The sequence below is a fragment of the Pseudomonas putida genome (assembly GCF_002906855.1).
Classification (GTDB): domain Bacteria; phylum Pseudomonadota; class Gammaproteobacteria; order Pseudomonadales; family Pseudomonadaceae; genus Aquipseudomonas; species Aquipseudomonas putida_N.
This window is the reverse complement of sequence record NZ_MINI01000048.1, coordinates 1,068,531-1,125,332: the sequence shown is the minus strand read 5'-3', so window position 1 is coordinate 1,125,332 and position 56,802 is coordinate 1,068,531. Positions and strand designations below refer to the sequence as shown.

Annotated in this window: 50 protein-coding genes (2 of these 50 running past the window's edge); 28 read left to right on the top strand and 22 right to left on the bottom strand. The window is 62.6% G+C overall.

Annotated elements, in window-relative coordinates; all coding sequences use genetic code 11:
- The 4 genes from ftsY to rpoH all read left to right on the top strand — a co-directional run.
- Positions 1-1,408 carry the 3' portion of a signal recognition particle-docking protein FtsY gene (ftsY, locus tag BGP85_RS27870; protein WP_103446096.1) on the top strand. The gene continues 110 nt to the left of window position 1, outside the view, so 1,408 of the gene's 1,518 nt are visible here — the last part of the coding sequence; the start codon falls outside the window, past its left edge; its stop codon occupies positions 1,406-1,408.
- Positions 1,409-1,410: 2 nt separating this feature from the next.
- Positions 1,411-2,082, top strand: coding sequence for a cell division ATP-binding protein FtsE (gene ftsE, locus BGP85_RS27865; RefSeq protein WP_012274659.1), 672 nt, complete (start codon positions 1,411-1,413; stop codon positions 2,080-2,082).
- Positions 2,079-3,107 (top strand): permease-like cell division protein FtsX, encoded by a 1,029-nt coding sequence (gene ftsX, locus BGP85_RS27860; protein WP_079230063.1) that lies wholly within the window; start codon positions 2,079-2,081, stop codon positions 3,105-3,107. The genes ftsE and ftsX overlap by 4 nt, the downstream gene beginning before the upstream one ends.
- A gap of 111 nt (positions 3,108-3,218) precedes the next feature.
- Positions 3,219-4,073, top strand: a complete 855-nt coding sequence (rpoH, locus tag BGP85_RS27855; protein WP_079230062.1) for an RNA polymerase sigma factor RpoH — start codon at positions 3,219-3,221, stop codon at positions 4,071-4,073.
- A 62-nt stretch (positions 4,074-4,135) separates the two neighbouring features.
- Here the strand turns inward: rpoH and mtgA are convergent, their stop codons facing one another.
- Complete coding sequence (gene mtgA / locus BGP85_RS27850; RefSeq protein ID WP_103446242.1) at positions 4,136-4,846, bottom strand: monofunctional biosynthetic peptidoglycan transglycosylase; 711 nt, start codon at positions 4,844-4,846, stop codon at positions 4,136-4,138.
- 64 nt (positions 4,847-4,910) lie between these two features.
- Between mtgA and BGP85_RS27845 the strand changes: the two genes are divergently transcribed.
- The 4 genes from BGP85_RS27845 to trmB all read left to right on the top strand — a co-directional run bounded on the left by BGP85_RS27845 (position 4,911) and on the right by trmB (position 7,183).
- Positions 4,911-5,282: a DUF423 domain-containing protein gene (locus BGP85_RS27845; RefSeq protein WP_103446095.1), complete on the top strand. Its 372-nt coding sequence runs from the start codon at positions 4,911-4,913 to the stop codon at positions 5,280-5,282.
- Between the two features lie 102 nt (positions 5,283-5,384).
- Positions 5,385-5,585 (top strand): sulfur carrier protein ThiS, encoded by a 201-nt coding sequence (gene thiS / locus BGP85_RS27840; protein WP_033696634.1) that lies wholly within the window; start codon positions 5,385-5,387, stop codon positions 5,583-5,585.
- Positions 5,586-5,638: 53 nt separating this feature from the next.
- Entirely contained in the window at positions 5,639-6,451 is an 813-nt protein-coding gene (locus tag BGP85_RS27835; RefSeq protein WP_027920973.1) for a thiazole synthase, read from the top strand.
- Between the two features lie 9 nt (positions 6,452-6,460).
- Positions 6,461-7,183, top strand: coding sequence for a tRNA (guanosine(46)-N7)-methyltransferase TrmB (trmB, locus tag BGP85_RS27830; protein ID WP_103446094.1), 723 nt, complete (start codon positions 6,461-6,463; stop codon positions 7,181-7,183).
- A 629-nt stretch (positions 7,184-7,812) separates the two neighbouring features.
- Here the strand turns inward: trmB and BGP85_RS27825 are convergent.
- The 9 genes from BGP85_RS27825 to BGP85_RS27785 all read right to left on the bottom strand — a co-directional run bounded on the left by BGP85_RS27825 (position 7,813) and on the right by BGP85_RS27785 (position 14,371).
- Positions 7,813-8,139 carry a DUF3392 family protein gene (locus BGP85_RS27825; protein ID WP_027920975.1) on the bottom strand — a complete coding sequence of 109 codons (327 nt, stop codon included), beginning with the start codon at positions 8,137-8,139 and terminating at the stop codon, positions 7,813-7,815.
- A gap of 9 nt (positions 8,140-8,148) precedes the next feature.
- Complete coding sequence (hemW, locus tag BGP85_RS27820) at positions 8,149-9,324, bottom strand: radical SAM family heme chaperone HemW (RefSeq protein ID WP_103446093.1); 1,176 nt, start codon at positions 9,322-9,324, stop codon at positions 8,149-8,151.
- On the bottom strand, positions 9,321-9,917 hold the full coding sequence (gene rdgB, locus BGP85_RS27815) for an RdgB/HAM1 family non-canonical purine NTP pyrophosphatase (RefSeq protein ID WP_103446092.1): 597 nt from the start codon (positions 9,915-9,917) through the stop codon (positions 9,321-9,323). Before rdgB ends, hemW begins: the two co-directional genes overlap by 4 nt.
- Positions 9,914-10,348, bottom strand: a complete 435-nt coding sequence (locus tag BGP85_RS27810; protein WP_103446091.1) for a DUF4426 domain-containing protein — start codon at positions 10,346-10,348, stop codon at positions 9,914-9,916. The genes rdgB and BGP85_RS27810 overlap by 4 nt, the downstream gene beginning before the upstream one ends.
- A gap of 22 nt (positions 10,349-10,370) precedes the next feature.
- Positions 10,371-10,991, bottom strand: a complete 621-nt coding sequence (metW, locus tag BGP85_RS27805) for a methionine biosynthesis protein MetW (RefSeq protein ID WP_103446089.1) — start codon at positions 10,989-10,991, stop codon at positions 10,371-10,373.
- 7 nt (positions 10,992-10,998) lie between these two features.
- Positions 10,999-12,138 carry a homoserine O-succinyltransferase MetX gene (gene metX, locus BGP85_RS27800; protein WP_103446087.1) on the bottom strand — a complete coding sequence of 380 codons (1,140 nt, stop codon included), beginning with the start codon at positions 12,136-12,138 and terminating at the stop codon, positions 10,999-11,001.
- An 88-nt stretch (positions 12,139-12,226) separates the two neighbouring features.
- Entirely contained in the window at positions 12,227-12,817 is a 591-nt protein-coding gene (locus tag BGP85_RS27795) for a YggT family protein (protein WP_027920981.1), read from the bottom strand.
- A gap of 10 nt (positions 12,818-12,827) precedes the next feature.
- A complete protein-coding gene (gene proC, locus BGP85_RS27790) occupies positions 12,828-13,646 on the bottom strand; it encodes a pyrroline-5-carboxylate reductase (RefSeq protein WP_103446085.1) in 819 nt (272 codons plus the stop codon).
- 38 nt (positions 13,647-13,684) lie between these two features.
- A complete protein-coding gene (locus BGP85_RS27785) occupies positions 13,685-14,371 on the bottom strand; it encodes a YggS family pyridoxal phosphate-dependent enzyme (protein WP_103446083.1) in 687 nt (228 codons plus the stop codon).
- Positions 14,372-14,437: 66 nt separating this feature from the next.
- On the opposite strand from BGP85_RS27785, the gene BGP85_RS27780 reads away from it, so the two are divergent.
- Positions 14,438-15,436 carry a type IV pilus twitching motility protein PilT gene (locus tag BGP85_RS27780; RefSeq protein WP_103446081.1) on the top strand — a complete coding sequence of 333 codons (999 nt, stop codon included), beginning with the start codon at positions 14,438-14,440 and terminating at the stop codon, positions 15,434-15,436.
- Positions 15,437-15,548: 112 nt separating this feature from the next.
- Here the strand turns inward: BGP85_RS27780 and BGP85_RS27775 are convergent, their stop codons facing one another.
- Positions 15,549-16,178 carry a C40 family peptidase gene (locus tag BGP85_RS27775; protein ID WP_103446078.1) on the bottom strand — a complete coding sequence of 210 codons (630 nt, stop codon included), beginning with the start codon at positions 16,176-16,178 and terminating at the stop codon, positions 15,549-15,551.
- A gap of 168 nt (positions 16,179-16,346) precedes the next feature.
- Between BGP85_RS27775 and BGP85_RS27770 the strand changes: the two genes are divergently transcribed.
- The gene (locus BGP85_RS27770; RefSeq protein ID WP_103446076.1) at positions 16,347-16,766 is read left to right on the top strand and encodes an NINE protein; all 420 of its coding nucleotides are present in this window, start codon (positions 16,347-16,349) and stop codon (positions 16,764-16,766) included.
- A 56-nt stretch (positions 16,767-16,822) separates the two neighbouring features.
- On the opposite strand, the gene BGP85_RS27765 is transcribed toward BGP85_RS27770, so the two are convergent.
- The 3 genes from BGP85_RS27765 to BGP85_RS27755 form a co-directional block, all read right to left on the bottom strand.
- Entirely contained in the window at positions 16,823-17,524 is a 702-nt protein-coding gene (locus BGP85_RS27765; protein WP_103446075.1) for an SPOR domain-containing protein, read from the bottom strand.
- Between the two features lies 1 nt (position 17,525).
- A complete protein-coding gene (gene argS / locus BGP85_RS27760; RefSeq protein ID WP_103446074.1) occupies positions 17,526-19,262 on the bottom strand; it encodes an arginine--tRNA ligase in 1,737 nt (578 codons plus the stop codon).
- Between the two features lie 108 nt (positions 19,263-19,370).
- On the bottom strand, positions 19,371-21,590 hold the full coding sequence (locus BGP85_RS27755) for a primosomal protein N' (protein WP_103446072.1): 2,220 nt from the start codon (positions 21,588-21,590) through the stop codon (positions 19,371-19,373).
- A 167-nt stretch (positions 21,591-21,757) separates the two neighbouring features.
- On the opposite strand from BGP85_RS27755, the gene rpmE reads away from it, so the two are divergent.
- The 3 genes from rpmE (at position 21,758) to BGP85_RS27740 (ending at position 24,245) form a co-directional block, all read left to right on the top strand.
- A complete protein-coding gene (gene rpmE, locus BGP85_RS27750; RefSeq protein ID WP_027920990.1) occupies positions 21,758-21,973 on the top strand; it encodes a 50S ribosomal protein L31 in 216 nt (71 codons plus the stop codon).
- Between the two features lie 2 nt (positions 21,974-21,975).
- Positions 21,976-22,797 (top strand): thermonuclease family protein, encoded by an 822-nt coding sequence (locus BGP85_RS27745; RefSeq protein ID WP_103446070.1) that lies wholly within the window; start codon positions 21,976-21,978, stop codon positions 22,795-22,797.
- A 179-nt stretch (positions 22,798-22,976) separates the two neighbouring features.
- Positions 22,977-24,245 carry a malic enzyme-like NAD(P)-binding protein gene (locus tag BGP85_RS27740; protein ID WP_103446068.1) on the top strand — a complete coding sequence of 423 codons (1,269 nt, stop codon included), beginning with the start codon at positions 22,977-22,979 and terminating at the stop codon, positions 24,243-24,245.
- A gap of 106 nt (positions 24,246-24,351) precedes the next feature.
- Here BGP85_RS27740 and BGP85_RS27735 read toward each other — a convergent pair whose 3' ends face one another.
- The gene (locus BGP85_RS27735) at positions 24,352-26,805 is read right to left on the bottom strand and encodes a penicillin-binding protein 1A (RefSeq protein WP_103446067.1); all 2,454 of its coding nucleotides are present in this window, start codon (positions 26,803-26,805) and stop codon (positions 24,352-24,354) included.
- A gap of 129 nt (positions 26,806-26,934) precedes the next feature.
- On the bottom strand, positions 26,935-28,641 hold the full coding sequence (ltrA, locus tag BGP85_RS27730; protein WP_012312325.1) for a group II intron reverse transcriptase/maturase: 1,707 nt from the start codon (positions 28,639-28,641) through the stop codon (positions 26,935-26,937).
- 1,184 nt (positions 28,642-29,825) lie between these two features.
- On the opposite strand from ltrA, the gene pilM reads away from it, so the two are divergent.
- The 13 genes from pilM to BGP85_RS27665 all read left to right on the top strand — a co-directional run bounded on the left by pilM (position 29,826) and on the right by BGP85_RS27665 (position 45,722).
- The gene (gene pilM / locus BGP85_RS27725; RefSeq protein ID WP_103446066.1) at positions 29,826-30,677 is read left to right on the top strand and encodes a type IV pilus biogenesis protein PilM; all 852 of its coding nucleotides are present in this window, start codon (positions 29,826-29,828) and stop codon (positions 30,675-30,677) included.
- Positions 30,677-31,213: a PilN domain-containing protein gene (locus tag BGP85_RS27720; protein WP_103446065.1), complete on the top strand. Its 537-nt coding sequence runs from the start codon at positions 30,677-30,679 to the stop codon at positions 31,211-31,213. Before pilM ends, BGP85_RS27720 begins: the two co-directional genes overlap by 1 nt.
- Positions 31,210-32,226: a pilus assembly protein PilP gene (locus BGP85_RS27715; protein WP_103446064.1), complete on the top strand. Its 1,017-nt coding sequence runs from the start codon at positions 31,210-31,212 to the stop codon at positions 32,224-32,226. The genes BGP85_RS27720 and BGP85_RS27715 overlap by 4 nt, the downstream gene beginning before the upstream one ends.
- Positions 32,150-33,418 carry a type IV pilus secretin PilQ gene (locus tag BGP85_RS27710; protein WP_103446063.1) on the top strand — a complete coding sequence of 423 codons (1,269 nt, stop codon included), beginning with the start codon at positions 32,150-32,152 and terminating at the stop codon, positions 33,416-33,418. The genes BGP85_RS27715 and BGP85_RS27710 overlap by 77 nt, the downstream gene beginning before the upstream one ends.
- Before the next feature lie 4 nt (positions 33,419-33,422).
- Positions 33,423-33,941, top strand: coding sequence for a shikimate kinase AroK (gene aroK / locus BGP85_RS27705; RefSeq protein ID WP_060509908.1), 519 nt, complete (start codon positions 33,423-33,425; stop codon positions 33,939-33,941).
- A 94-nt stretch (positions 33,942-34,035) separates the two neighbouring features.
- Positions 34,036-35,133 carry a 3-dehydroquinate synthase gene (gene aroB, locus BGP85_RS27700; RefSeq protein ID WP_103446062.1) on the top strand — a complete coding sequence of 366 codons (1,098 nt, stop codon included), beginning with the start codon at positions 34,036-34,038 and terminating at the stop codon, positions 35,131-35,133.
- A gap of 15 nt (positions 35,134-35,148) precedes the next feature.
- Positions 35,149-36,768: an AAA family ATPase gene (locus tag BGP85_RS27695; RefSeq protein WP_103446061.1), complete on the top strand. Its 1,620-nt coding sequence runs from the start codon at positions 35,149-35,151 to the stop codon at positions 36,766-36,768.
- A 375-nt stretch (positions 36,769-37,143) separates the two neighbouring features.
- Entirely contained in the window at positions 37,144-41,589 is a 4,446-nt protein-coding gene (gene gltB, locus BGP85_RS27690; protein ID WP_103446060.1) for a glutamate synthase large subunit, read from the top strand.
- Between the two features lie 123 nt (positions 41,590-41,712).
- On the top strand, positions 41,713-43,131 hold the full coding sequence (locus BGP85_RS27685; protein ID WP_103446059.1) for an FAD-dependent oxidoreductase: 1,419 nt from the start codon (positions 41,713-41,715) through the stop codon (positions 43,129-43,131).
- 150 nt (positions 43,132-43,281) lie between these two features.
- Complete coding sequence (gene hemE, locus BGP85_RS27680; protein WP_103446058.1) at positions 43,282-44,346, top strand: uroporphyrinogen decarboxylase; 1,065 nt, start codon at positions 43,282-43,284, stop codon at positions 44,344-44,346.
- Between the two features lie 211 nt (positions 44,347-44,557).
- On the top strand, positions 44,558-44,857 hold the full coding sequence (locus BGP85_RS29475) for a hypothetical protein (RefSeq protein WP_103446057.1): 300 nt from the start codon (positions 44,558-44,560) through the stop codon (positions 44,855-44,857).
- Between the two features lie 57 nt (positions 44,858-44,914).
- Entirely contained in the window at positions 44,915-45,427 is a 513-nt protein-coding gene (locus BGP85_RS27670) for a cytochrome b (RefSeq protein WP_103446241.1), read from the top strand.
- An 88-nt stretch (positions 45,428-45,515) separates the two neighbouring features.
- Positions 45,516-45,722 (top strand): hypothetical protein, encoded by a 207-nt coding sequence (locus tag BGP85_RS27665; protein WP_146049005.1) that lies wholly within the window; start codon positions 45,516-45,518, stop codon positions 45,720-45,722.
- A gap of 12 nt (positions 45,723-45,734) precedes the next feature.
- On the opposite strand, the gene BGP85_RS27660 is transcribed toward BGP85_RS27665, so the two are convergent.
- Positions 45,735-46,922, bottom strand: a complete 1,188-nt coding sequence (locus BGP85_RS27660) for an MFS transporter (RefSeq protein WP_258035838.1) — start codon at positions 46,920-46,922, stop codon at positions 45,735-45,737.
- A gap of 164 nt (positions 46,923-47,086) precedes the next feature.
- Here BGP85_RS27660 and BGP85_RS27655 point away from each other — a divergent pair, with 164 nt between their 5' ends.
- Together BGP85_RS27655 and BGP85_RS27650 are read left to right on the top strand one after the other, a co-directional pair.
- On the top strand, positions 47,087-47,986 hold the full coding sequence (locus BGP85_RS27655; protein ID WP_103446054.1) for a LysR family transcriptional regulator: 900 nt from the start codon (positions 47,087-47,089) through the stop codon (positions 47,984-47,986).
- Positions 47,987-48,082: 96 nt separating this feature from the next.
- Complete coding sequence (locus tag BGP85_RS27650; RefSeq protein ID WP_103446053.1) at positions 48,083-48,856, top strand: ParA family protein; 774 nt, start codon at positions 48,083-48,085, stop codon at positions 48,854-48,856.
- Here the strand turns inward: BGP85_RS27650 and trxC are convergent.
- The 5 genes from trxC to betA form a co-directional block, all read right to left on the bottom strand.
- Complete coding sequence (trxC, locus tag BGP85_RS27645) at positions 48,853-49,287, bottom strand: thioredoxin TrxC (RefSeq protein WP_103446052.1); 435 nt, start codon at positions 49,285-49,287, stop codon at positions 48,853-48,855. The two genes, BGP85_RS27650 and trxC, sit on opposite strands and share 4 nt — an antisense overlap.
- A gap of 16 nt (positions 49,288-49,303) precedes the next feature.
- Positions 49,304-50,764, bottom strand: coding sequence for a protein adenylyltransferase SelO (selO, locus tag BGP85_RS27640; RefSeq protein WP_103446051.1), 1,461 nt, complete (start codon positions 50,762-50,764; stop codon positions 49,304-49,306).
- A gap of 45 nt (positions 50,765-50,809) precedes the next feature.
- On the bottom strand, positions 50,810-54,118 hold the full coding sequence (mscK, locus tag BGP85_RS27635) for a mechanosensitive channel MscK (protein ID WP_103446050.1): 3,309 nt from the start codon (positions 54,116-54,118) through the stop codon (positions 50,810-50,812).
- A gap of 35 nt (positions 54,119-54,153) precedes the next feature.
- On the bottom strand, positions 54,154-55,896 hold the full coding sequence (locus BGP85_RS27630; RefSeq protein ID WP_103446049.1) for a potassium/proton antiporter: 1,743 nt from the start codon (positions 55,894-55,896) through the stop codon (positions 54,154-54,156).
- 202 nt (positions 55,897-56,098) lie between these two features.
- Positions 56,099-56,802: the 3' portion of a choline dehydrogenase gene (betA, locus tag BGP85_RS27625; protein ID WP_103446048.1), read on the bottom strand. Its footprint extends 994 nt past the window's final position; the window shows 704 of its 1,698 coding nt (coding positions 995-1,698); the start codon falls outside the window, past its right edge; it ends in the stop codon at positions 56,099-56,101.

The following is a 56,802-nucleotide window of genomic DNA, read 5'->3' as shown; positions in this document are numbered from 1 at the left end:
AACGCCCGAGCCTCAAACGCCCGAGGTGCAGCCGGCTGAGCTGGTAGCGCCGCAGCGTGCAGTCGAGCAGCCGCTTGTCGAGGCGCAGCAGCCTGCACCGGTCGAGCCTCTGCCCCCGGTGGTCGATGTGCCTGTGCCAGAGCCGGTCGCTTCCCAGCCAGTGCAGGTGCCCGAGCCTGAGCCGATTGCCTCTGCGCCGCTGGTTGCACCGGCACCTGAACCTGTCGCCTCGAAGCCTGCGCTAGCGGCGCCGGTCGAGGTTGCCCCGGTAGTCGAGCATGCCGCGCCTGTCAGCAACCTGGTGCTTCCGGTAGCCGAAGAGCCTGTGGCGCTGGTGCCAGACTTTGAGCCGAAGGCGCCACCGGTGATACCGGAGCGTCCGGCACCGGAGCCGGTGGTCGTGGCCCCTGTCGCGGTCCCTGCGCGCGCCGAACCGGAACCAGCCCCCGTGGTGGCTGCCCCGGTTGCCACCGAGCAGTCCAAGCCCGGTTTCTTCGCCCGCCTCAAGCAGGGCCTGTCGAAAACCAGCGCCAGCATCGGCGAAGGCATGGCCAGCCTGTTCCTGGGCAAGAAGGTCATCGATGACGACCTGCTCGACGAGATCGAAACCCGCCTGTTGACCGCCGACGTCGGCGTCGAGGCGACCTCGGCCATCGTCCAGAACCTGACCCAGAAGGTTGCCCGCAAGCAGCTGGCTGACGCCGACGCGCTGTACAAGTCGTTGCAGGAAGAGCTGGCCGCATTGCTACGCCCGGTCGAGCAGCCGCTGAAGATCCAGGCGCAGAACAAGCCCTACGTAATCCTGGTGGTCGGCGTAAATGGTGCCGGCAAGACCACCACCATCGGCAAGCTGGCCAAGAAGCTGCAGCAGGAAGGCAAGAAGGTCATGCTGGCTGCCGGTGATACCTTCCGTGCTGCTGCCGTGGAGCAGCTGCAGGTCTGGGGTGAGCGTAACCAGATCCCGGTGATCGCCCAGCATACCGGCGCCGATTCTGCCTCGGTGATCTTCGACGCTGTGCAGGCTGCCAAGGCGCGTGGTGTCGATGTGTTGATCGCCGACACTGCCGGCCGTCTGCACACCAAAGACAACCTGATGGAAGAGCTGAAGAAGGTCCGTCGGGTCATCGGCAAACTCGACGCCGAGGCACCGCATGAGGTGTTGCTGGTGCTTGACGCCGGTACCGGGCAGAACGCCATCAGCCAGGCCAAGTACTTCAACCAGAGCGTCGAGCTGACCGGCCTGGCCCTGACCAAGCTGGACGGCACTGCCAAAGGCGGGGTGATCTTTGCCCTGGCCAAGCAGTTCAACATCCCGATCCGCTTCATCGGCGTCGGTGAAGGGATCGACGACCTGCGTACTTTCGAAGCCGAGCCGTTCGTCAAGGCTCTGTTCGCCGAGCGAGACTGACCATGATCCGATTCGAACAGGTTGCCAAGCGCTACCCTAACGGCCATGTCGGCTTGCATGAGCTGAGTTTCCGGGCGCGCCGGGGCGAATTCCTGTTCGTCACCGGGCACTCGGGCGCGGGCAAGAGCACCTTGCTGCGCCTGCTGCTGGCCATGGAACGCCCGACCAGCGGCAAGCTGATGCTGGCCGGGCAGGACCTGGGCCAGATCAGCAATGCACAGATCCCGTTCCTGCGCCGGCAGATCGGTGTGGTGTTCCAGAACCACCAGCTGCTGTTCGACCGTACGGTGTTCAACAACATCGCCCTGCCGTTGCAGATTCTCGGCTTGTCCAAGGCCGAGATCGCCAAGCGCGTGGACTCGGCGCTGGAGCGCGTTTCGCTGTCCGACAAGGGCGAGCTGTTCCCGGCCGACCTGTCCACTGGCCAGCAGCAGCGGGTTGGTATCGCTCGCGCCATCGTTCACCAGCCAGCCCTGCTGCTGGCGGACGAACCCACCGGTAACCTCGACCCGCGCCTGGCTGCGGAGATCATGGGCGTATTCGAGGACATCAACCGCCTGGGCACTACGGTTCTGATCGCCAGTCACGACCTGGCACTGATTGCGCGCATGCGCCACCGCATGCTGACCCTGCAGCGCGGTCGTCTGATCGGCGATGGGGAGGCCGGGCAATGAGCACTACACGTACACCAAAGGTTTCCGAGCGCGTTGCGCCCAAGGCTGCCGACCCGCAGCCGGCCAAGAAGAAGGGCGGCGATCACGACGACGACGGCCCGGACTTCCGCACCCTGCTGCACGCCTGGCTGGAAAGCCATCGCGCCAGCCTGGCCGATAGCCTGCGACGCCTGGGCAAGCAGCCGATTGGCAGCTTCTTTACCTGCCTGGTGATGGCCGTGGCCCTGAGCATGCCCATGGGCCTGTCGCTGCTGTTGAAGAACATCGAGGTGCTGGGTGGCTCCTGGCAGCGCGCTGCGCAGATTTCGCTGTACCTCAAGCTCGATGCGGGCAGCCAGCAGGGTGAAGCCCTGCGTGACGACATCAGGCGCATGCCGGGTGTCGCCGACGCCCAGTACGTAAGCCCCGGGCAGGCCCTGGAAGAGTTCCAGCAGCAGTCCGGGCTGGGCGAAGCCCTGCGCGAGCTGCCTGATAACCCTTTGCCCGGTGTGGTGGTGGTGACCCCGACCGAAGTCGACAAGCCGGCCCTGGAAGCTCTGCGTCAGCGCCTGTCGGAGCTGCCAAGGGTGGAGAATGCGCAGCTGGACCTGGTATGGGTGGAGCGCCTGGCTGCAATCCTCAAGCTGGGTGACCGCTTTGTCTTCGGTTTGGCAGTGATGCTGATTTCTGCGCTGCTGTTAGTAATCGGTAACACAATTCGGCTACATATCGAAAACCGCCGTATCGAGATCGAAGTGATCAAGCTGGTAGGCGGCACCGACAGCTACGTACGCCGGCCTTTCCTGTACATGGGCGCCTTGTACGGCCTGGGTGCGGGCGTGTTGGCCTGGGCTATCCTGGCTTTTGGCCTGAATTGGCTGAACGAGGCCGTGGTAGGGCTGTCCGGGCTGTATGGCAGTGACTTCGCACTGGGCGGGGTGCCGGCGTCCGACGGTCTTTCGCTCTTGATCGGAGCGGTGCTGTTGGGGTATATCGGTGCATGGATCGCAGTCGCCCGTCACTTGAACGAGCTGGCACCGCGATAGTTTTTACGTGCCAGCATTGACATTTTCTTCACGATGGAACTTGTACGGTCGTTCCGGGTCAATGTTGTCAGCGCTCACAAGGCGCGAGTTTTGTAAGTCGGAGGTTCTTGAATGACCACATCGTTGCAACCTGCCTATGCCCTGGTACCCGGTGCAAACCTGGAAGCCTACGTGCACACGGTCAACAGCATCCCGCTGCTGTCTGTCGAGCAGGAGCGTGATCTGGCCGAGCGTCTCTACTACGAGCAGGATCTCGAGGCCGCTCGGCAAATGGTGATGGCCCACCTGCGTTTCGTTGTACATATCGCGCGTAGCTATGCAGGCTACGGGCTGGCCCAGGCCGACCTGATCCAGGAAGGCAACGTCGGCCTGATGAAGGCGGTCAAGCGCTTCAACCCGGAGATGGGCGTGCGCCTGGTGTCCTTCGCCGTGCACTGGATCAAGGCAGAGATCCACGAATTCATCTTGCGCAACTGGCGCATCGTCAAGGTGGCCACCACCAAGGCCCAACGCAAGCTGTTCTTCAACCTGCGTAGCCAGAAGAAGCGTCTGGCCTGGCTGAACAACGACGAAGTGCATCGCGTGGCGGAAAGCCTCGGCGTCGAGCCTCGCGAAGTGCGCGAGATGGAAAGCCGCCTGAGTGGCCAGGACATGGCCTTCGACCCGGCAGCCGAAGCGGATGACGACAGCGCCTTCCAGTCGCCAGCGCATTATCTGGAAGACCACCGTTACGACCCGGCTGTGCAGCTGGAGGATGCCGACTGGAGCGACAACTCCACCAGCAACCTGCACGAAGCACTGCAAGGCCTGGATGATCGTAGCCGCGATATTCTCTACCAGCGCTGGTTGGCGGAAGAAAAGGCTACTTTGCATGAGCTGGCTGACAAGTACAGCGTTTCGGCTGAGCGTATTCGCCAGCTGGAGAAGAATGCGATGAACAAGGTCAAGGCGCTGATCACCATCTGATCAAGCCTGGCTGCATTGAAAAGCCGCTGACCCGAGAGGGTGAGCGGCTTTTTTGTTGAGCCTCATGGCCTGCGCGAGCTGTCCAGTTGCATCAGGTAGCTGGGCCCGCCCAGCTGGCTCATCTGCCGGCGAATCCAGCCTGCCCGGCTGGCCACATAGGCGCTGGGCCGGCTGGCACTCCATTTGATCGGGCTCGGCAGCACCGCGGCCAGCTGAGCGGCCTGCTGGCGGGTCAGTCGGCTGGCATCCACGCCAAAGTGATAACGCGCCGCAGCCTGGGCACCGAACACGCCTTTGCCCCACTCGGCGCTGTTCAGGTAGACCTCGAGAATCCGCTCCTTCGACCAGAACAGTTCGATCAGGGCGGTGAACCAGGCCTCCAGGCCCTTGCGGAAATAGCTGCGACCCGACCACAGGAACAGGTTCTTGGCCACCTGCTGAGTCAGGGTGCTGGCGCCACGAATGCTGCCGCCACGCTCGTTGTACGCCAGCGCCGCCTGGATGGCCGGAATGTCGAAGCCCCAATGGTTGGCGAACTTCTGGTCTTCTCCGGCGATGACCGCCACCTTGAGCTCGTCGGAGATGTTCTCCCACGGTTCCCAGTCGCGCTGCAGGTCGATCGGTTCGCCACTCACCCATGATTGCACCTTGCGCTCGAGCATCAAGGCCGTGCCAGGCGGTGGTACCCAGCGAAACACCAGCACCAGCACGATGCTGCCGGCAGCGAACCAGAGCAGAGCGCGGGCGAGGCGGCGGAGAATGGATGACAGCATGGCAATGGCTTGGCCGGACCGGTGGAACGGGCCATTATACAGACCCGATACCAGGAGTCGTCCCATGCTTCGCAGCTTCCTCATGCTCGCTGCCTTCTTTGGCTTTACCGGCGTCGCCCTGGGCGCATTCGCCGCACATGGGCTGAAGAACCGTCTGACGGCCGATTACCTGGCCATATTCCACACGGGAGTGACCTATCAGCTAGTGCATGCCCTGGCGATCTTCGGTGTCGCCGTGCTGTCAGCGCACCTGCCGGGGCGCCTGGTCGGCTGGGCCGGCGGTCTGTTCGCCCTGGGGATCGTGCTGTTCTCCGGTAGCCTGTACCTGCTGACCCTCAGCGGCCTGGTCAAACTGGGCATCATCACCCCGATCGGCGGCCTGTGCTTCCTCGCCGGTTGGCTGTGCCTGGGCCTGGCTGCCTGGCGCCTGGGCTGACCAAACGGTCCACTATCGCGACTAATGGCGTGCGGTGCCCTTGGGTTCATGCGTGGATCGGCGCTAGAATGCGGGCCCCAAAGAACAATGGTGGCCGTGCGCATGCGCATTCAACTGAACGGTGAACCTTACGAATTGCCTGCTGGCGAAAGCGTCGCAGCCCTGCTGACCCGCCTGGAACTGACCGGGCGCCGGGTAGCGGTGGAACTCAACCTGGATATCGTGCCGCGTAGCCAGCACGACAGCACGCAGCTGAACGAAGGCGACCAGGTCGAAGTGGTCCACGCCATCGGCGGCGGCTGAGCCCGGCCCGGCGATTCACCTGCAAGCCCAGCAATCTTTCCCGAGGAACAACGATGAGCAACGTTCGTAGCGACAAGCCCTTCATCCTGGCCGGGCGCACTTTCCAGTCGCGCCTGCTGGTCGGCACCGGCAAGTACCGTGACATGGAAGAAACCCGCCTGGCCACCGAGGCCTCGGGTGCCGAGATCGTCACCGTGGCCGTGCGCCGGACCAACCTTGGCCAGAATGCGGGTGAGCCGAACCTGCTCGACGTGCTGTCGCCCGACAAGTACACCATCCTGCCAAACACCGCAGGTTGCTTTGACGCTGTCGAGGCGGTGCGTACCTGCCGCCTGGCCCGTGAGCTGCTCGATGGCCACAAGTCCCACGAGTCGCGCACCCTGGTGAAACTGGAAGTGCTGGCCGACCAGAAAACCCTGTTCCCCAACGTGATCGAAACCCTCAAGGCCGCCGAAGTGCTGGTCAAGGACGGGTTCGACGTGATGGTCTACACCAGCGACGACCCGATCATCGCCCGGCAGCTGGCCGAAGCCGGCTGCATCGCGGTGATGCCGCTGGCCGGCCTGATCGGCACTGGCCTGGGCATCTGCAACCCGTACAACCTGCAGATCATTCTGGAAGAGTCCAAGGTGCCGGTGCTGGTTGACGCGGGTGTCGGTACCGCCTCCGATGCCACCATCGCCATGGAAATGGGCTGTGAAGCCGTACTGATGAACTCGGCCATTGCCCACGCCCAGCAGCCGGTGCTGATGGCCGAGGCCATGAAGCACGCTATCCTTGCTGGCCGCATGGCCTACCTGGCCGGCCGCATGCCGAAAAAACTTTATGCCAGCGCCTCTTCGCCGCTGGATGGTCTGATCAAGTAAGAGCCCCTGATGACTGACTCGCAAGATACGCCGATCTCCGCCGACGGCGACCAGCGCCCACACCGCCGCATCAAGAGCTTCGTGATGCGCGCCGGGCGCATGACCGAAGGCCAGCAACGCGGCCTCGACCAGGGCGGCCCGCAGTTCATCCTGCCGCTGGCCGACAGCCCGGTGGACTATGACCAGGTGTTTGGCCGTTCGGCGCCGCGTACCCTGGAGATCGGCTTCGGCATGGGCCATTCCCTGCTGGAAATGGCCGCTGCCGCGCCTGAACAGGACTTCATCGGTGTCGAAGTGCACCGTCCAGGTGTTGGCGCGCTGCTCAATGGCGTGCTGACCCAAGGCCTGAAGAACCTGCGGGTGTACGACTGCGACGCCATCGAGGTGCTCAACCGCTGCGTGGCCGACAACAGCCTTGACCGCCTGATGCTGTTCTTCCCTGACCCATGGCACAAGGCGCGTCACCACAAGCGCCGCATCGTCCAGCTGGAGTTCGCCGAGCTGGTGCGCCGCAAGCTCAAGCCCGGTGGCGTGTTCCACATGGCGACCGACTGGGAGCCGTATGCCGAGTACATGCTGGAAGTGATGAGCGCCGCCCCTGGCTATCGCAACCGTGCGGAAGACGGCACCTATGTGCCGCGCCCGGAAGAGCGCCCGATCACCAAGTTCGAACGCCGCGGCGAACGGCTGGGGCATGGGGTGTGGGATTTGAAGTTCGAGAAGGTGGATTGATTGGCGGATTGAGCCTTTCGATATGCTGAGGCTTGTAGAAATGCAGGCGAAAAAAAACCGCTCTGAGAAGAGCGGTTTTTTTAGGAGCGACAGGACTGAGTATCCTTCGCTTCGGGGCTTCACCGAAAGCCACCACACGGTCAGAGGATCATAGGCAGCCTGAGACGATGGGTCAATGATCAGACATATTCAGCATCAAGTGTGTCGGAGTGGTTAACAGCTTCGACCGCATATCCCAAGTATCATCGCGTTGCTCCAGTGTGGATAATTTCGGTGATGGGCCGGGTAGACGAAGAATTCTGCTTTCCGGCCCCTTCGACACGGCCTGAGAACCGTGCCGGTGAATTGTTCGAAGGGCCATTGACCTGGCCACTTCACCGAAAGCTGCCACACGGTTTTTCGAAGGCATCGAAGCGCCGGTTAGATGCTGGAAGATTGGCCCGCCAACACGGAGGCCAAGGCATATGAAGCGTTTGCTTGATGCGCTGAGCCGCGTCTGGAAGCTCATCCGGATCTTGACTGTGCTCAAGACCGTTCGAGACTTCATGCGCGATCACTTTGACGATGCCCAGTAAGGGCTAGTCAGGTGGTAGGGCTGCCCTGGTTCCCCGGGGCAGCTTTTAGCAGGTTCACCCGCGGCGGTCAGCCACCACGCCAATCAACACCAGCACGACCAACAACACCGGCGCGAGTGCATAGTTGTTGAACTGCCCCAACCCCTTCACCACCCACGGCGTGGCATAGATCAGTGCCGCCCCACTGCCGATCATCACCAGGGCAGCCATCACCGGCACCCGCAGCGCGCCCGCCAGGGCACCAAGGCGCTGGTCCACCCAGCCTTTGATATCGGTGCCGAACAGCACCAGCAGGCAGCCTACCAGTGCCAGGGAAATCTCTGACAGGTTGCTGCGGCTCCAGCGGGAAACCGTGGCGAGCAGATCAAGTACCAGATCCATGGGTCATCCTTAGGTCAAGAAATACTGCAGCAGGTCATTGAGGAACAGTTGGCCGCGCGGCGTGGCCACCAGTCGATCCGGTTCGACCTGCAAAAGGCCCTTTTGTTCGGCGGCGCGACGGGCCTCGGCCAGCTGTGCCAGAGGCAGCCCGGTGCGCTGGGTGAACAGCTCGGCTTCTACGCCATCGGTGAGGCGCAGGGCGTTCATCAGGAACTCGAACGGCAGCTCGTCCACCGGCAGCAGCTTCTCGCCGGCCTTGAACGGCTTGGCCAGGTTCAGGTAGTCCTTGGGCAGGCGGGTCTTCCAGGTGCGCAGGATGCGGCCATCGGCGAAGGTCAGCTTGCCGTGCGCCCCGGCACCGATGCCGATGAAATCGCCAAAACGCCAGTAGTTGAGGTTGTGCCGGGCAGCACGGCCAGCCTGGGCATAGGCCGAAACCTCATACTGCTTGAAGCCGTTGGCCGCCATCAGTGCCTGGCCGGCCTCCTGGATGTCCCAGAGGATATCGTCTTCAGGCAGCTCCGGCGGCTGGTTCCAGAACACCGTGTTCGGTTCGACGGTCAGCTGGTACCACGACAGGTGGGTCGGCCCCAGGTCGATGGCCTGGCGCAGGTCGCCGAGGGCGTCGTCCAGCGACTGGTCGGGCAGGCCGTGCATCAGGTCCATGTTGAAGTTGTCGAAGCCGGCGGCACGCGCCATGCCAGCAGCGCGGATCGCCTCGTCGCCATTGTGGATACGCCCTAGCGCTTCCAGTTTGGCCGGCTGGAAGCTCTGCACGCCGATCGACAGGCGATTGATGCCGGTCTGCCGGTAGGCCTTGAACTTCTCTTGCTCGAAGGTACCTGGGTTGGCCTCGAGCGTGATCTCGATGTCCGCAGCGAACGGGATGCGTTGCTCCACGCCACGCAGCAGGCGCCCCAGGGCATTGGCACTGAACAGGCTTGGCGTACCGCCGCCGAAGAAGATCGACGACAAGGTCCGGCCCTGCACGGCGGCCAGTTCCAGGTCGAGATCGGTCAACAGGGCGTCGACGTAGGCCTCTTCCGGCAGCTCAGGCCCGGCGGCGTGGGAGTTGAAGTCGCAGTAAGGGCATTTGCGTACACACCACGGGATGTGGATGTACAGCGCCAGCGGCGGCAGGCTGGTGAGCGCCACCGCGCCAGCTTGGGACAGCGTTGCGATCATGCCAGGCCCAGACGTTGACGCAGCAGGGCCATGGCGCGGGCGCGGTGGCTGAGCTGGTTCTTATCCACAGGGGCGAGGTCGGCGCTGGAGCACTTGCGCTCCGGCACCCAGAACAGCGGGTCATAGCCGAAGCCATGCTCGCCGCTGGCCTCGAACAGGATACTGCCGTGCCACAGTCCTTCGCAAAGGATCGGCAGCGGGTCATCGGCGTGGCGCACCAGGGCCAGCACGCAGACGAACTGGGCGCCGCGCTGTTCAGACGGCACGTCCTTCAGGGCTTCGAGCAGTTTGGCGTTGTTCGCCGCGTCACCCTTGCCATCGGCATAGCGCGCCGAGTAGATGCCCGGCGCGCCACCGAGGAAGTCCACGGCCAGGCCGGAATCGTCGGCCAAGGCCGGCAGGCCGGAGATGCGCGCAGCATTACGGGCTTTGAGGATGGCGTTTTCGACGAACGATAGGCCGGTCTCTTCGGGCTCAACCTCGCTGAACTCACCAATCGAGCGCAGCTGCACGGATTGGCCGAGCATGGCCTGGAGTTCCTTGAGTTTGCCAGCGTTGTGGCTGGCCAATACGAGTTGCTGGAAATTCATCATTCGCCTGGGAACACTTCCTGGTTGAAACTGAGTTGATGGCTGACCCCGCCGGTTTCGACATTCAGGTCGAAGGTCAGGGTCTCGGCCTGCTCGATCTTGAACTGGGCGATGTAGTACACCGCACCCTGGTCGGTTATCTGCTTGAACGACAGCGGGTTGGTACGCCCGGTCAGGTCCTTCACCGTGCCGCTGACCACCGCCATGGCGGGCTTGTCGGCCTTGAGCACGGCGATATTGAGCACGCCTTGATTCTTGCTGCGGTTGAGCCCGGTGGCAGCGGCGATGTCCGGTTGCAGCATGCTCGAGGTGAAGGCGCTGTAGTGCACCGTCACGTCGCCGAAGACTTCCTTGCGCTCGGGTCGGGCGGCATCGGCCGCCATCACTGGCAGGGCCAGGCACAGGCTGATCAGGAACAGGGCTAGGCGACGCATGGTGCGAATCCTCCGGTGGGCGTCAGACTGCCAGTTGATGCTCCTGCAGGCCCGGGCTGCTGACGCGATAGATGCCGATTTCACCTAGAAGATTAGGCCAAAGCCGCCCACCCCACCCGTTACGGTGCAAGTGGTCGACGGCCAGGCGGTCAAGGACCTTGGCGCGGCGCTTATGGCACAGCTCTTCGAAGTCGGCGAAGGTGCAGAAGTGGATGTTCGGCGTGTTGTACCAGGTGTACGGCATGAAGTCCGAAACCGGCATGCGGCCCTTGGTGGCCAGGTACCAGCGGCAGCGCCAGTGGCCGAAGTTGGGGAAGGTGATGATGCACTGGCGGCCCACCCGCAGCATTTCGTCGAGGATGCGGTCAGGGTACTCCACGGCCTGCAGGGCCTGGGTCATGATCACCACGTCGAAGCTGTTGCTGGCAAAGTTGCCCAGGCCCTTGTCGAGGTCCTGCTCGATGACGTTGACGCCCTTGGCCACGCAGGCGGCGATGTTGTCGGCGTCGATCTCCAGGCCATAGCCGGTGACCTGCTTGCGGTCACGCAGCGAAGCCAGCAGCTCGCCACTGCCGCAGCCCAGGTCGAGTACCCGGCTGCCGGCGGGAATCCAGTCGTGGATGATTTCCAGATCGGCTCTCATGCTGTCCTCAGATGGCGATGCGGTTCATGTAGTTCGCGAAACCCTGCATGTAGCGAGGCGTGGGGATCAGGAAGGCATCGTGGCCGTAAGGCGAGTCGATCTCCAGATAACAGACGTTCTTGCGGGCCGCCATCAGGGCGTTGACGATCTCCCGCGAGCGGGCCGGCGAGAAGCGCCAGTCGGTGGTGAACGACATGATGCAGTAATCCGCTTTGACGTGGGCCAGGGTCGCAGCCAAGTCGCCGCCATTGGCTGCGGCCGGGTCGAAGTAGTCCAGGGCCTTGGTCATCAGCAGGTAGGTGTTGGCGTCGAAACGGCCGGAGAACTCCTCGCCCTGGTAGCGCAGGTAGCTCTCGACCTGGAATTCGACGCTGTGGAAGTCGTAGTTGAGCTTGTCGCTCTTCAGCTCGCGGCCGAATTTTTCACCCATCGAGTCGTCGGACAGGTAAGTGATGTGGCCGACCATGCGCGCCAGCATCAGGCCGCGCTTGGGGATCACGCCCTGGTCCTGGAACGAGCCGCCGTGGAACTCTGGGTCGGTGAGGATGGCCTGTCGCGCCACTTCGTTGAAGGCGATGTTCTGCGCCGACAGCTTGGGTGCCGAGGCGATATCCACGCAGTGGCGCACGCGATCGGGGTAGGTCATGGTCCACTGCAGGGCCTGCATGCCGCCCAGGCTGCCACCGACGATGGCCGCCCACTGCTGGATGCCCAGGCGGTCTGCCAGGCGCGCCTGGCTGTGCACCCAGTCTTCCACGGTCAGTACCGGGAACTCGGCGCCATAGGGCTTGCCGGTGGCCGGGTTGATGCTGCTCGGGCCAGTGCTGCCATTGCAGCCGCCAAGGTTGTTCAGGCTGACCACGAAGAAGCGGTTGGTATCGATCGGTTTGCCGGGGCCGATGCAACTGTCCCACCAGCCCGGCTTGCGGTCGGTGGCGGCATGGTAGCCAGCGGCATGGTGATGGCCGGACAGGGCATGGCAGATCAGCACGGCATTGCTTGCGCTGGCGTTCAGGGTGCCATAGGTCTCGTAGACCAGCTCGTAGCTGTTCAGCGAACGGCCGCAGGCCAGGGCCAGCGGTTGATCGAACCGGGCAATTTGCGGTGTAACCAGACCGACGGAATCTTCGGGAAGGACAGTGGACATCGACCCTGCTCACGCTTGACGGAGGCGTAAGTCTAAAGAGCGCTACCCCCAGCGGCAAGCAAAGGCTTGCCGCCAGGTGCGCATGGGGTCAGATCATCCGCCACAGTTCCTGTGGCATGCCGGCATAGGCGGCCAGCGGCGGCATGACGAACGACTGGATCACCTGGATCGCCAGGAAGGCGAAGATCGGCGAGATGTCCATGCCGCCCAGGTTGGGCACGATGCGGCGGAACGGTGCCAGCACCGGCTCGCTGATCTGCCAGGCCAGCTCGGCAGCCGGGTTGTGGCTGTTCGGTGCGACCCAGGAAACGATCACCATGACGATCATCGCCACCCAGAAAATCTTCAGGAACAGCGAGGTGATGCCGATGATGGCCCACATCAGCAAGTGCAGGACGTCGCCGAAGGTGCCGTAGGTGACCATCAGCACGAAGCCCATCAGCAGGGCCTGGATGACGATCGCCAGCAGCAGCGACGAGGTGTCCAGGCCACCGATGCTGGGGATCACCCGGCGGATCGGTTTGAGCAGTGGCTGGGTCGCGCGCACGGCGAACTGGCTCAGCGGGTTGTAGAAGTTGGCCTTGACCAGCTGCAGCACGAAGCGCAGCAGGACGATCACCAGGTACAGGCTGACCAAAGTTTGCACCACGAAGATCGCGGCGCCGGACAGTGCATTCATCAACAGCTCCTTATTTGCCCAGTTGTTCGGCCAGCTCGGCGGAACGCTTCGACGCCGCTGCCAGCGCCTGCTCGACGATGGCTTCGAAGCCATTGCCCTGGAACGACTTGATCGCAGCCTCGGTGGTGCCGGCTGGCGAGGTGACACGGCGGCGCAGCTCAGCGGCGTCGACATCGCTGGCCACGGCCATGCGTGCGGCGCCCAGGGCGGTTTGCAGGGTCAGTTGCGAGGCGGTTTCGCGTGTCAGGCCCAGTTTTTCGCCAGCAGCGGTCATCGCTTCAATCAGCAGGAAGAAGTAGGCCGGGCCACTGCCTGAGACCGCGGTTACGGCGTCCAGTTGTTGCTCGTGCTCCAGCCACAAGGCCGTGCCGACTGCCGACAGCAGCTCCTTGGCCTGCTGGCGTTGCTCGTCGGACACTTCAGTGGTGGCGTACAGGCCGCTGACGCCCTGGCGCAGCAGTGCTGGCGTGTTGGGCATGCAGCGTACCACCGGGCGGGCGCCGAGCCAGGTCTGCAGGCTGGCGCAGGTGATGCCGGCGGCGATCGAGACGATCAGTTGGCCAGCTTCGAGGTTCGGCTTCAGTGCCTCGCACACGGCCTTCATGACCTGCGGCTTCACCGCCAGCACGATCACATCGGCACCGGCAATGGCCTGGGCGTTGTCTTCGAAAGCCTCGATGCCGTGTTCGGCCTGGATGCGGTTGCGGGTCTCGGCGCCGGGGTCGCTGGCACGGATCTGCGCCGCGTCCAGGCCTTGGTCACGCAGGCCGCCGATCAGGCTGGCGGCCATGTTGCCGGCGCCGATAAAGGCAATACGTGTCTTGCTCATGTCAGGTCCTTGAGGGAAAGAGTGAGTAAAGCATGGAATCAGACGGGGCCGTAATGGCGAGCGCCGAACAGGGTGGTGCCGATACGTACCCAGGTCGCGCCTTGAGCGATGGCCGCTTCCAGATCGTGGCTCATGCCCATCGACAGGGTGTCCAGGCCAAGGCCCAGGCTTTCCTGAAGCTGGCGCAGGCGGGCGAAAGCGGCCTCCTGGGCGGCGCGGTCTTCGGTCGGCTCGGGGATCGTCATCAGCCCGCGCAGGCGCAGGTTGGGCATTGCCGCCACGGCCTTGGCCAGCGCTGGTAGGTCGGCCGGGGCACAACCGGACTTGCTGTCTTCGCCGCTGACGTTCACCTGCAGGCAGATGTTCAGCGGCGCCAAGCCCGTAGGGCGCTGTTCGGACAGGCGTTGGGCAATCTTCAGGCGGTCCACGGAGTGTACCCAGTCGAAATGTTCGGCAATGGCTTTGGTCTTGTTCGACTGAATGGGGCCGATGAAGTGCCAGATCAAGGGCAGGTCGCGCAGTTCTTCTTGCTTGGCCAGGGCTTCCTGCAGGTAGTTTTCACCGACATCAAGCACGCCAGCGGCGTGGATTTCGCGAATGGCGCTAGCCGGTTTGGTCTTGCTAACCGCCAGCAGCTGGACGCTGGCCGGGTCGCGTCCGGCAGCCTGGGCGGCGCTGTGGATGCGGGCGGCGAGGGCGGAGAGGTTGTCTGCTATGGTGGACATGGATCAATGCCGTCGGCTCTGGAGGTCTTCGGCATTCTACCTGCTTGATGGCTATTGGGGAGTCTCATGGACGTGACCGACCTGTTGGCCCGGGCCATGGATGCAGGGGCGAGCGACCTGCACCTGGCAGCGGGCGAGATACCGATGCTACGGGTGGACGGCGAGCTGCGGCGCATGGCGCTGCCGAGCGTGACGCCAGCCGCATTGAGCGACGCAATGGCGCCGCTGCTCGACGAAAGCCAGTGTCGGCAATGGATACAGGGCGATGAGCTGGATCTGGCACTGGAACTGGCATCGCTGGGGCGTTTTCGTCTCAATCTGTTTCGGCAACTGAACGGCCTGGCAGCCACGCTTCGCCTGATTCCAAAACGTATTGCCAGTGTCGATGAGCTCGACCTCGAAGAAGTGTTTCAAGCCGTTGCGCAGCATACGGATGGACTGGTGCTGGTGGGCGGCCCGACCGGTAGCGGCAAGTCGAGCACCCTGGCGGCACTGATCGACCGGCTCAATCGTGAGCGGGCGCTGCATGTCATCACCCTCGAAGACCCGGTTGAAGTTATCCACAGCAGCCAACGCAGCCTGGTCAACCAGCGTGAGATTGGCCGACATTGTCGTGACTTCGCCCAAGGGCTGCGCAGCGCCCTGCGCCAGGACCCGGATGTGATCATGATCGGCGAGTTGCGCGATCTGCAAACCATCCGTCTGGCGTTACGTGCCGCGGAGACCGGGCATCTGGTGCTGGCCACGGTGCATACACGGTCGGCGGCCAGCAGCATTGACCGGCTGGTTGAGGTATTTGCGGCAGAGGAGAAACCGCTGGTGCGGGCGATGCTGGCGGAGTCGTTGCGCCTGGTGGTGGCGCAGGTGCTGGTCAAGCGTGTGGGCGGCGGCCGGGTGGCTGCGAGGGAAGTGTTAGTGGCAACGCCTGCGGTACGCAATATGGTGCGCGAGGGGCGGATGGCGCAGTTATGTTCGGTGATGCAGGCCGGGGCGGCGGAGGGAATGCGGACGATGGAAGGGGCGATGCGAGCGCTGCGGGAGAAAGGGTTGATCAGCGATTTGTAGTGCCTGTGCAGGCCTCTTCGCGGGGCAAGCCCGCTCCTACAGGTATATTGCGCAGGTCTGTAGGAGCGGGCTTGCCCCGCGAAAGGGCCGGTGCAGGAAAATGCCGATCGAATCAGCGCTTGGCCAGGCTCAGCTGTTGCTGCTCTTTCGGCAGCACCCGCTTGGCAACCACATAATGCTGCTGCCAGTAAGGCTTGCTCAGGCTGTCGATACTCACCCGCTTGCCGGTACGCGGGGCATGGATGAAGCGGTCGTTACCCAGGTAGATGGCAACGTGATTGACCCGACGGCTCTTTATATTGAAGAAGATCAGGTCGCCTGGCTTGAGGTCGCTCTTGGCCACTTTCACGCCGTGGCCTTGGGCCATGGCATTGGACGTACGCGGCAAGTCGACGTCTGCCACGTCGTTGAACGCATACTTGACCAGCCCGCTGCAGTCGAACCCTTTTTTCGGGTTGCTGCCGCCCCAAACATAAGGGGTACCGAGCACGTTGACCGCACGGCTGAGCACATCGCTGCTCTGCTTCGGCGACATCGCCGCAACGCCAGGCAGGTTGTGGCCCTTGCCAGTATGGTTCGAGCGTGCCTGCAGCGTGGTCTGCTTGACGGGCGCGTGTTTCACCGAGGCATTGCTGGTGTAACCGGTGAAACCATTGGGAAGACGTTGCTCACGATTGGTGGCGTGGGCGGCCAGGGGCAATAATAGGCAGAGGGTCAGCCATGTCTTGAATAAAGGCGGCATAGATGAAGCTCTTATGAATGTTATGTGTGTGTTGGCGCGCAACTTTATAACAGCTTTTTGCTCCATTTCAGGCCCGTTGGTCGATTGTCATGCTGCCGTACGTCGGGCTGCGATGAAAAAGTCACATTTTTCTTTAGAAAATTTTCGGATAACCCACGAGGGCTATGAATGAACAGTTATCAGCAAGGGGCGCCGTATCACGACACACACAGCAAGGTCATCGGCTACCTGCTGTGGATATTCGGCTTTACCGGCTCGCACCGTTTCTACTACGGCAAGCCGATCACCGGCACCATCTGGTTCTTCACCCTGGGTCTGCTCGGCATCGGCTGGCTGATCGACCTGTTCCTGATTCCGTCGATGGACCGTGAGGCGGACATGCGTTTCCAGTCCGGCCGTATCGACTACAACATCGCCTGGATCCTGCTGACCTTCCTGGGCATCTTTGGTGTGCATCGCCTGTACCAGGGCAAGTGGATCTCGGCGATCATCTACTTCTTCACCGGCGGCCTGTTCCTGGTTGGTGTGCTGTATGACTTCTGGACCTTGAACAGCCAGATTTCCGAAGCCAACTCCCGTAGCCGATAGGGCGGGAGGCGCCCACAAAAAAGGCCTTGTCGCGCTGTGCGGCAAGGCCTTTTTCGTTACTGGCGGGTCTGTCGCTGCTGCAGCAGCAAGTTGCTGAACCCGGCCCCCGCCAGCTGTTTCTGCGCCACGGTCAGCTGTTCACGGTTGCTGAACGGCCCGACCAGCACGCGGTACCAGGTTTCTTCCTTGACGGTACCCGACTCGACCTTGACTGCCTGGCCGAGCAGGATGATCTGCGCGCGGACCTTGTCGGCGTCGGCCTGCTTGCGGAACGAACCGGCCTGCAGGAAGTATTGCGTGGTCGCCGCTGGCTTGATCACCGGTGGCGCGGGGGGCGGTGTCTGCCCCAGCAGAGCGGCCTGGGCGCGAGCGGTGTCGATTTTCGCTGCTTCAGCTGGCGTTACCGGGGTCACCGGCTGTGCAGGTACTGGCGGGGTCTTCTCCGGCACGGCCTCAGGCGGCACGATCACCTCGGATTCCGGCAGCAGGGTGTAGAAGTCGTACTTCGGCTTCACCGGCGGCTGAGGTGTTGCTGGGGTGGTCGACTTGCTGGCCTCGGCCACCTTCTCCGGCTTCTGCTGCTCGGGTTTGGTGCGCTTGATGTCACCGCCTCCGGGTTCGAGCTTCATCAGGAAAACGATGAACGCGCCGACCGTCAGGCCGACCGCCAGCCATACCCAGCCGGGAATCGGCTGCTTGGCTGGGGCCGTCTGACGGCTGGCGCCGCGTTTGGGCGCTGGTTTTTTCTTGGCAGCCAACTTACATGCGCTCCAGGGTTTCCAGGCCGAGCAGCTCCAGACCTTGCTTGAGGGTGCGGCCGGTCAGGGCAGCCAGGCGCAGGCGGCTCTGCTGCTGTTCCGGCGTTTCGGCGGCGAGGATGGGGCAGTTCTCGTAGAAGCTCGAGAACAGGCCGGCGAGGTCATACAGGTAGCTGCACAGTACGTGCGGGGTACCCTTGTCGGCGACGCTGTTGAGGATCTCGCCAAACTGGGCCAGGCGTGCGGCCAGGTCCTGTTCGTGAGCGGCCTGCAGCACGATGCTGCCGTCGACTTCGTCGAAGCCCTTGCCCAGCTTGCGGAACACACCGGCTACGCGGGTGTAGGCATACAGCAGATAAGGCGCGGTGTTGCCTTCGAAGTTGAGCATCAGTTCGAAGTTGAAGCTGTAGTCGCTGGTGCGGTGCTTGGACAGGTCGGCGTATTTCACCGCACCAATACCCACCACTTCAGCGATGTGGCGCAGTTCGTCTTCGGCCAGGCTCGGGTTCTTTTCCTTGACCAGCGCGTAGGCGCGCTCCTTGGCCTCGGTGAGCAGATCGATCAGCTTCACGGTGCCGCCGTCGCGGGTCTTGAAAGGGCGGCCGTCGGCGCCGTTCATGGTGCCGAAGCCCATGTGCTCCATCTGCATCGGGTGGCCGACGAAGCCGGCACGGCGAGCCACTTCGAACACCTGGTTGAAGTGCAGGGCCTGGCGCTGGTCGACGAAGTACAGGGCGCGGTCGGCCTTGAGCACGTTGCTGCGGTAGCGCACGGCGGCCAGGTCGGTGGTGGCGTACAGGTAGCCGCCGTCGGCCTTCTGCACAATCACTGGCAGCGGGTCGCCGTCGCTGTTCTTGAATTCGTCGAGGAACACGCATTGTGCGCCCTGGCTTTCGACCAGCAAGCCCTTGGCCTTGAGGTCGGCCACTACGTTGGCCAGGTCGTCGTTGTAGGCGCTTTCGCCCATCACGTCGGCCATGGTCAGTTTGACGTTGAGCAGCTCGTAGGTCTTCTGACAGTGCGACAGCGAGATGTCCTTGAAGCGCGTCCAGAGGGCCATGCAGTCTGGGTCGCCGGCCTGCAGCTTGACTACAAGGCCGCGGGCGCGGGTGGCGAACGCTTCGGACTCGTCAAAGCGCTTCTTGGCGGCGCGGTAGAAGTTTTCCAGGTCCGACAGCTCGTCGCTGGTGATCGGGTTTTCTTCCAGGTAGGCCAGCAGCATGCCGAACTGGGTGCCCCAGTCGCCCACGTGGTTCTGGCGAATCACGTCGTCGCCGAGGAACTCCAGAACACGGGCGACGCTGTCACCGATGATGGTCGAACGCAGGTGGCCGACGTGCATCTCCTTGGCCAGGTTCGGTGCCGACATGTCGATCACCACCTTCTGCGCAGGGCCGGCTTTGCGTGCGCCCAGGTGGGCGTCGGCCAGGGCGGCGTCCAGGCGGTTGGCCAGGGCGTCGGTGTTCTGGAAGAAGTTCAGGAAGCCTGGGCCAGCGATCTCGACCTTGCTGATGTCGGCGGTCGCCGGCAGAGCGTTGATCAGTTTTTCGGCCAGGTCGCGCGGCTTCATGCCGGCCGGCTTGGCCAGCATCATGGCGATGTTGCTGGCGAAGTCGCCGTGGGTCTTGTCCCGGGCGTTTTCCACCTGGATCGCCGGCGAGAGCCCTTCAGGCAGCACACCGTCGGTGACGAGTTGGGTGAGGGCTTGCTGGATCAGCTGGCGAATGGTGTCTTTCATGGGGATCTCTTTTCGACCGCAAGCGCGGTGGAGCGCCTGGATGCGCAGGTGGAAAAACTGGGCATTATCCGTTGCTGGGGGCGGGTTGCCAACCTTTGGGGCAGAAGCTTAATAAAGGTCGACCGGGTCGACATCCAGCGACCAGCGTACCTGGCGCCCGCTCGGCAGTTGCTCCAACACTAGCAACCAGGCGCTGATCAGTCGATGCAAGGGGGCCCGGGTATTGGCCTGAATCAATAGTTGCGCCCTGAAACGTCCGGCGCGGCGCTCCATTGGCGCAGGCACCGGCCCCAGCAGTTCGATGCCGGGCAGGCGCTGTTCGGCGACCAGGCGTTCGGCGGCGGCGCAGGCTTCGTCGAGGAAGCTTTCAGCCTGGCCGGGCTTGTGTGCTTCGGCGCGCAGCAGGGCAAGGTGAGAGAACGGTGGCAGCCCGGCATTGCGGCGTTCGTCCAGGGCTTGTTCGGCAAAGGCGAAGTAACCTTGTTCGGTCAGTTGCACCAGCAGCGGGTGATCGGCCAAATGCGTCTGGATGATTACCTTGCCGGGCTCTTCGGCACGCCCGGCCCGGCCGGCCACCTGGACGATCAGCTGGGCCATGCGCTCGCTGGCGCGGAAGTCGCCGGAGAAGAGCCCGCCGTCGGCATCGAGAATGGCGACCAGGGTTACCCGCGGGAAGTGGTGACCTTTGGCCAGCATCTGGGTGCCCACCAGAATGCTTGGCTGGCCGCGCTGGATGGTGGTGAACAAGGTGTGCATGGCGTCCTTGCGCGCCGTGCTGTCGCGATCCACGCGCAGGATCGGGTAATCCGGGAAGATCACTTTCAGGCGTTCTTCGGCGCGTTCGGTACCGGCGCCCACGGGGCGCAGGTCGACGTGGTTGCACTGCGGGCACTGGTGCGGCAGGCGCTCGTCGTAGCCACAGTGGTGGCAACGCAGCACGCCAGAGCGCTGGTGCACGGTCATGCGGGCATCGCAGCGGGGGCATTCGGACAGCCAGCCGCAATCATGGCACAGCAAGGTCGGGGCAAAGCCACGGCGGTTGAGGAACACCAGGACTTGCTGGCCGGCCTCCAGGGTTTGACGGATGGCCTGCTGCAGCGGGCCACTGATACCGCTGTCCAGCGGCAGGCTCTTCACATCCAGGCGCAGCATGCGCGGTGGGCGGGCGCCACCTGCGCGCTGGTTCATGCGCAGCAGGCGATAGCGGCCGGTGAGTGCGTTGTGCAGGGTTTCCAGTGAGGGGGTGGCGGAACCGAGCAGGATCGGGATGTTTTCCTGGTGGGCGCGCACCAGCGCGAGGTCGCGGGCGTGGTAACGCAGGCCTTCCTGCTGTTTGTAGGAGCCGTCGTGCTCTTCGTCGATGATGATCAGGCCGGGGTTTTTCATCGGCGTGAACAGCGCTGAACGCGTGCCGATGATGATATCGGCCTCGCCGTCGCGGGCGGCCAGCCAGGCATCGAGGCGCTCGCGGTCGTTCACGGCCGAATGCAGCAGGGCAATGCGGGCATTGAAGCGCTGCTCGAAGCGCGCCAGGGTCTGCGGGCCGAGGTTTATCTCGGGGATCAGCACCAATGCTTGCTTGCCGGCCTCCAGGGTTTCTCGAATCAGTTGCAGGTAAACCTCGGTCTTGCCGCTGCCGGTGACGCCGGCCAGCAGGAAGGCGCCGAAACCGTCAAAGCCCTCGCGCACGGCGTCGAAAGCCTCGCGCTGTTCTTCATTGAGCGGCAGTTCCGGCTGTGCCAGCCAGTGTTCATGGCGGTGCGTCGGCAGGTGGCGGCGTACTTCCAGCTGAACCAGCTCCTTGGCCAGCAGCAGGTCGAGGCTGTCCTTGTTCAGGTTGAGCTTGCTCAGCAGGCTGTGCGCCACGCCGTGCGGGTGCTGGGCCAGGGTCTTGAGAGCGTCGCGCTGGCGCGGGGCGCGGGCGATGCGCGGGTCTTCCAGGCGTGCGCCGGGTGCCACGTGCCAGAAGCGCTCCTGGCGCATTTCGGCAGGTTCGCCCTGGCGCAGCAGCGTGGGCAACGCCCAGCTCAGGGTGTCGCCAAGGCTGTGCTGGTAGTACTGGGCAGTCCATAAGCACAGCTTGAACAGCGCTGCCGGGATCGGCGAAACAGGGTCGAGCAAGGCACTGGCGGGCTTGAGCTTGTCGGCCGGCACTTCGCTCTGCTCGCACACCTCCACCAGCACACCGATCATTTCGCGGCGGCCGAACGGGACGCGGATGCGCATGCCTGGGGTCAACACCTGGCGTGCCATGCTTGCTGGCGCCTTGTAGTCGAACAGGCGGCGCAATGGGGAGGGCAGGGCAAGGCGCAGGATGACGTCGGACACGCGGCAGGTCTCAGAGGGTGTTTCAAAGACTGGCGAGCCTAGCAGACGACGGTCGGTGCAAGCGACAACTTGCGTTGGCGTGGTGCTCTGGTATTATTCGCCGCCTAATTACGTGCGGTATTCAACAATAGGTGTTGGGTGGCGGCACGCAGCTCGAGGAAGTGACCATGAAAGAAGGTATCCACCCGAACTACGAAGTAGTTGCAGTCACCTGCAGCTGCGGTAACAAGTTCGAAACTCGTTCGACCCTGGGCAACACCCTGGCGATCGACGTTTGCAACCTGTGCCACCCGTTCTACACCGGTAAGCAGAAAGTCCTGGACACCGGTGGTCGCGTACAGAAGTTCGCCGATCGCTTCGGTATGTTCGGTACCAAGAAGTAATCATGCACATGGCGAATCCTTCGGGTTTCGCGTTGTTGCTGAAAAAGGCGCCCCTTGTGGGCGCCTTTTTTGTGGGCGCAATATGGCAACTCCCGGCCCTGGCGTTCTGCCCAGTGCCCGACAAGCCACAGCAGGTGGCAGTCCGCCAAGTGGTGGATGGCGACACGCTGCGCCTGACCGACGGTCGCAGTGTGCGCATGATCGGCATCAATGCCCCGGAGATCGGGCGCAAGGGGCGTACCAGTGAACCTTATGCCGAGGCTGCCAGGCAGCGCCTGCAGGCATTGGTCAACGCCAGTGACGGGCGCGTCGGGCTGGTGCTGGGTGTCGAGGGCAAGGACAAGTACGGCCGCACCCTGGCGAACATCTATGGGCGTAATGGCGACAATCTTGAAGCACGGCTGCTCAGCGAAGGGCTTGGCTATCGAGTAGCGGTGGCACCCAATGTGCGCCTGGCGGGTTGCCAGCTAGCAGCCGAGCGGGTGGCGCGCGAGGCGCGAGCCGGGCTGTGGCGCAACTCGCCAGTGCGCAGGGCTGCGGATGTCCGTAAATCCGGGTTCGCCATTGTCGCTGGCACCATACGTGGCATCGAGCGCAATCGTGGCGGTATCTGGCTCGAACTGGATGAGGCCGTGGTGTTGCAGATTCCCGCTCGTCTGCAACGCACCTTCACCGCCAGCTTCTTCGCTAACCTCAAGGGACGCCAGGTCGAGGCACGCGGCTGGGTGCTGGATCGTTCCCGCAAGGGTGGGCTCAAGCCAGGGCAGCGACGCTGGGTGTTGCCGCTGACCGATCCCGGGATGTTGCAGCGTACTTCAGGCTGAAAAGATGTAGACAGTTCGCTATCAGATTGTACACACTGTGAGTCGAATGCCCCCGTGCGTGATAGCTTAAAGTCGTAGGCCAAAGGCCTTGACACAAGTGACTGACCAGTCTTGTGGCTCCCCGGCTCTTTGCGTATCCTCGGCGGTCCGTCAGAACAGTAAATAGCGGAATGCCCACCATGTCAGACCTGAAAACCGCCGCTCTCGAATACCACGCTCATCCTCGTCCGGGGAAACTGAGCGTCGAGCTCTCCAAGCCCACCGCCACCGCCCGTGATCTCGCCCTGGCCTACAGCCCAGGCGTTGCAGAACCCGTGCGCGAAATCGGTCGTGATCCTGAGCTGGCCTACAAATACACCGGCAAGGGCAACCTGGTCGCGGTTATTTCCGATGGCACCGCCATCCTCGGTCTGGGTGACCTCGGCCCACTGGCCTCCAAGCCAGTGATGGAAGGCAAGGGCGTTCTGTTCAAGCGTTTCGCTGGTATCGACGTGTTCGACATCGAAGTCGATTCGGAAAGCCCGCAGGCTTTCATCGACACCGTCAAGCGCATCTCGATCACCTTCGGTGGCATCAACCTCGAAGACATCAAGGCGCCAGAGTGCTTCGAAATCGAACGCACCCTGATCGAGCAGTGCGACATTCCGGTATTCCACGATGACCAGCACGGTACCGCGATCGTCACCGCGGCCGGCATGATCAACGCCCTGGAAATCGCCGGCAAGAAGCTGGAAGACGCCAAGATCGTCTGCCTGGGTGCCGGCGCTGCCGCCATCTCCTGCATGAAGTTGCTGGTCAGCATGGGCGCCAAGGTCGAAAACATTTTCATGATCGACCGCAGTGGCGTCATCCACGCTGGCCGCGACGACCTGAATCAGTACAAGGCCCAGTTCGCCCACGCTACCGACAAGCGCACCCTGGCTGATGCCCTGGACGGTGCTGACGTGTTCGTAGGCCTGTCCGGCCCGAACCTGCTAAGCCCGGAAGGCCTGAAGTCGATGGCGGCCAACCCGATCGTGTTCGCCTGCTCGAACCCGGACCCGGAAATTTCCCCAGAGCTGGCGCACGCCACTCGCAACGACGTGATCATGGCTACCGGTCGTTCCGACTACCCGAACCAGGTCAACAACGTACTGGGCTTCCCGTTCATCTTCCGTGGTGCCCTGGACGTTCGCGCCAAGCGCATCAACGAAGAAATGAAGATCGCCGCCGCCATCGCCCTGAAAGACCTGGCCAAACTGCCAGTGCCGAAGGAAGTCTGCGAGGCCTACGGTGTTGACGGTCTGGAGTTCGGTCGCGAGTACATCATTCCGAAGCCACTGGACGCTCGCCTGATCACCGTCGTTTCCGACGCTGTGGCCAAGGCTGCCATCGAATCCGGCGTGGCTACCCTGCCGTATCCGAAACACTACCCGCTGAACAGCGTGGATGAAGTGTTCAACGGCTGATTGCAGCTGTAGCGACATAAAAAAGCCCCGGCTCGCAAGAGTCGGGGCTTTTTGTTTGCCGGTCGGAAAGGGGCGCAAAGCGCCCCCAGCATTCGATCAGATCAGATCAGAACAGATCCATCGGCGCTGCTTCGTCCGCTGGCAGAGGGCTGCCTGGCGCAGTGCCATTGCCCAGCTCATCTACCGACGGTGGTGAGTCCTCGGCCTTGAACAGCTCGAAGTAGGCATCTGGCGTGCTTGGCGAAGCGGCACGGCCGCTGACCGGGTCGACCCGCAGGCTGAGGATGCCTTCCGGTTCCGCCGGTGCATGGCTTGGCTTGTCCTTCAGTGCCGCACCCATGAAGCTCATCCAGATCGGCAGCGCCGCAGTGCCGCCGTACTCACGGCGACCGAGAGTCTCCGGCTGGTCGAAGCCGACCCATACGGTGGTCACGTAATCGGCGTTGTAGCCGGAGAACCAGGCGTCCTTGGATTCGTTGGTGGTACCTGTCTTGCCGGCCAGGTCAGTACGGCCCAGGGCCAATGCCCGGCGGCCAGTACCGCGCTTGATCACATCCTGCAGCATGCTGGTGAGAATATAGGTGGTGCGACCATCGATGATCTGCTCGGCGATAGCGGGCGTCTGCGGTGGCGGGGCGATCTGGCCCAGAGCGGACGGCGCCTCGCCAGGCAAGGCCGCGGTGCTGATCGGCTGCTCTGGTGCCGCGAGGCCGGCATGGTCTTCGGCGCCTTGCGGCACACGTGCCGGGTTGGCGGTGAACAGGGTCTCGCCGCTGCGGCTCTCGATGCGATCGATCAGGTACGGGTTGATCTTGTAGCCGCCGTTGGCAAAGGTGCTCCAGCCCGTGGCGATCTCCATCGGCGTCAGGGTTGCAGTGCCCAGCGCCAGCGAAAGGTTGCGCGGCAGGTCCTGCTTGTTGAAACCGAACTTGGCGATGTAGTCGATGGTACGGTCCACGCCCATGGCCTGCAGCAGGCGGATCGACACCAGGTTGCGCGACTTGTACAGCGCTTCGCGGAGTCGGATCGGGCCGAGGAAGGTGTTGGTGTCGTTTTTGGGTCGCCACTCATTGTTCTGGTACTGGTCGAAGAACACGATAGGCGCATCGTTGACCAGGCTGGAGGCGGTGTAGCCGCTGTCCAGTGCCGCACTATAGATGAACGGCTTGAAGCTGGAGCCTGGCTGGCGCTTGGCCTGCATGGCACGGTTGTAGTTGCTCTGCTCGAACGAGAAGCCGCCGACCAGGGCGCGAATGGCGCCGTTGTACGGGTCGAGGGTGACCAGCGCGCTCTGCGCGCCGGGTACCTGGCTGAACTTGAGCTTGCCTTCGTCAAGGCGCTGCAGGCGGACCAGGTCACCGACCTGGGCAACGTCGGCAGGCGACTGCGGCGCACGGCCCTGAGAGTTGGTGTTGATGAACGGGCGTGCCCACTTCATGGTGTCCCAGGCAACGATTTCTTCCTTGCCGTCACGGGTCAGCACCTTGAGGCCGTTTTTCTCGACCTGAGTGACGATGGCCGGCTCCAGCGCACCGAGGTTGCGCTGCTTGCTCAGCTCCTGCAGCCACGCGGCGTGCGTCTTGCCCGGGAAGCGCGCTTCCGGGCCGCGATAGCCGTGACGCTCGTCGTATTCGGTAAGGCCGTTGAGAATGGCCTTGTTGGCCATTTCCTGCATGTCGCTCGGCACGGTGGTGGTGACACGGAAACCTTCGGTGTAGGCGTCGCTGCCATAGCGGCCAACCATTTCGGCGCGGGCCATTTCGGCAACGTAGGGCGCATTCACTTCAGGGGTCGGCACGTGGTAGCTGGCATTCAGCGGCTCGGCCAGGGCGGCCTGATAGCTCGCCTCGTCGATCTTGCCGAGCTTGTACATGCGACCGAGAATCCAGTCACGACGCTCTTTGGCGCGTACCGGGTTGGCCAGCGGGTTGAAGCGCGACGGCGCCTTGGGCAGGCCAGCGATCATCGCCATCTGCGCCAGGCTCACGTCACGGATCGACTTGCCGTAATACACCTGCGCGGCCGCATCGATACCGTAGGCACGGTTGCCCAGGTAAATCTTGTTGACGTACAGCTCGAGGATCTCGTCCTTGGTCAGCTCACGTTCGATCTGCAAGGCCAGGAGAATCTCGTTGGTCTTGCGCGAGAAGCTGCGCTCGCTGCTGAGGAAGAAGTTCTTCGCCACCTGCATGGTGATGGTGCTGCCGCCAGTCTGGATATGACCGGTTTTCACCAGCTGGGTTGCGGCGCGCATCAGGCTGCTCGGGTCGACCCCGTAGTGATTGAGGAAATTGTCGTCCTCGGCTGACAGAAGCGCCTGAATGAACTGTGGTGGAATTTCCGCGAAACGGATCGGCGAGCGGCGCATTTCGCCGAATTCGGCGATCAGTTTACCGTCGCTGCTGTATACCCTCAGGGGGATTTGCAACTGAACGCTTCTGAGCGAATCGACCGACGGCAGGTTGGGACTAAGATACAGAAACGCACCGCTCACACCGAGTACGAGCGCGCAGATGACTGCGACAAAAGACCACCAGAAGAACTTCAGCAGGCGTATCAAGGCTTTTCGGTGTCCAGATTGAGGGGTGAATTGCGCACGGGGCCGGCGGACGAAAAGTCGGGTGGGAGCCAGCCATTGCTGGCTGACTCCCCCCTAAGAACCGTACGTGCGCCTTTCAGCGCATACGGCTCAAGCCTTCTTTAAGCCCCCAAGGGGAGCCGGCTTGGTCACGTACAGACCACGCGTGTGGAGCTGGTTATGACAGTTGGGGTGCAAGAGTACCCGATTGGCCAAGGCGTCACCACCGTCAACGGCCCGGTGGATGATGTGGTGGTCGTGCCACCCCGTTTCCTTGGTGATCGGTTGCTTGCAAAGCAAACACAGGCCGTTTTGGCTGGCGTATAGGCTGCCGATTTGTTTCCGGTACTGCAGCTTTTTCAGCATCCGGTCCATCCGCAGTTTTTCGCTTTGGGCCTCCATGGCAGGGTCATAAGGGTTGTAATCCCCACTCACCTTTTTGTGTCGCTCGATCGGCGTGCTCGCGAGCGAGCAAAGCTCGATCTCCCGTCTCCTCCCAGCATCGTCCACTGTCGTGGTGGCGAAAACCCAGTTCCGTTCTCCGGAGGCTCGGAAGTACTTCTTCCTAACCCAGTCGAGGGACTTGTTTGGATGTCGCCGTTTCGCCCAACGCCACAGTTTTACAAACACTCGGTGGTCCATCCGGCTGTACGTTTGCTTGGCTACCACTGGCTGATGGTATAGCGCCCAACCCCTCAGCATCGGATTTAGCAGTTGGATTAGATCCTCTTGCTTACTCGTCTTGTGGGTGTTGATTGCCTCCCTGATCTTGCCGTAGAACGCTTTAACGTTCTTTTTGCTCGGTTTGATCAGCAGCTTTCCTTCGTATTTCCGGAAATTCCATCCAAGGAAGTCGAAGCCTTCGTCGATGTGAGCAATACGCGTTTTCTTGAGTGACAACCGCAGTCCACGCTTCGCGAGGAACTGTTCTACCCAAGGTTTTACTTCGTTCTCCAGCACTTCCGAGGAAGTGCCAGTAATCACGAAATCATCCGCGTATCGCACCACATTCACCTTCAGCTTCTTCGCCCTTGTCACTCCTAGGTGTTGCTTGAGGAGTGTTTCCAGACCATCCAGTGCCAGATTCGCCAACACCGGGGAGATAATTCCCCCTTGTGGCGTGCCTGCATCCGTTGCGTGCAACTGCCCCTTGTGGATGACTCCAGCCTTCAACCACTGCCGAAGCATCCGGTTATCCGTAGGGGCGTTTCCTAACAGCCATTCATGGTTGATGTTGTCGAAGAACCCTTCGATGTCTGCGTCCAAAACCCAACAGGCGGAAGCCTGTTTGGAAAGACACAGGAAGAGCTGCGCCATCGCATCCGCCGTACAACGTTCGATCCTAAAGCCGTAGCTATTCGGATCGCCCTGGGTTTCTGCGATGGGAGACAGGGCCAGCATGTACAGTGCTTGCATGGCCCTATCCGTCATGGTCGGTATGCCCAGAGGGCGTTCCCGTCCATCCGACTTCGGGATGTAGACTCGCCGTAGTGGCCGAGCCCGGTAACCCCGCGTCTTCAACTGACCAACCGCATTCCATTTAGCGTTGGGTGTGTCCCAGAGTTGCCTATCGACTCCCGCCGTGCGGCTTCCCTGATTTTCCGTGACTCTCCGTACGGCCAAGTATCTGGCCGACTTCGAGTGGGTAAGCATCCGTTGCAGGGATTTAACCTTGCGCCATTTGCCTTCCCGACAAGCCTTCGCAATTCGCACCTGCATTCCCCGGACATTCCGCTGAACCCGACGCCAATCGACGTCATGCCACTGCTGCGGAGTGCCGGAAAGCGCAGGCTCACCTTGCTGGCTGAGCTCTTTCATGCTGCTTTCCTCTCAAAGTGATACCACCCGAGCGGAAGGCGCACGTACCCCTGAGGGGCGCGTGCACCCCGTCAGGGTTGGATGATCAAGGGCCAATGAAGCCAGCCCTGAAGTTGATGAGACGGTCTCAGTCAGAGTCATTGCGGCAGAAGACCACGCAGAAGTCTGCCCGGTTTCCCGTGGGGTGATGTTCCAACCCCTATCCAAGCCATTACAGCCTGGCGTTCGCTTTCTCTGCGATCCCATACCCGCACCGCCAACAGTGTTCCTTACGGTTCACCTGCCCACAGGGCAGCGATACGGGCTTACCACGTTCCCTGTCTGTCACACGACTGGGTTAGGGCCCACCTTTTCACCGGTGATCTTGAAGGCGACGTATCCCCAAGCGCTACGGAGATATCCGATCACGTACCTTTTGGTTCAAGCCTGTCAGCAGCTTTGGCTTGGCAATGCTTACGGTGTTTATCAGTGGTTCACATACGTTACCCATACCAGTCAGCCTAGCGCCTCAACCCGGCACTGCTCCGAGTCTCCGCACCTCTCCTCGCGGAGAGAATGCACCCGAGGTGGGGGCTACATTGTCAGACGGGCTTCACACACCACCGTTGCCAGTGATGCATGCCGTCGTAGGCTACCGTTGGTCGCACAACGAGTCCGCTACTGCTCCATGTAGGCGGCAGTTGGACAATGACAGACAGAGCTTCCGCTCATGTCTCCAGAGGAAGGACCGAACCAAGACGGTGAAATGACCGTTGGTCGGGAAGTTGTTACCTCCTGTTTCAAAATAAGCAGGAGGGGACCCCTGCGGGGGTCTTCTCCCCCGCTTGGGTTGGTGTGTAGAGGGCTCTCCAAAACCGGGATTGCCGGTCCTGCGGTCGTGCTACCGAGAGCTGAACGACCTTGGGTTTTGCCATCCGCCGCAGCGTTAAGTCCTTGAAGGCAGTGGACTTCTGGGTTGGTTTTGTTTCTTGGGGATGGGTACCCAAGTTTTCGGTTTCCTTTGGAAAACCACATCAAGCTGACCATACAGCTTGGTGGGAGGAGACACGCAAAACGTGTCGCACAACGCTGGGCATTATAAGCATTTTTCGTCTCGCCGGGTGACCGGCCAGGCGGCCCGCTGCACCGTCTGGCTGGTCAGGCCCGGCAACGCGGCGGTTCATGGTTGTAACAAGGAAGTCGCTATGCTTGGACGTTTTGGCAAGGATGCCAGTTCACTGTTGGGGGTGGAAATTGCTTCCGACTCCATACGTATTGCACAGCTGCGGCGCCACAGGGGGCGCTACCAGCAGCTGGTCTGGGTGGTCGAGCCGTATGCGCCTGGCGGCGGCTGGCAGGACCCAGATCGAATCGTCGCGGCCCTGCGCAGCGCTTATCGGCAATCTGGCAGTCGCCAGCGCCGGGCTGCCGTGGCCCTGCCTGCCTCGCAAGTGATCTGCAAGCTGTGCCAGCTGCCAGTCGGTCAGGCTCCGAGCCAAATGGAGGCACAGCTGCTGGCGGAAGCGGATCGGCTGTTTCCCTTTCCCCTTGAAGACCTGGTGCTGGACTTTCAGGTGCTGGGCGCTTCTTTGATACAACCCGGTAGCCTGGATGTCCTGGTCGCGGCCAGTCGACAGAGTGCATTGCAGCCTTTGCAAGCAGCATTCGAAGCGGCCGGGCTGGAGCTGGAGGTTGCGGAGGTGGACAGCATTGCCTTGCGCCGGCTGATGCCAAAGCAAGCCAAAGGCCCGGCAGCACTGCTGCGTATCGAGCCGGGCAGCTCGACGCTGCATGGTTGGCTTGGCGAAACGCTGCCTTCACGGCGGGAATTGCTCCCGGGTGCGCTGCCTGATCTGCCCGGTGATGTATTCGCTGAAGGAGCGGGGCCGGAAGAAGTGCTTGTCGTCGGCGCTCCTGCGATCGGGCGAGGCTTGCATAGTCAACTGAGTGAGCGTCTCGGCTTGCCGTGCCGGCCATTGCCGCCTGTGGCCGGCGTGGATTGCAGTGAGGGCAGCATGGCCTTGGCTTTTGCATTGGCAATGGGGAGTGTGCGCTGATGTTGCGCCTGAATCTGATGCCGTGGCGAGAGCGGCAGCGCCTGGCAGCGCTCCGCCGTTTGCGTCTGATGTTGGTGGGGGCAGCCGTGGTGGCGTTGTCTGCGGTGCTGCTGATCGATCAACTGGCTCGGCAGCGAGCTCGACAGCAAGCTGATGCCAACAATGGCCAGCAAGCCGCAATCGATGTGCTCGAGGTGCAGATGACTGAGCATGATCGTATTAGGCAATCCTATGATGCGCTGCGTGCGCAGGCTGCGGCGTTGGCTGATTTGCGTGTTGAGCAGGGGCTGGTGACCGCTGTGTTTGCGGATCTGGAGCGGGCGCTGCCGAAGGGCGTTCAACTGCTCAGGCTCGAACTGCACGACTCACGGGTGAGCATGGTCGGTGTGGCCGCTTCAGGGGCAGTCGTGGCGCAGCTGATGCGTGAGCTGGAGCGCTCTGCCGTGATGCGTGAACTGGAGCTGAAAAGCCTGAAGAGTCAGCCGGGTGGCGACGAGTTTCTGTTGTTGGCCCGCTTGTCGGCGTTCTGGTCGTGAATCTGCTGCAGCCAGGCGCATGGCTGGCCCTCGTCGAGCGCTCGCGTTTTTTTCGCTGCGCGCTGCCATTCGCCACGGGCCTCATCCTGTTTGGGCTCGGCTGTCTGTTTCGCTTGCCGCAATGGCTGCAGCTTCAGGAGGAAGAATTCGCCAGGCAAGTTCGCCTGCTTGAGGCGCATGAAACCAAGGCTGCCGAGGTGCTGGCGCTGACGCAAATGCGCAAGGCCCTCGATGATGAATGGCAACTTTTGCAGGATGCTCGCTGGCGTCTTGCCGGCGGGGCCGACATGAGCGATTTGCTCGACCAGCTGGCGGCCTCGGGGCATGCGCATGGCCTGCACTTCGAGCGACTCGATGTACTTGATGAAATTAAGCAGCCTGGTTACCTGCAGACACCGTTGGACGTGCAGGTAGTTGGACGCTATTCGGGGCTGCGGATGTGGCTGGACGACTGGCTTGGTCAAGATCGTCTGTTGCGCGCCGAGGGGTTGCAGTTGGCACCTGCCGATGACCGGCCTGGTCTGTTGCGCCTTGGCATTCGCGTGCATGCCTATCAGGCTGACGGGGCAGTGCCCGAGCCGTTTTCACTGGCTGATTCACCCGCTCGAGGTGAGGTGCTGCCGGTGGTTCTCGATCCGTTTTCCGCCTGGGCGAAGCGCATTGCGCAGGCAGGGCTTGCCAGTGTCCCGCTGGCTCAGCTGCAGATGGTCGGCAGCCTGCAGCGGGGACAGCAGCGTGAAGCGTTGCTGTTGGCAGCAGGTCGCTTGTATCGCGTGCGCCCCGGTGATCGGCTGGGGCGTGATGGAGGTGTTGTGGTGGAAGTCGGCGAACGGCAGTTGGATGTACGTGAGCGACTGTTCGTAGGGGGCGTGTGGCGTGAACGCACGGTAATGCTGACGCTCAGGAAGAGCGTGACAACGGAGGCCACGGAAGGTGATGAAATGGCTGTTGAAGTGGGTGGTGGTGGCGGTGATACCCGGTCAATGGTGCATCGCGGCGCCCTATCGGGGTGAGCCTATCTCGCTGAACTTTCAGGATGTCGAGGTGCGCTCGGTGCTGCAGGTTCTGGCTGACTACGCCGGGATCAACCTGGTGGCCAGTGACACTGTGCAAGGTAATGTCACCCTGCGGTTGCAGGAGGTCCCCTGGGATCAGGCGCTGGAGCTGGTTCTTCGTAGCAAAGGGCTGGCTCGGCGCGAGGAAGGGAATGTGCTGCTGGTGGCGCCAGCTGTCGAGTTGGCCGAGCAATCCCGCGGCACCCGTATCGGGCAGGTGCTGGATGCGCAGTTGCAACCCTTGCGGCGTGAGTTGCTGCCGATCCATCACGCCAAGGCTTCCGACCTTGCAGAGTTGCTGCTGGAAACCCTGGCGGATGACGGCATTCTGACCGGTCGTGGCAGCCTGAGTGTCGACGCTCGCACCAACACTTTGGTCGCGCACCAGCCTGCTGACCGCCTTGCCGAGTTGCGGCAGTTGGTCGCTCAGCTTGATGTGCCGGTACAGCAGGTAGAGATCGAGGCGCGCATCGTCGAAGCCAATGTCGACTATGAGAAAGGCCTGGGCGTGCGCTGGGGGCGACAGCTGTATGGGGAAGCGCCGAAGTTGGGCAAGGATCTGTTTGTCGACCTGGGCATGGAGCGGGGCGGCGCCGGCATTGGTGTTGGCCTGTTGCGTGGCGGTGTGCTGCTTGACCTGGAGCTTAGCGCCATGGAAAAGAGCGGCAACGGCGAAATCATCTCCCAGCCCAAGGTGGTCACGGCTGACAAGGAAACCGCCAGGATTCTCAAGGGTACCGAAGTGCCTTATCAGGAAACCAGCAAGAGTGGCGCCACCTCGGTGGCCTTTCGCGAGGCCTCGCTGTCGCTGGAGGTCACGCCACAGATTACTCCGGACGGGAAGGTGATCATGACGGTCAAGGTGACCAAGGACGAGCCTGACTTCGTCAATGCCCTGAACGACGTGCCGCCGATTCGCAAGAACGAGGTCAATGCCAAAGTCCGTGTGGCGGACGGTGAAACCATCGTCATCGGTGGAGTCTACTCGACCACGCAAAACAATGTGGTCGACAAGGTGCCATTTTTCGGCGATCTACCGTATGTTGGGCGGCTGTTTCGACGCGATGCATTACAAGAGAAAAAATCCGAGCTGCTGGTCTTCCTGACTCCGCGTATCATGAGTGACCAGGCGATTGCTGTGAGTCGTTGATTCTGTGCGAAATTTGATACTTGTAGGGCCCATGGGTGCTGGCAAAAGCACCATCGGGCGCCTGTTGGCCAAAGAGTTGCGCCTGCTGTTCAAAGATTCCGACAAGGAAATCGAGCTGCGAACCGGCGCCAACATCCCGTGGATCTTCGATAAGGAAGGCGAACCGGGCTTCCGTGACCGTGAGCAAGCGATGATCGCCGAGCTCTGCGCGCTCGATGGCGTGGTCGTGGCAACCGGTGGCGGCGCAGTCATGCGCGCGGAAAACCGCCAAGCGCTGCACGAGGGCGGCCGGGTGATCTACCTGCACGCCTCGGTGGAGCAACAGGTCGGGCGTACGGCGCGCGATCGCAACCGCCCGTTGCTGCGCACCGCCAACCCGGAGGCGACCCTGCGTGCCTTGCTGGAGGCGCGCGACCCGCTCTATCGTGAAATCGCCGACCTGGTGGTGGAAACCGACGAACGGCCACCGCGCATGGTGGTGCTCGATATTCTCGAGCGCCTGCAGCAGTTGCCGCCCCGCTAAGCCGGGACTATTCTCGGCCAGCGCCGAGGCGAGGTTCAACGTTACCGCGCGGGTCGAACAGCCGGCGCCGCGCCCAAGTACATTGTGGGGATACATGCAGACACTTAAGGTCGACCTCGGCGAGCGTAGCTACCCGATCTACATTGGCGAAGGCCTGCTGGACCAGGCCGAACTGTTGGCACCGCATATTCGCGGGCGGCAGGTTGCCATCGTTTCCAACGAAACCGTCGCGCCTCTGTATCTCGAACGCCTGAGCAAGACCCTCGGTGCCTATGCGGTGCTGCCGGTGATCCTGCCGGACGGCGAAGCCCACAAGAACTGGGAAACCCTGCAACTGATCTTCGATGGTCTGCTAACAGCGCGGCATGACCGTCGTACCACCGTGGTGGCCCTCGGCGGCGGCGTGATCGGCGACATGGCCGGCTTTGCCGCGGCCTGCTACCAGCGCGGCGTCGACTTCATCCAGGTGCCTACCACCCTGCTGTCCCAGGTCGACTCCTCGGTGGGCGGCAAGACCGGCATCAATCACCCATTGGGCAAGAACATGGTCGGTGCCTTCTATCAGCCCAACGCGGTGCTGATCGATACCACCAGCCTCAAGACCTTGCCCGAGCGCGAGCTGTCGGCGGGCCTGGCCGAAGTGATCAAGTACGGCCTGATCTGCGACAAACCCTTCCTGAGCTGGCTCGAAGACAATATGCAGGCCCTGCGCGCCCTCGAGCCCGCAGCCCTGACCGAAGCGATCAGCCGCTCATGCGCTGCCAAGGCTGCCGTGGTTGGCGCCGACGAACGTGAGTCCGGCGTGCGTGCCACGCTGAACCTGGGCCATACCTTCGGCCACGCCATCGAAACACACATGGGCTACGGCGTGTGGCTGCACGGTGAAGCCGTGGCCGCAGGCACGGTGATGGCCCTGGAAATGTCCATGCGCCTGGGCTGGATCGACCAGGCCGAGCGTGATCGCGGTATCCGCCTGCTGCAGGACGCAGGTTTGCCGGTGGTGCCACCACAGGAAATGACCCCGGCGCATTTCATGGAGCATATGGCGGTCGACAAGAAGGTGCTCGATGGCCGCCTGCGGCTGGTGCTGCTGCGCCAGTTGGGCGAAGCCGTGATCACCGACGACTATCCGAAAGAGATTCTTCAGGCCACGCTGTCGGCGGATTACCGCGCGATCGTGGCCCAGCTTTGAGGTTGTGACAGCGTAATGACCAGTTTGCATGCCGATGAGGCGTTCCTCGAACATTACCAGTTGAGCCACGATCCGTTCGCACCGCGTGTGCCCGGCTTCAAGTTCTTCCCTGCCCAGCGCAAGCCGGTGCTGGGCCAGCTGCATCACCTGGCCCGCTACAGCCAGCTGATGCTGGTGGTCACCGGCCCCGTAGGCAGCGGAAAGACCCTGCTGCGCCAGGCCTTGGTGGCGAGCACCAACAAGCAGTCGGTGCTCAGCGTGGTGGTGTCTGCCCGCGGCGCCAGTGACGCCGCCAGTGTGCTCGGCCAGGTAGCGCAAACGCTGGAAGTGGCCCAGCCTGAAGTGCAGGCGATCCTGAACAAGGTGGTGCAACTGGCACTGACCGGGCAGGAAGTCTACTTGCTGGTGGACGATGCGGAACAACTCGACGAGTCGGCACTCCAAGCGTTGCTGGAACTGGCTGCCGGGCTGCCGGAAGGGCGCCCGCACGTGTTCCTGTTCGGCGAGCCTTCGCTGATTGCCGGGTTGGACGAGATCCAGGTCGAGGAAGAGCGCTTCCACGTCATTGAACTTGCCCCCTACAGCGAGGAAGAAACCCGCGAGTACCTGGAGCAACGCCTGGAAGGCGCTGGCCGGGGCATCGAGGTGTTCACCCGTGAACAGCTAGTCGATATCCATGAAAACTCCGACGGATGGCCTGGCAACATCAACCAGGTCGCCCGCGATACTTTGATCGAAGCCATGATCGCCAGCCGTACCACGGTCAAGCGACCATCCATGGGGTTCAAAATGCCTAAGAAACACGTACTCGCGCTGTCCGCTGTCGTCGTGGTCGCCGTAGGTGCTGCGGTTCTGATGCCCAAGAAAGGCGACAAGCCCGCTGCCGAGGCGCCTGTGGCCCAGGCCCAGTTGCCGTTGGGCCAGGGCCAGCCAGGTGGCGCCCAGTCGAACAACGGCAACCCGGCCATCGAATTCTCCGGCCAGTCGCAGCCGATGCCGCTGCCGCTGGTGGGTCAGTCCCAGCCAGTCATGCGCGAGCCGCTGGCGCAAGCTGCCGGTATGGGTGATGGCGAAGAAGGTGGCCCGGCCGGCAACACCGCCTTGCAACCTGGCAATCCGCCGACCGTGACCACGATCGCGCCGCCACAGGGTGTGCCTGCTGGCCCCGCGCCGAGCATGGCCCAGGCTACCGCACCGGCACAGCCGGTTGCGCCAGCGCCCAAGCCTGTCGCTACTCAGCCAGTCAAGCCGGTTGCGCCTGCCAAGCCGGTGCCGGCACCGACTCAGGTCGCTGTCGCCAAGCCTGCCGCCAAACCGGTAGAAAAACCGGTCGCCAGCGCCAGTGGCAGCGGTGGCTGGTACGCGGGCCAGAAGCCAGGCAACTATGTGGTGCAGATCCTCGGCACCAGCTCCGAGGCGTCGGCCCAGGCCTTCGTCAAGGAGCAGGGTGGCGACTATCGCTACTTCAAGAAAAACCTGCAGGGCAAACCCCTGTACGTGGTCACTTACGGCAACTTCGCCAACCGCGACGCAGCCGTTGCGGCAATCAAGAACTTGCCAGCGAAGGTCCAGGCTGGTAAACCTTGGCCACGTACCGTTGCCAGCGTCCAACAAGAGCTGGCCTCGGCCCGCTGATACCTGCCGGGCGGCATCACCCCCGCCGCCCAGTTGCTGAGCGATTAACGACATTCGAATAGCCTGCTGCGCCTGAGCGCGGCAGGCTTTTCTGTCCCAGACTGCCGGCCACAAGCCTCTGTTGCAGTCATGGCTGAAACGCTTCAGACTCGAGCCAAGCCGCTATCACGGCGCATGGCGCAAAAACATTCAAAATTGCGACATAAATTTTCAATGGTGAGACATGAAAATTTGTGGGTATGACTGTCGCTGTGCAACAATGGTTTTCCATGGCCACCGCAAAAAAGCTGGCGTTTGATCGGCGTGGATGGTAAGTGGTTGTACATAAAAGAGATTTACCTCCGGTTGAGAGGTGAACCTGGTGAGAAAGTGTCTATGAAAACAGGTCTGTACCATCCCGAAGAATTCAAGGACAACTGTGGTTTTGGCCTGATCGCCCATATGACGGGCGAGCCGAGCCACCACCTTCTGCAAACCGCCATGCAGGCACTGACCTGCATGACCCACCGCGGCGGTATCAACGCCGACGGCAAGACCGGTGACGGTTGCGGTCTGCTCATGCAGAAGCCCGATCAGTTCCTGCGGGCCGTGGCCCAGGAGCACTTCGCCGTCGAGCTGCCCAAGCAGTACGCCGTCGGCATGGTGTTCTTCAACCAGGACCCGGTCAAAGCCGAAGCTGCCCGCGCCAACATGGACCGCGAAATCGTCGCTGCCGGCCTGAAGCTGGTCGGCTGGCGCAAGGTCCCGATCGACACTAGCGTGCTCGGCCGCCTGGCCCTGGAGCGCCTGCCGCAGATCGAACAGGTGTTCATCGGCGGTGAAGGCCTGAGCGATCAGGAATTCGCCATCAAGCTGTTCAGTGCCCGTCGCCGTTCGTCCGTGGCCAACGCCCACGACGCCGACCACTACATCTGCAGCTTCTCGCACAAGACCATCATCTACAAAGGCCTGATGATGCCGCGCGATCTCGCGGCGTTCTATCCTGATCTGGGTGACGAGCGTCTGCAGACCGCGATCTGTGTGTTCCACCAGCGCTTCTCCACCAACACCCTGCCGAAATGGCCGCTGGCGCAGCCGTTCCGCTTCCTCGCCCACAACGGCGAGATCAACACCATCACCGGCAACCGCAACTGGGCCATGGCCCGTCGCACCAAGTTCGCCAACGACTTGATCCCCGACCTCGAAGAACTCGGCCCACTGGTCAACCGCGTTGGTTCCGACTCCTCGAGCATGGACAACATGCTGGAGCTGATGGTAACCGGTGGCATCGACCTGTTCCGCGGCGTACGCATGCTGGTACCGCCAGCCTGGCAAAACGTCGAGACCATGGACGCCGACCTGCGCGCCTTCTACGAATACAACTCCATGCACATGGAGCCGTGGGATGGCCCGGCCGGTATCGTCATGACCGAAGGCCGCCACGCGGTGTGCCTGCTCGACCGTAACGGCCTGCGCCCGGCGCGCTGGGTGACGACCACCAACGGCTACATCACCATCGCCTCGGAAATCGGCGTGTGGGGCTACCAGCCTGAGGAAGTCCTGGCCAAGGGCCGTGTCGGCCCAGGCCAGATCCTTGCCGTGGACACCGAGACCGGCCAGATCCTCGACACCGACGCCATCGACAACCGTCTGAAGTCGCGCCACCCGTACAAGCGCTGGCTGCGTCAGCACGCCCTGCGCATCCAGGCGACCCTGACCGACGACCAGGGCGTGGCCAGCTACGACGCTGACCAGCTCAAGCAGTACATGAAGATGTTCCAGGTCACTTTCGAGGAGCGTGACCAGGTGCTGCGCCCACTCGGCGAGCAGGGCCAGGAAGCGGTCGGCTCGATGGGTGACGACACGCCGATGGCCGTGCTGTCGCAGCGTGTGCGTTCGCCGTACGACTTCTTCCGCCAGCAGTTCGCCCAGGTGACCAACCCGCCGATCGACCCGCTGCGCGAAGCGATCGTCATGTCCCTGGAAATCTGCCTGGGCGCCGAGCGCAACATCTTCCAGGAATCCCCGGAGCACGCTTCGCGGGTGATCCTCAGTTCGCCGGTCATCTCGCCTGCCAAGTGGCGTTCGCTGATGAACCTGGAGCGCGAGGGTTTCGACCGTCAGCTGATCGATCTCAACTATGAAGAGAGCGTCGGCCTGGAAGCAGCCATCCGTAACATTGCCGACCAGGCTGAAGAAGCCGTGCGCAGCGGCAAGACCCAGCTGGTGCTGAGCGACCGCTACATCGCCCCGGGCAAGCTGCCGGTGCACGCGTCGATGGCCGTGGGTGCCGTGCATCACCGCCTGACCGAACAGGGCCTGCGTTGCGACAGCAACATCCTGGTCGAAACCGCCACTGCCCGCGACCCGCACCACTTCGCCGTGCTGCTGGGCTTCGGTGCCTCGGCCGTTTACCCGTACCTGGCCTACGAAGTGCTGGCCGACCTGATCCGTACCGGCGAAGTACTGGGCGATCTGGACGAAGTCTTCAAGTACTACCGCAAGGGCATTTCCAAAGGCCTGCTGAAGATCCTGTCGAAGATGGGCATCTCCACCATCGCCTCGTACCGTGGCGCCCAGCTGTTCGAAGCCGTGGGCCTGGCCGAAGAAGTGGTCGGCTTGAGCTTCAAGGGCGTGTCCAGCCGCATCAAGGGTGCGCGCTTCGTCGACCTCGAAGGTGACCAGAAGCTGCTGGCAGCCGAAGCCTGGAGCGCGCGCAAGCCGATCCAGCAAGGTGGCCTGCTGAAGTTCGTCCACGGTGGCGAATATCACGCTTACAACCCGGACGTGGTCAACACCCTGCAAGCCGCCGTTCAGCAGGGCGATTACGCCAAGTTCAAGGAATACACCACACTGGTCGACCAGCGCCCGGTGTCGATGATCCGCGACCTGCTGAAAGTGAAAGTGGCCGACGAGGCCCTGCCGCTGGATCAGGTCGAGCCGCTGGAGGCCATCCTCAAGCGCTTCGACTCCGCCGGTATTTCGCTGGGTGCACTGTCGCCGGAAGCTCACGAAGCCCTGGCCGAGGCGATGAACCGCCTGGGTGCACGCTCCAACTCCGGTGAGGGCGGTGAAGACCCGTCGCGCTACGGCACCATCCGCAGCTCGAAGATCAAGCAGGTGGCCACCGGCCGCTTTGGCGTGACCCCGGAATACCTGGTCAACGCCGAAGTGCTGCAGATCAAGGTTGCCCAGGGCGCGAAGCCCGGTGAAGGTGGTCAGCTGCCAGGCGGCAAGGTCAACGGCCTGATCGCCAAACTGCGCTATGCGGTACCGGGCGTGACCCTGATCTCGCCACCGCCGCATCACGATATCTACTCGATCGAAGACCTGGCCCAGCTGATCTATGACCTCAAGCAGGTCAACCCGCAGGCCCTGGTATCGGTCAAGCTGGTGGCTGAGGCCGGCGTTGGCACCATCGCCGCCGGCGTGGCCAAGGCCTATGCCGACCTGATCACCATCTCCGGTTACGACGGTGGTACCGGTGCTTCGCCGCTGACCTCGATCAAGTACGCTGGCGCCCCGTGGGAACTGGGCCTGGCTGAAACCCACCAGACCCTGCGCGGCAACGACCTGCGCGGCAAGGTACGGGTACAGACCGATGGCGGCCTGAAGACCGGCCTGGACGTGATCAAGGCAGCCATCCTCGGTGCCGAGAGCTTCGGCTTCGGCACCGCGCCGATGATCGCCCTGGGTTGCAAGTACCTGCGCATCTGCCACCTGAACAACTGCGCCACCGGCGTAGCCACGCAAAACGATAAGCTGCGCAAGGACCACTACATCGGCACCGTCGACATGGTGATCAACTTCTTCACCTTCGTCGCCGAAGAAACGCGTGAGTGGCTGGCCAAATTGGGCGTGCGCAGCCTCGGCGAGCTGATCGGCCGTACCGACCTGCTCGACGTACTGCCAGGCGACACCGAGCGCCAGCAGTACCTGGACTTGACCCCGCTGCTGGGGAGCTCGCACATCCCGGCCGACAAGCCGCAGTTCTGCGAAGTCGACAAGAACCCGCCGTTCGACAAGGGCGAGCTGGCCGAGAAGATGGTCGAGATGGCTCTGCCGGCGATCCGCGACCAGGCCGGCGGCGAGTTCAGCCTCGACATCTGCAACTGCGACCGTTCCATCGGTGCCCGTATCTCTGGCGAGATCGCCAAGCTGTACGGCAATCAGGGCATGGCTGACAAGCCGCTCACTTTCCGCTTCAAGGGTACTGCCGGGCAAAGCTTCGGCGTGTGGAATGCCGGTGGCCTGAACCTGCACCTGGAAGGTGACGCCAACGACTACGTCGGCAAGGGCATGACCGGTGGCAAGGTCACCATCGTGCCGCCAGCTGGCAGCCCGTTCGCCACCCAACACAGCGCCATCGTCGGCAACACCTGCCTGTACGGCGCCACCGGCGGCAAGCTGTTCGCCGCGGGTACTGCGGGCGAGCGTTTCGCTGTGCGTAACTCCGGCGCCCACGCTGTTGTCGAGGGTACTGGCGATCACTGCTGTGAATACATGACCGGCGGCTTTGTCTGCGTTCTGGGCAAGACTGGTTACAACTTCGGTTCTGGCATGACTGGCGGCTTCGCCTACGTGCTCGACATGGACAACAGCTTCGTCGACAAGCTCAACCACGAGCTGGTGGAAATCCAGCGCATCAGTGGTGAGGCGATGGAAGCCTACCGCAGCCACTTGGCGCGGGTCCTTGGCGAATACGTGGAAGAGACCGGCAGCGAGTGGGGGCGCGAGCTCTTCGAGAATCTGGACGACTACGTGCGGCGCTTCTGGCTGGTCAAGCCGAAGGCGGCCAACCTCAAGCAACTGCTGTCCAGCACCCGTGCCAACCCGCAGTAACAACAGCTGCAAGTGGCAAGCCTCAAGCTGCAAGTAAAAGCAGCACGAGGTTTGCCCGGCTTAAGTGATCGTCTTGCGGCTTGCAGCTTGTAGCTCGCAGCTGCTGTAAAGAGGTTTTGAAAAATGGCTGAACGTCTGAACAACGACTTCCAGTTCATCGAAGTGGGCCGCAAGGACCCGAAGAAAAAGCTGCTGCGCCAGCGCAAGAAGGAGTTCGTGGAGATCTACGAACCGTTCAAGCCGCAGCAGTCCGTGGAGCAGGCACATCGCTGCCTGGGCTGCGGTAACCCGTATTGCGAATGGAAGTGCCCGGTACACAACTTCATCCCCAACTGGCTGAAGCTGGTCTCCGAAGGCAATATCCTGGCCGCGGCCGAACTGTCGCACCAGACCAACACCCTGCCGGAAGTGTGCGGCCGTGTGTGTCCGCAGGACCGTCTGTGCGAGGGCGCCTGTACCCTGAACGACGGTTTCGGCGCGGTGACCATCGGCTCGGTGGAGAAGTACATCACCGACACCGCCTTTGCCATGGGCTGGCGCCCTGACATGTCCAGGGTCAAGCCAACCGGCAAGCGCGTCGCCATCATTGGTGCCGGCCCGGCTGGCCTGGGCTGCGCCGACGTGCTGGTGCGCGGTGGCGTGACCCCGGTGGTGTTCGACAAGAACCCGGAAATCGGTGGCCTGCTGACCTTCGGTATCCCCGAGTTCAAGCTGGAAAAGACCGTGCTGAGCAATCGTCGCGAAGTCTTCACCGGCATGGGCATCGAGTTCCGCCTGAACACCGAGGTGGGCAAGGACATCACCATGGAACAGCTGCTCGCCGAGTACGACGCAGTGTTCATGGGCATGGGTACCTACACCTACATGAAGGGTGGTTTCCCGGGTGAAGACCTGCCAGGCGTGCATGACGCGCTGGATTTCCTGATCGCCAACGTCAACCGCAACCTGGGCTTCGAAAAGTCGCCGGAAGACTTCGTCGACATGCAGGGCAAGAAGGTCGTGGTGCTGGGCGGTGGCGACACCGCGATGGACTGCAACCGCACCTCGATTCGCCAGGGCGCCAAGTCGGTGACCTGTGCCTATCGCCGTGACGAAGCCAACATGCCGGGCTCGCGCAAAGAGGTGAAGAACGCCAAGGAAGAGGGCGTGAAGTTCCTCTACAACCGCCAGCCCATCGCCATCGTCGGCGAGGACAAGGTCGAAGGCGTGAAGGTGGTCGAGACCCGTCTCGGCGAGCCAGATGCCCGTGGCCGTCGTAGCCCTGAGCCGATCCCGGGCTCCGAAGAGATCCTGCCGGCTGACGCCGTGGTGATCGCCTTCGGCTTCCGCCCGAGCCCGGCACCGTGGTTCGAGCAGCATGGCATCCAGCTGGACAGCCAAGGCCGTGTGGTGGCGCCGGAGAAAGCCAAGTTCAAGCATCAGACCAGCAACCCGAAAGTGTTCGCCGGTGGCGACATGGTGCGTGGTTCGGACCTGGTAGTGACCGCCATCTTCGAAGGCCGCAACGCTGCCGAAGGTATCTTGGACTACCTCGAAGTCTGATCGATTGCTGGGGCCGCTTTGCGGCCTCAAGCATTTTTGTATACAAAAATGCTTGATCTGTGGCACCTAATAGACAAAACGCATGGCCTTGACCGTGCCTTTTGCGCTGGCGTCTGAGAAAATGCTCGCACTATTTTTCCGGATGCCGACATGACTGCCCTGAAGAACGATCGTTTCCTGCGTGCGCTGCTCAAGCAACCCGTTGACGTCACCCCTGTCTGGATGATGCGCCAGGCCGGCCGCTACCTGCCGGAGTACCGCGCCAGCCGCGCCAAGGCCGGTGATTTCATGAGCCTGTGCATGAACCCGCAGTTCGCCTGCGAGGTGACCCTGCAGCCGCTGGACCGTTACCCGCTGGATGCGGCGATCCTGTTCTCGGACATCCTGACCATCCCAGATGCCATGGGCCTGGGCTTGTACTTCGAAACCGGCGAAGGCCCGCGTTTCAAGAAGGTCATCAGCACCCCGGCCGACATTGAAGCGTTGCCGATCCCTGACCCGCAGAAAGACCTCGGTTACGTGATGGACGCGGTCAGCACCATCCGCCGTGAGCTCAATGGTCGTGTGCCACTGATCGGTTTCTCCGGCAGCCCGTGGACCTTGGCCACCTATATGGTAGAAGGCGGCTCGTCCAAGGACTTCCGCAAGACCAAGGCCATGGCCTACGACAACCCGCAAGCCCTGCACCTGCTGTTGGACAAGCTGGCCCAGTCGGTCACCAGCTACCTCAACGGCCAGATCCTTGCTGGCGCCCAGGCGGTGCAGATCTTCGATACCTGGGGCGGTAACCTGTCGGCGGCGGCTTACCAGGAGTTCTCCCTGGCCTACATGCGCAAGATCGTAAGTGGCCTGATCCGTGAGCACGAAGGGCGCAAGGTGCCGGTGATCCTGTTCACCAAGAACGGCGGCCTGTGGCTGGAAAGCATCGCCGAAGCCGGCGCTGACGCGCTAGGCCTGGACTGGACCTGCGAAATCGGCGACGCACGCCGCCGTGTCGGTGACAAGGTAGCCCTGCAGGGCAACATGGACCCGACCGTGCTGTATGCCAAGCCGGAAGCCATCCGCAACGAAGTCGCGCGCATCCTGGCCAGTTATGGCAAGGGTACCGGCCACGTGTTCAACCTGGGTCATGGCATCACGCCGGAAGTCGACCCGGAGCACGCGGGCGTGTTCATCAACGCCGTGCATGAGCTGTCGGCGCAGTACCACGAGTAAGTGCGTTGAAACGAACAGCCCGGCCAAGTGCCGGGCTTTTTGTTGCGCTTCACACGCTAACCTCACCGTTGAAACCGACGCCATCAAGCCGAGAAAGAGAAGGCTGAAGATACCCAGGCCTTTTCCTACATATCGGCGCCTTCACGATTCCTAGACTCGCGCACTCCTGTCGGGCCTCCCCGACGCAAGCTCAAGTAGTCCGGAGTGCGTCATGAGTACAACAAAGAACTTGCGCAAGTTTGCTGCCAGCAGTCTCTGGCGGCCGGTTGCCGTTGCTGGTATGCATGTCCAGCTTGCGAATGCGCATGGTTATGCCAGTGAGCCACCTTCGCGCGCGTATGCGTGCAGAAGTTACAAACAGGGCACTCGTGTCTTGCAGACCAAGACCGGCGAGGTATTCGAGTGCAAACCATTCCCGTTCGAGGGTTGGTGCAAGAGCTATTCGGGCGGTGCCAACCAATATGAGCCTGGTGTAGGCAGCAACTGGCAAGACGCCTGGATCAAACGCTAAAAGGAGTACGGCCTGACAGCCCAATAGGGCATGCCATGCCGTGCCACGGTATTTCTGATGCAACGACACACTTATTGCTGGCAGCAGATCCTGTTGCATTGGGTCTCTGCCTTGGTCATCGTATGGGCGTTGGTGAGTGGTTTTTACGTGACCGGCTTCGTTGTCGAACCCGCCACCGCACAATGGGTCGGCTTCGTGAATGTCGGCCTGACCACGCTGTTTATTCCGGTCTTCCTACTGCGCTGGTTCATGCGCTACCTGAAGGCCAGGCCGAGCGCACTGAGCGAAAATGCCTTGGTGCGGCGTATCGCGCATGTTTTCCACGAAGGCATCTATTGGCTCATCGCATTGGTACTGACTTCAGGCGTGCTGATGATGGATCGTGCGATTGATGTATTTGGCTGGTTTGCAATCGCTCCCTTGCTGACTGATCCATTTTGGCTAAGTGCCTGGCTCACGGTGCATGTAGCAGCAAACGTCGCCCTGGCTTTGGCTGTGGCGTTGCACGTAGCTGCAGTCGCCATGCATGAGTTTGCGGGGCGGAGCGTGCTACGTCGAATGCTGCCCTGAGCCGTTCTTCTGCCTGGTCCTGGGTGGTAATCCCATTAGTGGGAAGCCGCGAGGGTGAGCGCTTCTACAGAGTGGGCGACCGCTGACCTTGACCTGCCCACTGGCCATGGCTGACGTGTCTACCTGGCAATTGGCTGCGGGCCTGCGTATCACCAGCCTGGAGGGGGCTGCTGCGGCTGTGCTGGCCTGGTTGCATCTACTGGAGCAGGAGGGTGGCAAGCCGCTCAGCCTGCAGCTGCAAGCCGAAGGCGAGCTGCTTCAGGCGCGCTTCGTGATGATGTTGGCCGAGGCATGATGCCTCGGCCTTTCAGGCTGCTTTGGGTTGCAATTTGCTCAAATGCAGGGCCACCAGCAAAGCCACCGTCAGCAGTCCGCCAATGAACAAGCCAATCCCGTTCCACCCCCATTGGTGCCAGAACACCCCACCGGCCGTACCGGCCACGCTGGACCCTGCGTAATAGCTGAACAGGTACAGCGACGAGGCCTGGCCCTTGGCCTTCAGCGCCCGGCGGCCGATCCAGCTACTGGCCACCGAATGCGCACCGAAGAAGCCGAAGGTGAACACCAGCATGCCAACGATCACCAGCGCCAGCGGGGTGGCCAGGGTCATCAGCAGGCCGCCGGCCATTACCACGATACTGGCCCAGAACACCTTGCGCCGGCCCAGCCTGTCAGCCAGTGCGCCAACTTGCGCCGAGCTGTAGATACCCGACAGGTACACCACCGACAGCAAGCCGACCAGCGCTTGGTTCATGTGGTAAGGCTCGGCCAACAAGCGGTAGCCGATGTAGTTGAACAGGGTGACGAAGGCCCCCATCAGCAAGAAGGCTTCGAGGAACAGCCAAGGCAGCCCGGCGTCCTTGAAGTGCATGACGAAACCGTCCAGCAGGCTACGCGGGCTCATCAACTGCGGGCGGAAGTTGCGCGACTCGGGCAGCACTTTCCAGAACACCAGCGCCGCCACCAAGGCCAGCCCGCCGATGGTCAGCATCGCCGTGTGCCAACTGACGAAATCGATCAGTACCCCGGTAATCAACCGCCCGCTCATGCCGCCGATGGCATTGCCGCCGATATACAGGCCCATGGCCAGGCCGATGTGCTGTGGGTGGATTTCTTCGCTCAGGTAGGTCATCGCCACCGCCGCCAGGCCGCTCAGCGACAGGCCCACCAAGGCGCGGGTGGCCAGTACCAGCTCCCAGCTCGGCATCACTGCGCTGGCCAGAGTCGACAGGGCGGCGCAGACCAGGGCAAAGACCATCACCGGTTTGCGGCCGATGCGGTCGGAGATCGGGCCGGTGATCAGAAGCCCGAAGGCGAGCATCGCAGTCGATACCGAAAGCACCAGGCTGCTCTGCGCCGCGTTGATGGAAAACTCCTTCGACAGCAGCGGCATCATCGGCTGCACGCAGTACAGCAGGGCGAACGTGGCGAAGCCGCCGCTGAACAGGGCCAGCACGGTTTTCATGAAGGCGGGGGTGCCTTTTTCGATCCACATGTCGTTCAGGGAGGCAGGTTCTGGGCCGGCAGGAAGGGGGGCTACAGCAGTTTTCACGGGCGGTACCTCTGGCGCAATGAAAAAAGCATATAGCTGGCTAATGATTAGATCCAATATATTGTTCGACCTATTTAAGATCTTTAGCGACCTAATTGGAGCCGATCATGGAACTGCGCCATTTGCGTTACTTCATCGCCGTCGCCGAAGAGCTGCACTTCGGCCGCGCGGCCCAGCAACTGGGCATCTCCCAGCCACCGTTGAGCCAGCAGATCCAAGCGCTGGAGCAGGAGTTGGGCGCCCGTCTGTTCGAGCGGACCAATCGTCGGGTCGAGCTGAGCGAGGCTGGCCGGCTGTTCCTTGAAGAGGCGCGCCAAGTGCTGGCTCAGGTGGAGAAGGCGGCCGATGTGGCGCGGCGTGCACAGTTGGGTGAGCTGGGCGAGATGAAGATTGGTTTTACGTCGTCGGCGCCGTTCACCTCGAAGATCCCCAAGGCCATTCATGCCTTTCGCCAGCGCTTCCCCGCAGTGCACCTTAACCTCAAGGAAATGAGCAGCCGCGATGTCGCCGAAGGGGTGTTCGACGAATCCATCGAGGTCGGGCTGATGCGGCCGATGCCGCTGCCGGATGGCCTGGTGGCCACCGAGCTGTTCCGCGAGCCGCTGGTCGCTGTGATCAATGCCTCGCACCCGTTGGCCGAGGGCACGGAACAGGGCGTGCACATGGCTGCCCTGGCCCATGAACCGTTCGTGTTCTTCCCGCGCAGCTACGGCAGCGGGTTGCATGCGCAATTGTTGAGCCTGGCGCGCCAGGCCGGGTTCAGCCCGCATTTCTCCCAGGAAGCGGGAGAGGCGATGACCATCATCGGCCTGGTGTCGGCGGGGCTTGGTGTCTCGGTGCTTCCGGCGTCGTTCCAGCGCATGCGCATCGAAGGCGTGGTGTACCGCACGCTGCTGGATGAAGGGGCGATGTCGGCAGTGTGGCTGGTGCAGCGCGAGCGCGGGAGTTCGGCGATGGCACGGGCGTTTGCCGAGTTGCTGAAGGGGCTGATGGCGGGCCAGCAGTGATGTTCTCGCGCTGTGCCAGCGAATGGGCAAATGGCACTGGCCATTGCCGCTGCGCCGCCACATACTCGGGCATTCGTTGATACACGGAGGTCAATCATGCGGCGCGTGGTGTTCAATCAGAAAGGTGGCGTGGGCAAGTCGAGCATCGCTTGCAACCTGGCGGCAGTGAGCGCTAGCGAAGGTTATCGGACCTTGCTGATCGACCTGGATGCGCAGGCCAACTCGACCCAGTACCTGACCGGCCTGACCGGCGACGACATCCCCATGGGCATTGCCGACTTCTTCAAGCAGAGCCTGTCCAGCGGACCGTTCAGCAAGAAGAACAAGGTCGATATCTACGAAACCCCGTTTGACAACCTGCATGTGGTTACCGCCACGGCGGAGCTGGCCGACCTGCAGCCCAAGCTGGAAGCCAAGCACAAGATCAACAAGCTGCGTAAGTTGCTCGATGAGCTGGACGAGGACTACGAGCGGATCTACATAGACACGCCGCCGGCGCTGAATTTCTATGCGGTTTCCGCTTTGATCGCCGCTGATCGTGTGCTGATTCCCTTCGACTGCGACAGTTTTTCGCGTCAGGCGCTGTACGGCCTGCTGGCCGAAATCGAAGAGCTCAAGGACGACCACAATGAAGACCTGGTGGTCGAAGGCATCGTGGTCAACCAGTTCCAGTCCCGCGCCAGCCTGCCGCAGCAGATGCTCGACGAGCTGCTGGCCGAAGGGCTGCCGGTGCTACCGGTGTATCTGGGCAGCTCGGTGAAGATGCGCGAGTCGCACCATGCCAGCCTGCCGCTGATTCACCTGGAGCCGCGGCACAAGCTGACACAGCAGTTTGTCGAGCTGCACTCGCTGCTCGAAGAGAACGCTTAAACCCCCTGGTTACGCAACCACTCCAGCAACGACTGCAGTGGAAACGCACCAGCCTGGCGACTGATTTCGCGGCCATTCTTGAAGAGGATCAAGCTGGGAATCGAGCGGATGCCCAGTTGCCCGGCGAGGTTGCGGTTGGCTTCGCTGTCGAGCTTGGCCAGGCGGCAGCGGCCGCTGAGCTGGCGGGCGGCCTGTTCGAAAGTCGGCGCGAAGGATTTGCATGGGCCGCACCAGTCGGCCCAGACGTCGATCAGCAGTGGCAGGTCGCCCTTGATCTGGCTGGCGTAGTTGGCCTCGCTGAGTTCGAAGGGCTGGCTCAGCAGCACGTCCTGTTTGCAGCGGCCGCATTTCGGGGCGTCGCCCAGGCGTACCGCCGGCAGGCGGTTGAGGCCGTTGCAGTGGGGGCAGGGAATTACCAGTGGATCGGACATGTGGGTTCCTTGAACATTATGAAGAACAGCTGATTTCCAGATGCTTGCCCCACTCAGGCGGGCGCTCGGCATAGGCCTGCATGCCGGCCTGCTCCTTGAACGGCTGGCTCAGTACCTTATGCAGGCGGCGTACTTCACTATAATCCCCTGCTTCGGCCGCTTCGATGGCCTTCTGCGCCAGGTAGTTGCGCAGCACGTACAGCGGGTTCACCGCATGCATCCGCTCACGACGGCCTTCGGTATTGCCCGCCTCGCGCTCGCAGCGTGCCAGGTAATCCGCGCCCCAGGCATCGAACCCGGCGAGGTCGATGAAGTCGTCGCGCACCGCTTTCAGCGCCTCGGCGACGGGCTGGTCGCCCAGCTTGCGGAAGAACAGGTTGTAGTCCACGCCACCGCTCTGCATGCGCTGCAGCAGGCGCTCGACCAACGCCATGTCGTCGTCTTCGGCGGTCGTCAGACCCAGACGCCGACGCATGAGGTCGAGGTAGTGCGCCTGGTACAGCGGCAGGAACAGGCCCAGCGCTTCCTTCAGCGGTTCCACCTCGATCACTGTGGTCAGGGCCTGGGCCAGGGCACTGAGGTTCCAGTGGGCAATCGGCACCTGGTTGGCGTAGCTGTAGCGGCCGCGGTCGTCTGAGTGGTTGCAGATGAAGTTGGCGTCGAAATCGTCGAGGAAGGCGTACGGGCCGAAATCGAAGGTGATGCCGAGGATCGACATGTTGTCGGTGTTCATCACCCCGTGGCAGAAGCCATAGGCCTGCCAGCGGGCGATCAGCTCGGCGTTGCGCTCGACGATGGTGCGGAACATGGCCAGGTAAGGCTGCTCGGCATCGCGGCACTCTGGGTAGTGCTGCTCCAGCACGTGGTCGATCAGCACACGCTGCTGTTCCGGCTGCTTGGTGTAGTAGAAGTATTCGAAATGCCCGAAACGCACATGGCTCTGTGCCAAGCGGGTGAGCATTGCCGCGCTCTCGCGGGTTTCGCGCCACACCGGGGTGCTCGAGCCGATCACGCACAGCGCCCGACTGGTGGGGATGCCCAGCGCGTGCAGTGCCTCTGAAGCGAGGAACTCGCGGATCGACGAGCGCAGCACGGCGCGGCCGTCGCCCATGCGCGAATAGGGCGTCTGGCCGGCGCCCTTCAGGTGCAGGTCCCAGTGCTCGCCCTGGTCATTCAGCACCTCGGCCAGCAGCAGGCCGCGGCCATCACCCAGGCGCGGGTTGTAGGAGCCGAACTGGTGGCCCGAGTAGACCATCGCACGCGGGTCGGCCTGTTCCCACAGCTTGTGGCCGCTGAACAGCTCGGCGAACACCGGCTCGTTGGCCTGGGCCGGGTCGAGGTCGAGCAGGGCCATGGCCGACTCGCTCGCCACCACCAGGCGCGGCTCGGCGATCGGCTCGGGCAGGACCTGGGTGGAGAACGCATCGCCCAGGCGGGCGAAGCGGTTGTCGAAGGTGAGTTGGTCGAGGGCTTTCACGGGCTGCTCCTGAGATTCAGCACAGAATAAAGCATTCGAGCCCACTCAGGCCGGTGCAGTGCCATCCGGTTTAGGCTGCTCTGTCGGGATCAGCTGCTGCTTGCCACCCTTGGCATCCATCAGGAACACCTCGACCTGGCGTACCGAGATCTTGATGTTGTGGGCCTTGAACTCGCGGTTGATGTAGCGGTTGATCTCGTCAAGCGTTGGGTTGCGGTCACCGAGGTCACGCACGTGCATGCGCAGCTCGTGGTCCAGCGAGCTCTCGCCGAAGTTGAGGAAGTACACGATCGGCTCCGGGTCCTTGAGCACCCGTGGGTTGTCGTGGGCGCCCTTGAGCAGCAGCTCGCGCACCAGGTCGAGGTCGGAGCCGTAGTCGATGCCCAGCTTCAGCGTTACCCGGGTGACCGTGTCGGTCAGCGACCAGTTGATCAGCTGGCCGGTGATGAAGGTCTTGTTGGGGACGATGATGTCCTTGCGGTCGAAATCGGTGATGGTGGTGGCGCGGATGCGGATCTTGCTCACCGTGCCGGACAGGTTGCCGATGGTGATGGTGTCGCCGATCCGCACCGGGCGCTCGAACAGGATCATGATGCCGGAGATGAAGTTGGCGAAGATCTCCTGCATGCCGAAGCCCAGGCCCACCGACAGCGCTGCTACCAGCCACTGCAGCTTGTCCCAGCTCACTCCTAGGGTCGACAGGGTACTGACGATGCCGATACCGACGATGGTGTACGACAGCAGCGTGGTGGTGGCGTAGGCGCTGCCCTGGGCGAGGTTCAGGCGCGACAGTACCAGCACTTCCAGCAGGCCGGGCAAGTTGCCCGCCAGGGCGAAAGTGATGCCGACGATCACCAGGGCACCGAGCAGGTCGCCGAGGCTGATCGGCACCATGCTGGCGGCGGTGCCGGTGCCACTGGTGTACTCGTACAGGGTGAAGTTGTTGAGGTAGGCGAATACCGAGATCAGGTCCGACCAGACCCAGTACAGGCCAGCGATGAAGCCGCCGAGCAGGGCCAGGCGGATCAGGCGCAGCGACTGCTGGTTGACCTGTTCGATGTCCAGGGTCGGCTCTTCGGTGATGACTTCGCCATCCAGCCCTTCCTTGGCCGCCTGGCGCTTGCTCAGCGCGCGCTGATAGGCCAGGCGCCGTGCAGCCACCGACAGGCCTCTGACGAAGGCGGCTTCGATCACCAGCCAGAACAGCAGCAGGTACAGGGTGTAGATCAGCCGGTCGGTCAGTTTCAGTGCGGTGTAGTAGTAACCGAAGCACACGGCCACGAACAGTGCGATCGGCAGGGCGGTGAAGGCGACCCCCACGGCCCTGCGGAACAGCGACGTATCGCGATGCGCCGGGCTGCTAAGCAGCAGGCGGCTGAGCAGCCAGGCCATCAATGCATAACAGGTCAGCACCACGCCGATGCCGAGCACGTCGTCGGCCAGGGCCGAAGGCTGATGCTCGGCGACCGCCACCACGCCGACCAGCGCCAGCACCACGGTACCCAGCCGGCGAACCCAGCCGCGCAGGAACTCGACCTGCGGCTTGTGCCAGCGAAAGTGGATTTCCGCCACGCCGCCGGGGGAGAGGATGCGGTAGGCGGTGTAGAACACCAGCCAGGCCTGGGCCAGCTGCCACAGCGCCGCGCCGAGGTTGGCGTTCTGCCCGCGGGCGTCGATCTGCAGGGCATAGCTGCACAGCGCCAGGCCCAGGCTCACCGGCATCGCCAGGAGGATGTTGATCAGGATGGCCTGGGGCGTGTGCCACTGGCTGTCGCGGCGGAAATGGCCGATATCCTGATGCACCTTGCTCAGCCGCTGATAAAGGTACTTGCGCCGCCACAGCAGCGCACCGATCACCAGCAGCAACGGCAGGAACAGCAAGGGGCGTTGGCTCAGGCCGTCGCCCAGCTCCTTCAGGCCCGAGCCCCACGGCAGGTCGGCAACCTGCTTGGCAAAGCGCTCCGGTACAAATTTCAACCAGTCCCAGTCCAGCGGCTTGTTGCTGGGGATCCAGAACATCTGCTCATCCAGGGTGGTGCGCAGACCTTGTGCGGTACCGAGCAGCTGCTTCTGATTGAGTTGCAAGGTGATCGATTCGTTGAGCAGCGCAGACAGTTCGCGGTTCAGGCGTTCGAGCAGGTCGCTGCGGGTGATCGCCACCTCCAGCAAGGCTTTGCGCAGGGCCGGAGTGACGTCTTCCTGCGGCTGGTTGGCCAGCAGTTTGTCGACATAGGTCACCGGGCTGCTCATCTGTTCGCGTTGCTGGTTGATTTCGAACTGGTACAGGCGAATATCGGCGATCTGGTCGGCCAGGTCCCGGTCGAGCTTCAGGTGCGGCAGCGCCTGCTTCTGTTTGTAGAGAATCTTCGACAACAGCAGGCTGCCTTTGAGCACGCTGATCTGCTCGTCCAGCGCCTGGTCGGCCTGGGTCAGGCTGTCGAGCTGCTGTTTGGTGCGCAGGTTCTGCTGGGTCAGTTCGTTGAGGCGGTCGGTGCTTTTCAGCAAATAGTCGGAAAGCTTGAGGTTGGCCGCGCTTTCGCTGGCCAGCAGGCTGCTACCGCCGGCCTTCTGCGCTTCGATCGATTGCTGGGTAACGGTCTGCTGGGATTGCGCCAGGCGCTTTTCATTGATCAGCGTCTGCAGGCCCTGGATTTCCTGCTCCAGGCGTGCGGCGCGCTCGATCAGCAGGTCATGTTGGGCGTTGCCCAGGTCTTGCAGCAGGCCGTTGCCAGCCAGTTCCTGGCGGCGTAGCAGGGTCACGGCGTTGAGCGACGCCAGCTCCGCCGCGAGCTGGTTGCGCTGGTCGGCATTGATCGACTTGCCGCCGTCCTTGCCACTCTTGAGAATGTTGTTGATCTGCTGGGTGCGGGTCTGGTTGCTGCTGATCTCGGCTTGGGCACGCTCCGGGCGGGTCTGTGAATTGATGATCAGGCTGTTGGCGTCCGACAGCGCCTTCTGTAGCTCGCCTTGCTGGGTATTGCGCTCGCTGAGCATCTGCTCCAGTTGCGGCACGGTCAGGCTGGCATAGCGCTGGGCTACGGGCTGCGGCTTGCTGTCCTTGAGCTTGGCCAGTTCTTTCTGGCTGTCGTTGGTTTCCTTGGGGGCGCCGGCCAGCTGCTGCTTGAGGGCGGTCAGCTTCTTCTCGCTGTCTTCCTTGCTATTGAGCAGGCTCAAGGTCTGTTCGAGCACCTGCTGCAGGGCCTTCTGGTCGGCCTCGGGCAGCTTGCGCTCGGCGATCTTGTCGAGGCTGTGCTGGATGCTGGCGGTGGTCGGGGCTTCTGCCGCGTTGACCGCGAAAGAAAGGGACAGGCACAGCCCGAGCAGGGCTGTGCGAAGGTACACGCGCAGGGACATAGGCAGACTACTTGTGGATCAGGCAGAAACGGAGTTTAGAGGAACAATCCTGGTCCGGGTCGCGTTCCTTCGGGGAATCTGACGCCGACTTTCTGGATCTTGTTCCCGTCCATGGTCGCCACGGTCCAGATTGTGCCGTGCCATTCGACCTGGTCGCCTACTACTGGAGCGCCTCCGACCTTCTGTCGGATGAACTGCGCCAGTGGCATTTTCGCGTCCAGGCCGTCCAGTTTGAGGCCATAAAGTGCGGCCACCGCACCCAGCTCGGCATCGCCTTCGAGCACGAAGTCGCCGAAGAAGCGCAGGTCCAGGCCGCGCTGCGGTGCCTGGCTGAACAGTTTGCCCAGTGCCGGCAGGTTATGTTCGTGGCCGATCACGCAAAGCATATCGCCGACTTCCAGTACGGTACTGCCGGACGGGTGCAGCAGTTGCTCGCCACGGAACAGCGCGGCGATACGCGTGCCTTCGGGCATTTTCAGCTCACGCAGGGCGGCGCCGATGCACCATTTCTCCGCACCCAGGCGGTAGACGAACAGCTCCCACTCGCTGGTGACGTGCACTTCCAGCGCCGAGCGGGAAATCGGCGCCGGGTCTGGCGGTACGGTGACTTTCAGCAGCTTGGCCATCCACGGCAGGCTGGTGCCTTGCACCAGCAGCGACACCAGCACGATGAAGAACGCCAGGTTGAAGAACAGCTGGGCGTCCGGCAGGCCGGCCATCAGCGGGAACACCGCCAGAATGATCGGTACCGCGCCGCGCAGGCCGACCCAGGAGATGAAGCCCTTTTCGCGGCCGTGGAAGGCCTTGAACGGCAGCAGTGCGGCAACCACCGACAGCGGCCGCGCCACCAGGATCATCCACAGCGCAAGGCCCAGCGCGGGCAGGGCGATCGGCAGCAGGTCGTGGGGCGTGACCAGCAGCCCCAGCACCAGGAACATGCCGATCTGGGCCAGCCAGGCCATGCCGTCGAGCATGTGCAGGATGCCGTGACGGCTGCGGATCGGCTTGTTGCCCAGCACCAGGCCGCACAGGTACACGGCGAGGAAGCCGCTGCCATGCAAGGCGTTGGTCAGCGAGAACACCACCAGGCCGCCAGCCACCACCAGGATCGGGTACAGGCCACCGGCCAGGTTGATGCGGTTGACCAGTTGCAGCAGCAGCCAGCCGCCGCCCAGGCCCAGCAGGCCGCCGATACCAAACTCGCGCAGCAAGTGGCCCAGCAGGCTCCAGTGCAGGCCGGTCTGGCCGCTGGCGATCATGTCGATCAGGGTAACGGTGAGGAACACGGCCATCGGGTCGTTGCTGCCCGATTCGATTTCCAGGGTGGCGGTCACCCGCTCGTTCAGGCCTTTGCCACCGAGCAGCGAAAACACCGCCGCGGCGTCGGTGGAGCCGACGATGGCGCCGATCAGCAGGCCCTGGATCAGGCTCAGATTGAACAGCCAGGCGGCTACCATGCCGGTGAGCGCGGTGGTGATCATCACGCCGACGGTGGCCAGCGACAGTGCCGGCCACAGTGCCACGCGGAAGCTCGCAACCCGCGTGCGCAGGCCACCGTCGAGAAGGATCACTGCCAATGCCAGGTTGCCCACCAGGTAGGCGGTCGGGTAGTTGTTGAAGATGATGCCGCCACCATCGACACCGGCGACCATGCCGACGGCGAGGATGATGACCAGAATAGGGATGCCCAGGCGCGACGACAGCGAGCTGACCAGGATACTTGCGCCCACCAGCAATGCGCCGATCAAAAACAGGCTGTTGATGGTGCTTGCATCCAAAGGCAGGTACTCCGGGATATCGCGGGAAGGGGGCTTGGCTCCTTGACTTGGCAAGTCGCGTGCCAACTGATTCTAACCTGATGAATTGGCGGGCTGTAAAGCGTTTCTGCAGATGTGCAAAAGGCACCGCGGAGGGTGCCTTTTGAAGTGTTACCTGGGTGGGCCTCTTCGCGGGCTTGCCCGCGAAGAGGCCAGGGCAGGCTTACGCCTGCTTCACCTCACGCATTGGCTTGCCCTTCACCGGTGCACCGTTGGCCACGTAATACTTGGCGGTGCTGCGCGGCAGCGGCTTGCGGTTGCGGATCTTGTCCGAGATCTTCTCGGCGATCATGATCGTGGTGGCGTTGAGGTTGCCGGTGATGATGATCGGCATGATCGACGCATCGACCACACGCAGGCCCTGCATGCCGTGTACGCGGCCTTCACCGTCGACCACTGCCATGTCGTCGGTGCCCATCTTGCACGAGCAGGACGGGTGGAAGGCGGTTTCGGCGTGCTCGCGGATGAACTTGTCCAGTTCCTCGTCGGTCTGCACGTGCTCGCCCGGGCTGATTTCGCGACCGCGGTACGGGTCCAGCGCCGGCTGGGCCATGATTTCGCGGGTCAGGCGGATGCCGTCGCGGAACTCTTGCCAGTCCTGCTCGGTGGCCATGTAGTTGAACAGGATGCTCGGGTGCTGGCGCGGGTCCTTCGACTTGGCCTGGATGCGGCCACGGCTTGGCGAACGCATCGAGCCCATGTGCGCCTGGAAACCGTGTTCCTTCACGCCGTTGGAGCCGTTGTAGTTAATGGCGACCGGCAGGAAGTGGTACTGGATGTTCGGCCACTCGAACTCAGGGCGGGTGCGGATGAAGCCACCGGCCTCGAACTGGTTGCTGGCGCCGATACCGGTACCGTTGAACATCC

What these genes read in the sequence shown, in the direction of transcription:
- BGP85_RS27655 (WP_103446054.1), top strand. Translation starts at nt 47,087, where the DNA reads ATGGAACTGCGCCATTTGCGTTACTTCATCGCCGTCGCCGAAGAGCTG.
- BGP85_RS27740 (WP_103446068.1), top strand. Translation starts at nt 22,977, where the DNA reads ATGTCAGACCTGAAAACCGCCGCTCTCGAATACCACGCTCATCCTCGT.
- hemE (WP_103446058.1), top strand. Translation starts at nt 43,282, where the DNA reads ATGACTGCCCTGAAGAACGATCGTTTCCTGCGTGCGCTGCTCAAGCAA.
- mscK (WP_103446050.1), bottom strand. Translation starts at nt 54,118, where the DNA reads ATGTCCCTGCGCGTGTACCTTCGCACAGCCCTGCTCGGGCTGTGCCTG.
- BGP85_RS27695 (WP_103446061.1), top strand. Translation starts at nt 35,149, where the DNA reads ATGACCAGTTTGCATGCCGATGAGGCGTTCCTCGAACATTACCAGTTG.
- BGP85_RS27775 (WP_103446078.1), bottom strand. Translation starts at nt 16,178, where the DNA reads ATGCCGCCTTTATTCAAGACATGGCTGACCCTCTGCCTATTATTGCCC.
- BGP85_RS27685 (WP_103446059.1), top strand. Translation starts at nt 41,713, where the DNA reads ATGGCTGAACGTCTGAACAACGACTTCCAGTTCATCGAAGTGGGCCGC.
- metX (WP_103446087.1), bottom strand. Translation starts at nt 12,138, where the DNA reads ATGTCCACTGTCCTTCCCGAAGATTCCGTCGGTCTGGTTACACCGCAA.
- BGP85_RS27785 (WP_103446083.1), bottom strand. Translation starts at nt 14,371, where the DNA reads ATGTCCACCATAGCAGACAACCTCTCCGCCCTCGCCGCCCGCATCCAC.
- BGP85_RS27835 (WP_027920973.1), top strand. Translation starts at nt 5,639, where the DNA reads ATGAGCAACGTTCGTAGCGACAAGCCCTTCATCCTGGCCGGGCGCACT.
- BGP85_RS27660 (WP_258035838.1), bottom strand. Translation starts at nt 46,922, where the DNA reads ATGTGGATCGAAAAAGGCACCCCCGCCTTCATGAAAACCGTGCTGGCC.
- BGP85_RS27650 (WP_103446053.1), top strand. Translation starts at nt 48,083, where the DNA reads ATGCGGCGCGTGGTGTTCAATCAGAAAGGTGGCGTGGGCAAGTCGAGC.
- ltrA (WP_012312325.1), bottom strand. Translation starts at nt 28,641, where the DNA reads ATGAAAGAGCTCAGCCAGCAAGGTGAGCCTGCGCTTTCCGGCACTCCG.
- rpoH (WP_079230062.1), top strand. Translation starts at nt 3,219, where the DNA reads ATGACCACATCGTTGCAACCTGCCTATGCCCTGGTACCCGGTGCAAAC.
- aroB (WP_103446062.1), top strand. Translation starts at nt 34,036, where the DNA reads ATGCAGACACTTAAGGTCGACCTCGGCGAGCGTAGCTACCCGATCTAC.
- BGP85_RS29475 (WP_103446057.1), top strand. Translation starts at nt 44,558, where the DNA reads ATGAGTACAACAAAGAACTTGCGCAAGTTTGCTGCCAGCAGTCTCTGG.
- BGP85_RS27670 (WP_103446241.1), top strand. Translation starts at nt 44,915, where the DNA reads ATGCAACGACACACTTATTGCTGGCAGCAGATCCTGTTGCATTGGGTC.
- trxC (WP_103446052.1), bottom strand. Translation starts at nt 49,287, where the DNA reads ATGTCCGATCCACTGGTAATTCCCTGCCCCCACTGCAACGGCCTCAAC.
- trmB (WP_103446094.1), top strand. Translation starts at nt 6,461, where the DNA reads ATGACTGACTCGCAAGATACGCCGATCTCCGCCGACGGCGACCAGCGC.
- BGP85_RS27845 (WP_103446095.1), top strand. Translation starts at nt 4,911, where the DNA reads ATGCTTCGCAGCTTCCTCATGCTCGCTGCCTTCTTTGGCTTTACCGGC.
- pilM (WP_103446066.1), top strand. Translation starts at nt 29,826, where the DNA reads ATGCTTGGACGTTTTGGCAAGGATGCCAGTTCACTGTTGGGGGTGGAA.
- BGP85_RS27710 (WP_103446063.1), top strand. Translation starts at nt 32,150, where the DNA reads ATGAAATGGCTGTTGAAGTGGGTGGTGGTGGCGGTGATACCCGGTCAA.
- BGP85_RS27810 (WP_103446091.1), bottom strand. Translation starts at nt 10,348, where the DNA reads ATGCGTCGCCTAGCCCTGTTCCTGATCAGCCTGTGCCTGGCCCTGCCA.
- gltB (WP_103446060.1), top strand. Translation starts at nt 37,144, where the DNA reads ATGAAAACAGGTCTGTACCATCCCGAAGAATTCAAGGACAACTGTGGT.
- rpmE (WP_027920990.1), top strand. Translation starts at nt 21,758, where the DNA reads ATGAAAGAAGGTATCCACCCGAACTACGAAGTAGTTGCAGTCACCTGC.
- BGP85_RS27720 (WP_103446065.1), top strand. Translation starts at nt 30,677, where the DNA reads ATGTTGCGCCTGAATCTGATGCCGTGGCGAGAGCGGCAGCGCCTGGCA.
- BGP85_RS27825 (WP_027920975.1), bottom strand. Translation starts at nt 8,139, where the DNA reads ATGGATCTGGTACTTGATCTGCTCGCCACGGTTTCCCGCTGGAGCCGC.
- proC (WP_103446085.1), bottom strand. Translation starts at nt 13,646, where the DNA reads ATGAGCAAGACACGTATTGCCTTTATCGGCGCCGGCAACATGGCCGCC.
- hemW (WP_103446093.1), bottom strand. Translation starts at nt 9,324, where the DNA reads ATGATCGCAACGCTGTCCCAAGCTGGCGCGGTGGCGCTCACCAGCCTG.
- BGP85_RS27780 (WP_103446081.1), top strand. Translation starts at nt 14,438, where the DNA reads ATGGACGTGACCGACCTGTTGGCCCGGGCCATGGATGCAGGGGCGAGC.
- metW (WP_103446089.1), bottom strand. Translation starts at nt 10,991, where the DNA reads ATGAGAGCCGATCTGGAAATCATCCACGACTGGATTCCCGCCGGCAGC.
- ftsX (WP_079230063.1), top strand. Translation starts at nt 2,079, where the DNA reads ATGAGCACTACACGTACACCAAAGGTTTCCGAGCGCGTTGCGCCCAAG.
- BGP85_RS27795 (WP_027920981.1), bottom strand. Translation starts at nt 12,817, where the DNA reads ATGAATGCACTGTCCGGCGCCGCGATCTTCGTGGTGCAAACTTTGGTC.
- mtgA (WP_103446242.1), bottom strand. Translation starts at nt 4,846, where the DNA reads ATGCTGTCATCCATTCTCCGCCGCCTCGCCCGCGCTCTGCTCTGGTTC.
- BGP85_RS27770 (WP_103446076.1), top strand. Translation starts at nt 16,347, where the DNA reads ATGAACAGTTATCAGCAAGGGGCGCCGTATCACGACACACACAGCAAG.
- rdgB (WP_103446092.1), bottom strand. Translation starts at nt 9,917, where the DNA reads ATGATGAATTTCCAGCAACTCGTATTGGCCAGCCACAACGCTGGCAAA.
- ftsE (WP_012274659.1), top strand. Translation starts at nt 1,411, where the DNA reads ATGATCCGATTCGAACAGGTTGCCAAGCGCTACCCTAACGGCCATGTC.
- thiS (WP_033696634.1), top strand. Translation starts at nt 5,385, where the DNA reads ATGCGCATTCAACTGAACGGTGAACCTTACGAATTGCCTGCTGGCGAA.
- BGP85_RS27745 (WP_103446070.1), top strand. Translation starts at nt 21,976, where the DNA reads ATGCACATGGCGAATCCTTCGGGTTTCGCGTTGTTGCTGAAAAAGGCG.
- argS (WP_103446074.1), bottom strand. Translation starts at nt 19,262, where the DNA reads ATGAAAGACACCATTCGCCAGCTGATCCAGCAAGCCCTCACCCAACTC.